We start from the raw sequence: 57,671 nt of genomic DNA, 5'->3' as shown, positions 1-57,671 counted from the left end.
CCGAATTAAAACTTTGATATGCCGTCATCATGACGACAGCAACAACAACCCAAAGAATTAAATTTTTTACCATATCGTTCAAGGCATTACCCCATATTTATAAAGTTAATAAAATGTCGCAAGGTTACTATATTTGTTTCGAAAGTGAAAGTTATCAAATTGATTGTCTTTCTTTGTGACTTCACCATTAAAACTTATAGCCGCTTGCAACGATATAAACTTCCCGAGAACGATCTCGAGAGGCCTCAGGTTTCCGAACTTTTACCACACTAAAGAGAGAACGAATCTCTTTTAAGTATTCATCAAAACCTTCACCCTGAAAAACTTTTACAACAAAACTACCTTTGTTTGCCAACACCTGTTTGCACATATCCAATGCCAGCTCAACTAAATACATTGCGCGTGGAATATCTACTGACGGCATTCCACTGAAATTCGGTGCCATATCCGACATCACCACATCGACTTTTTCTTCACCGACGCGCTCTAGCAAAGTATTCAACACATTTTCATCACGAAAATCCCCTTGCAGAAAATCTACGCCGACAATGGGATCCATTTCCAAAATATCGCACGCGATAACCCGCCCATTCCGACCGATTTGACTCACGACATACTGCGACCAACCGCCCGGTGCGGCACCAAGATCGACTACTGTCATACCCGGTTTAAACAAACGGTCCGTTTGTTGGATTTCATCAAGTTTAAAATATGCACGGGAACGCAATTTTTGTTTATGCGCTTTTTGTACAAAAGGATCTTTAAAATGTTCATTTAACCAGCGAGTAGAACTCGCCGAGCGTTTTTTCTTGCCCATAACCTGTCTTATGTTTTTTTAATGTTCTTGTATATAAAGGCTTAAGATTGACTTTTCAAGCCTCAAATCATGATTAATAAAAAAATCCACCTTTCCTCGATTTTTGACAGAAAGGTGGCGTAAATCAGAAAGGTACTTATTGTAACAATTAAAGTGCGGTCTATAAAATGATCGTTTTATTCTTATAGACGAAAATGCGATCGTGCAATGCCAAATCTAAGGCTCGGCTCAATACTGTTTTTTCTACATCGCGTCCAGCCTTCATCATGGCTTCCGCACTATAAGTATGGTCAATATTGATCACATTTTGCATAATAATCGGGCCTTGATCCAATTCATTATTAATAAAATGTGCTGTTGCACCAATAATTTTTACACCGCGCTCATAAGCTTGTTGATACGGTCTCGCACCAATAAATGCCGGTAAGAATGAGTGGTGAATATTGATAACGCGATTAGGATAACGTGCCACAAATTTAGGGTTTAGTACGCGCATATACTTCGCCAGCACAATGTAATCCGGAGCAAATTCGTCAATTTTTTCGGCGAGCAATGCATCGTGTTCTTCACGAGTCAAATTCTGATGACTAATACAAAAATAGGGCACATCAAAACGTTTTGCCAACGTACGCAATGCCTCATGATTTCCAATGACGGCAGCAATCTCCACATCAAGACCGCCATAGTAATTTTTCATCAAAATATCGCCTAAACAATGCGCTTCTTTCGTGACTAAAATCACAATTCGTTTACGTTTTGTACTGATGAGACGACAATTGGTCCCTTCAGGTAAACTCAGCGCTAAATCGGCCAACAAGGTTTCTTCATTAAAAATCCCTTGTAGTTCCGTGCGCATAAAAAAATGTTTGGTTTCAAAATCAACAAATTCATTATTATGCACAATATTTAATTGGTGCTTATAACAAATATTGGTAATTTTGGAGATTAACCCAATCGCATCCGAACAGTCGGTTAATAGTATTTTATTCTCAATCATGAGTTCTGTGTCATCTTGATAAAAAAAGAAACCCATAAAAATGGGTTTCTTTTAGTCATTGTTATCAATTAAATTTCAAAAGAAGACAAAGGCTTTCCTTGATCTAATTGCGCCTGAATGGCCTTCGGTGTTCTGCCTTGACCGGTCCACGTTTTTGTTACGCCATTTTCATCAACATATTGATATTTTGCGGGTCTTGATGAACGTTTTTTAGAAACACCGCTGACTTTTTCAGACACATCCAAGCCTAAAATTTCAGCTAATTCTTGTCTAGAAATTCCTTCTTTTTCAAGTAATTCTTTATATTTTACGATCCGTTCTTGGCGTGCATTTTCTTCTTCTTGAGCTTTCGCTAACTCTACTTTTTTCTCAGAAACAAGCGTCTCAATCTTTTCAAGAAGATTTTCTAATTGCTCTACAGAAAAATCACGCGTAGCAAGACGCAAGCTACGGATATTAGACAATACTTTCAATACTTCACTCATTAATTTTCTCCTCTGGTATTAATATAAGTAAACTGGAACCCGAATTATGATAAACAAATTATATACCAAGGTAAATATCTATTTCTTAAATTATTTTATATCAATGACATCTCTTTTATATTGGCATTTCTCTGTTTTTATTGTAGTCTTATAGCGTCCTATACATACGTAGAGGTGCAAACGTTATAAGTATATTTTCAGAGTGGATAACGATGAAGAAAATGGAAAGGAACGTTTGCCGAAATCAGTTAAGAGTCGTTTTAGCTGGTTGGTGGCGTCTTCGAAAGAACCGTCACTGTCATAGTCAATCAAACTATGGAGCGCTACTGGTTAGGTTAGGTCTTTATTTGCCTGCCTTTTTAAATTATTTCTAGTTATTCTAAGTATTTAAAGTCAGTGGTTCTCCCTTAATTTTAGGTAGAACACCATATGGAACTCATCGATTACTCATCGTCAATTTGGTCAATTATTCCCCCATTGCTTGCATTAGCATTAGCGATTATTACGCGTAAAGTGCTCCTTTCTTTGAGCGTGGGTATCTTAGTCGGCGCCGCCATGCTGGCAAATTTTGAACCGTTAAATACCTTGGTGTATTTAAAAAATAATATTGCTTCCCTCTTCATTAAAGAAGGTGGATTAAATAGCAACAACATTAACATTCTGCTTTTCTTATTATTGCTTGGCGTTTTGACCGCACTTTTAAGCATGTCTGGCAGTAACCGAGCCTTTGCTGAATGGGCGCAAAAGCACATCAAAGGTCGCCGAGGTGCTAAATTAGTGGCAGCCTCTTTAGTTTTTATCACCTTTATTGATGATTATTTCCACAGCTTAGCGGTGGGTGCGATTGCGCGTCCAATTACCGATAAATTCAAAGTTTCTCGCGCGAAGTTAGCTTATATTTTAGATTCGACTGCTGCGCCAATGTGCGTATTAATGCCGGTATCCAGCTGGGGCGCTTACATTATTACGCTTATTGCAGGTTTATTAGCCACCTACTCCATTACCGGCTACTCACCCATTGGAGCGTTTATGGCAATGAGCGCCATGAACTATTACGCGATTTTCTCAATTATCATGGTCTTTTTTGTTGCCTATTTTTCTTTTGATATCGGTGCGATGGCAAAACATGAAAAATTAGCTCTAAGTGCAGAAGAGATTACCGAAACGCAATCTTCTGAGGTAAAAGGCCATGTACGTAATCTTGTATTACCGATTTTAACCTTAATTATCGTGACCATTTCTGCCATGATGTATACCGGTAATGAAGCCTTAGCAGCTGACGGCAAGCCTTTCTCTATCTTAGGGGCATTTGAAAATACCACTGTTGGCGTGTCATTAGTTACCGGGGGTTTAAGTGCGGTTTTGGTTGCATCACTGTGTATTTTTGCCGATCGTTTGGTGAATGTTCCCGAATATGTTAAAGCTTGGGGCGTGGGAATTAAATCCATGTCCGGTGCAATTCTCATTCTATTCTTCGCATGGACAATTAATAATGTGGTAAGTGATGTGAAAACCGGTGCTTATTTAGCGTCTTTAGTTTCTGATACATTGCCACTTGCCTTATTGCCGGCATTGTTATTTATTTTAGCTTCTGTCATGGCGTTCTCTACCGGCACCAGCTGGGGAACATTCGGTATTATGTTGCCAATCGCTGCGGCTATTGCCTCTCACGCCATGCCGGGATCTGTAGAATTTATGCTGCCTTGCTTATCTGCCGTCATGGCAGGAGCCGTTTGCGGTGACCACTGCTCACCGGTATCCGATACCACCATTTTGTCTTCCACTGGGGCAAAATGCGACCACATGGATCACGTCACCTCCCAATTGCCTTATGCCCTTACCGTGGCAATAGCAACTATTGCAGGTTATGTTGTAGTGGGGTTCACCTACTCCGGCTTACTTGGTTTTATTACTACAGGTGCCGTGCTCACCTTACTCGTGTTTATCTTTAAAAAGCGATAAATTGTGATCTCGCGCACAAAAATCAAATTTAAAATTAAATTCTGTAATTTTTATAAAATGCGACATAAAGTCGCATTTTTTCTATATAAACTAAAAGTTAATTTATAAAATTTCAAAAATATAAATTTATACAGAATTTTATCTCGCAAAATAGGCTAAAAAACTAAATCCTCTCTTAACTTTTCAATAGACAAGCAAACCTCTTTTCGTTAAGAATAATCTCCATTGAACCGCAATGCGCCAAACTTATACTATCGGTATAAAAGTGCGGTCAAAAAAAGCGATACTTTTTTAAAGCAAATAGGAAGAGGTAAAAATGAAGAAATTATCGGGAGCAGAAATGGTCGTTCAATCCTTGCGTGATCAAGGTGTTGAATTTTTATTTGGTTATCCGGGTGGGGCGGTTTTAGATATTTACGATGCAATCCATACTTTAGGGGGCATCGAACACATTTTAGTACGCCACGAACAAGCGGCAGTACACATGGCTGACGGCTATGCACGAGCTACCGGCAAAGTGGGTTGTGTTTTAGTCACCTCCGGCCCGGGCGCCACCAATGCCATTACCGGTATTGCCACGGCGTATGCGGATTCCATTCCGTTAGTGGTACTTTCCGGACAAGTTCCATCAGGGTTAATTGGTAGCGATGCCTTCCAAGAATGCGACATGATAGGTATCTCCCGTCCGGTCGTGAAACACAGCTTTTTAGTTAAAAACTCGGAAGACATTCCGAGTATCATAAAAAAAGCTTTTTATATTGCCTCCACCGGCCGTCCCGGTCCTGTGGTCATTGATTTACCAAAAGATGTTGTTAATCCATTAAACAAATTTGCCTACACTTATCCGGAAGAAGTCACTTTGCGTTCTTACAGCCCAACGGTGCAAGGTCACAAAGGGCAAATCAAAAAAGCCTTAAAAGCCTTATTGGTGGCCAAAAAACCGGTGCTTTTTGTGGGCGGTGGTGTGATTTCGTCCAACTGCCACGATGCCTTAACACGCTTTGCTAAACAGTTAAATTTGCCAGTCACCTCTTCTCTTATGGGTCTAGGCGCGTTCCCGGGTACGGATAGACAATTCCTCGGGATGCTTGGTATGCACGGCACTTATGAAGCCAATACGGCAATGCATAACAGCGACTTGATTTTAGGTATCGGCGTTCGCTTTGACGATCGCACCACCAATAATCTCGCAAAATATTGCCCACATGCCAAAGTAATTCACGTGGATGTGGATCCCACCTCCATTTCCAAAACCGTACCGGTGGCGATTCCGATTGTCGGCAGCGCAGAAAGCGTATTAGATGAATTTTTATCATTATTAGAAGATGAAAACCTTGCGAAATCTCAATCGGATTTAACGGATTGGTGGAAACAAATCGAACAATGGAAAGCCGTGAAATGCTTAGATTTCGATCGTCACAGCCGCGTAATCAAACCTCAGCAAGTGATTGAAACCATCTATCGTTTAACTCAAGGTAATGCTTATATGGCATCGGATGTAGGACAACACCAAATGTTTGCTGCATTACACTACCCGTTCGACAAACCACGTCGTTGGATCAACTCTGGTGGTCTCGGCACCATGGGCTTCGGTTTGCCTGCAGCACTTGGTGTCAAACTGGCCGATCCAAAAGCAACGGTAGTTTGTATTACCGGTGATGGAAGTATTCAAATGAATATTCAAGAGCTTTCTACTGCGAAGCAATATGACATTCCTATCGTTATTATTTGTTTGAACAACCATTTCCTCGGCATGGTGAAACAATGGCAGGATTTGATTTATTCCGGTCGCCATTCGCAAACTTACATGAATTCGTTACCGGATTTCGTGAAATTAGCGGAAGCCTACGATCATGTGGGTATTCAAATCGCCAAACCGGAAGAATTGGAAGAAAAGCTTAAACAAGCGTTCAGCATTAAAAATAAACTGGTCTTTGTTGATATTAATGTTGATGCAAACGAACACGTTTACCCAATGCAAGTGCGTGGCGGCGCCATGAATGAAATGATTTTAACTAAACCGGAGAATGCATAATGCGTAGAATCTTATCCGTATTACTCGAAAATGAATCAGGCGCGTTATCCCGCGTCGTCGCCTTATTCTCACAACGCGCTTTCAACATCGAAAGCCTGACTGTGGCCCCCACAGATGATCCAACGTTATCCCGTATGACTATTGAAACCTACGGCGATGAACAAGTGTTGGAGCAAATTGAAAAGCAATTGCACAAATTGGTGGATGTGTTCAAAGTGATTAATTTAAGCGACAGTGAACACGTTGAGCGTGAAGTGATGTTAATTAAAGTTCGTGCGCAAGGCGTAGCGCGGGAAGAACTGAAACGTTTGACGGATATTTTCCGTGCACAAATTGTGGACGTTACCACGAAATCTTACATTATCCAACTCACCGGCACTAAAGATAAACTTGATGCCTTTGTAAACACGCTGAAAGAAGAAGCTGTTGTCATCGAGATCGTCCGCTCCGGTTTAGTGAGCTTACCACGAGGTGAAAAAGGCTATTTATAGCCGTCATATCCACCTTAAGTGCGGTTGAAATTCAAAATGTTTTTTGTCCCAAGCGTTGAATTTAACTTGAACAAAGAAGGCTAAACATCGCATAATACCTAAGCCCCAATCGTGGGGCTTAATCAATTCGTTCATTCCCTTTCTAAATACAGATAAAACTGACAAAATTTTAACAAATCTTTACACTACTCTCCGTAATAATCATTGAGTCAATAAGTCATTACGTATAAAATACGGAAAATTTTACATTTTATTTACTTATGTCTAAAAATTTTCTTAATTATCTACGTTCTCGCCTATTTTGGTTATGGCTATTTTGGTTTTCTTTTCTTACCCAAACTATTTCTCCTGAAGATAGCATTTTTTATGGATTATTTGTTATATACATCCTCTATTACTTAATTTTTTCATTTAATCGAAAAATATTTTGGTATTTTGTCACATTTATTACAATAACATTATCTCTTTATTATCCTGTCTATTTATCTTATGGCAAGCCAAATTCCGGTATTATTGCCGCGTTTTTTGAAACTAACCCGGCAGAATCTTTTGAATTTTTAGGGAAACTTAAATTATCTAATTTAGGATTACCCATATTATTTATATTCTCTTTTTATGTTTTATATAAACTAAAAAAATATGCGATTAACCAAGTAGAAATCTCAGCAAAAGAACAAAAACATAAAAAAATCTTAAACGGCTTTCTTGCTATTGTGACAATCTTCAGTGTGATCTGGGTGCCAACCCAGTTCTATATTCAAAATGTATCCAATGATAAAGTGGATGCACACTGGACATTGGCTAATAGCCCAGTTAATCTCATTTCATTTTATGCTAACATCATTGAAAGTATTGCTGATTATTATCATGATAAAAGCGATCTTGAAAATGTGCAAAATATTACTCCACCTTGGCATATTATTTCGGCGAAACCTCAATATAAGAATTATGTTTTAATTATTGGTGAAAGTGCGAGAAGAGACTATATGTCAACTTATGGCTTTAATTTACCCACCACGCCATTCTTAGATAAAACAAAGGGATATATTAATGCAGGTTATATTTCTAGTGCACCAGCTACTTATCATTCACTGTTAAATACATTACATTTCAATCCCAAAGATAAGGGCAAAAAAGATTACTCTTATAATATTATTACATTAGCTAAAATGGCCGGTATAAAGACGTTTTGGTTATCCAATCAAGGCAGTATTGGCAAATATGATACGCTCGCCAGCCGATTAGGTGTGGCTGCCGATTTTCATTACTTCACCAAAAAAGGCGGTTTTACGACAAATAATGCCGATGATATGGCATTATTAGATGAACTAAAAACCAGATTCAAGGAAAAAACTTACTCAAATAATGTGAGACTTTTTGTGATTCACTTAATGGGTTCACATCGTAATTTTTGTCAACGACTTAAAGAAGAAGAGAAAAAGCTGGAATTTATTAATGAGAGTCTCTCTTGTTATGTAAACACAATTTTAAAAACAGATAAATTGATTGAGGAAGTAGTGGCTTTATTAAAAGAACAAAATGAGCCTTATTCGTTAATTTATTTTTCAGATCATGGTTTATCTCATACCCATAAAGAAGATAAAAAAGAGGTTGATTTAGATTTTGGTGATAAATACAAACAAAACTTTGACGTTCCTTTTGTTAAAATATCTAGTGATGATAAGGTTCGGGAGGTAGTTAATCTTAAACGAAGTGCATTTAACTTTATTTATGGTTTCTCTCAATGGATAGGCGTAGAAACAAAAGAGTTAAATCCCCATTATAATTTCTTTTCAAATAAAGATGATAAGGATATTAAAGTTTTTAACTTTGAAGAAAATATTCCTTATGACACATTAAAGGATGATAACATTCCAACATTTTAATCTATTACTTATATTAGGATTAGGGTAACACGATGAATCAATATAGTGCTAAAACAGTAAAAGCCGTCTTTTTTATGTCAGGCTTTGCCGCATTAATCTATCAAATCGCTTGGCAGAGAATGTTATTTACCGCCTTTGGTGTGGATCTAGAATCTATTACTATTATTATCGCCGTTTTTATGGCAGGTCTTGGTATCGGCGCTTACTTTGGTGGGCGTATAGCGGATAAATTTTCTAAACATATCATTCTTTATTTTGCCCTGACCGAGATTGGTATTGGTATCTTTGGTTTCGCAAGCCCGACCTTAATTGAGTTCGTCAAAGCGTTATTCTTGCACTCAAGTGTGACAACTGTTGCTTTGTCTAACTTTATATTGCTGCTTTTCCCAACATTTCTCATGGGAAGCACATTGCCACTATTAACACAATATTTGAACCAGCATTTTGATAATATTGGCAATAATATTGGCTGGTTATATTTTACCAACACATTAGGTGCAGCATTTGCTTGTATAAGTGTTGGTTTTTTCCTATTTAATCACTTAACCATTACTCAAGTAATTTATTTAGCAGCAATCGTTAACTGTCTTGTTGCAACAATTATTTTTATTAAATACGGAAGAAAGGGGTAAATCATGACAATCACGAAAAAAGCAATCATCCTGTCCTTCTTAAGTGGTTTTCTCAGCTTAGGGCTTGAGGTGATTTGGATTAGATTATTTAGTTTCTATGGCGTCTCTCTTCCGCAAATTTTTTCATTAACACTTGCGCTATTTTTATTAGGTATTGCCTGCGGTTCTCTGATTGGTAAAAATCTATGTCAATCCGGTAAAGGAAATATCAACTATATTGGTTATTCCTTTATTTTTCAGCACTACTTGATTGTTTGGCAATTGCGCTATTAATTTATTTCCCAATTCAAGGTATATTCGGTATTTTTATTATTTCCATTTTCTTTTGTGCATTAGCACGGGGAATTGTTTTCCCAATCGTGCATCACCTTGGTGCAGAACAAAAGAAAACCGGCGCGGCAATTTCTAATGTTTATTTTGCCAATGTTATCGGCTGTACCATCTCACCAATACTGATTGGTTTTTACCTTTTAGATATTTTTACCACACAGCAGACCTATTTTCTCGTTATATTCATCACGTTGTTGACTGCCATGCTTTGTGTAAAAGAAAAATGGTTAAAAATAGCGACTGCCATTGCAAGTATCATGGTGATTACAACAACCCTAACTTTACCTGAAGAAATCATTCATTCACTGGCAAAAAGGATGGATGATGATGGAAAACCATTAAAATTAGAGAAATTAATTGAAAATAAACATGGCTTTATTCAAGTTTATTTAAACGATAAAAACGATGAACTGGTTTTTGGTGGTAATGTTTATGATGGCATGTTAAATACCAGCTTGACAAATAACCATAATGGTATCGAACGTGCCTACTTATTACCGGTTATTGCGCCTCATGCCAAAAATATTTTAGTGATTGGCTTAAGTACAGCATCATGGACAAGGGTACTTACCTCCATGCCGGAATTAGAATCCATGACGGTTATTGAACTTAACCCTGCCTATCCGCAACTTGCCGGTATGTATCCTGAAATGCAAAAATTCCTACAAGATAAACGCGTTAATCTGATTACGGATGATGGCCGTCGTTGGTTAAATAAAAATCCGGAGAAAAAATTTGATTTTATTCTGATGAATACAACATTCCACTGGCGAAATTATTCAAGCAATTTGCTAAGTCAAGAATTTTTAACGCTAGCAAAAGCGCATTTAAATCCGAATGGCTTTATTTATTTTAATACGACCAGTTCCCTTGACGCTCACTATACCTCAAAAGCGGTTTTCCCATACAGCTATAGCTATATGAATATGTCATTAGCTTCATTGAATCCAATTCCTGAACTCACTAAAGAGCAAGTGGAATACAATCTATCCCAATTAAAATGGGAAAATGTGCAACCGGTATTCAGTTCTCAAGCAGAGCTAGAAAATGCGGCATCTCAAATTTATGGCAAACCATTAATCCCATACGAAAAGATCGATTTTTCCTCGTTAAATCGCAAACCGGAAGTGATCACCGATACCAATATGATTACAGAATATAAATATGGTGCCTTTAATCAATAGTGTGAATACTAAGGAGGCCAAGGCCTCCTTGATTCATTTTGTTGCCATGATTCTTTCCGGTATCGCCACTCAAAAATAGCAGAAAAAATCACCGCACTTCTCGTGATTCTTTTTTAGATCGAGCCTCTTTTTCAAATCTTTACAGAAAACCCTATATTTTTTTGTACTAGTGTAGTAGTATGTTGTTCATTGTAAAAAGTGCGGTCATTTTTTAAATCAATGTTGCCGCACACCAATTCCACAATTAAGGAGAAATCAACATGACAAAAATTGCATTAGTCACAGGCGCTACTGCCGGTTTTGGGAACGCCATTTGTCGCACATTATTGAAAGCCGGTTATTTAGTCATCGGTACAGGAAGAAGACAAGAACGTTTAGCGCAATTAGAACAAGAATACGGCAAACAATTCTTTCCTCTCGCCTTTGATATTTCGGATCGTCACGCAGCTGAAAAGGCATTAAAAACACTGCCGGCAGAATTACAAGCCATTGATTTATTGGTGAATAACGCAGGCCTTGCTCTTGGCTTAGAAACAGCGGACAAGTCCGATTTAGATGACTGGGAAAAAATGATCGATACCAACGTGAAAGGTTTGGTCACCGTAACCCGTTTGGTTTTACCGCAAATGGTTGCGCGTAATCAAGGGCATATCATTAATTTAGGCTCGATTGCCGGCAATTACGCCTATCCGGGCGGTAACGTTTACGGCGGCACAAAAGCCTTCGTGAAACAATTCAGTTTAAACCTCCGTGCTGATTTAGCCGGCACCAACGTGCGTGTTTCCAATGTAGAACCCGGTTTATGTGGCGGCACAGAATTTTCCAACGTGCGCTTTAAAGGCGATGATGCCCGTGCAGCACAAGTGTATGAAAACGTACAATATGTCACGCCGCAAGATATTGCCAATATCGTGTTATGGCTTAACCAACAACCGGAGCATGTAAACATTAACCGAATTGAAGTTATGCCGACAGCACAAACCTTTAACCCGTTAAAAGTAAGCAAAAATGACTAAACAACCTGGAAAACTTTCCCGTTTTTTAACTGAAATTACTGAGCCTTATTTGGCCTTTTTACGTGGGCTAACGCCTGCCTTGCTGTTTTTTGTGCTGTATATGGTGATGACGGAATACATTAAAGATCCGGAGTTTAGAAAAGGATTATTTTTCTACATTAATGAGCCTGATTTAATCGACATCGTCTATTATGTCATCCGTTGCTTTGTCGCCATTCCATTGTTAATTATGCTCTCTGCTTACTTACTCAGTTTACGGAGTTTTTACTTAAAGCAACAAAATATCCTTGCCGAGATTGGTTTTAGCCCGATGGCAACCTTTTTACTTTGGGCAATTTTTTGGTTAATTCAACTGATTTCAAGTGTATTTGTTGTTTTATTCGCTGTCATAAATTTCTACAAAATCTACGATAGCCTGTTTTTAATGTCATAAGGAAAGCCTATGTCAGACACGATTTTAAACCCTTATTTCGGTGAGTTCGGCGGTATGTACGTGCCGGAGATTCTCATACCGGTGCTACAACAATTAGAAAAAGCGTTTGTTGAAGCCAAAGACGATCCCGAATTTCAACGTGAATTTCAGGATCTACTGAAAAATTATGCCGGCAGACCGACCGCACTTACCCTTTGCCGTAACTTAACCAAAGGCACGAAAGCCAAAATTTATTTAAAACGGGAAGATTTGCTCCACGGCGGTGCCCACAAAACCAACCAAGTTTTAGGGCAAATTTTACTGGCAAAACGCATGGGCAAAACTCGCATTATCGCAGAAACCGGCGCCGGGCAACATGGCGTTGCAACGGCCCTTGCTTGTGCCATGTTGGATATGCCTTGCCGTATTTACATGGGCGCCAAAGACGTGGAACGTCAATCACCCAACGTATTCCGTATGCGTTTAATGGGCGCTGAAGTGGTACCTGTACAAAAAGGTTCCTGTTCCTTAAAAGATGCGTGTTGTGAAGCCATGCGTGATTGGTCGGCAAATTATGAAACCACCCATTATTTATTGGGTACGGCGGCAGGCCCTCACCCCTTCCCAACCATTGTACGCGAATTCCAAAAAATGATTGGCGAAGAAACCAAACGTCAAATCTTAGAAAAAGAAGGTCGTTTACCGGATGCCGTGATTGCGGCGGTAGGCGGCGGCTCAAACGCTATCGGTATGTTTACGGATTTCATTGATGAACCGAATGTGCGTCTAATTGGCGTAGAACCTGCCGGTCACGGCATTGAAAGCGGTGAACACGGCGCGCCGTTAGGCCATGCGAAAGTGGGTGTTTATTTCGGGATGAAATCGCCGTTAATGCAAACAGAAGACGGACAAGTGAAAGAATCCTACTCGATTTCTGCGGGGCTAGACTTCCCTTCTGTCGGCCCGCAACACGCCTATTTGCAAAGTATTGGTCGCGCAGAATACCCAAGCATTACCGATGACGAAGCCTTAAATGCGTTCCAAGCACTTGCAAAACATGAAGGCATTATTCCAGCATTGGAAAGCTCTCACGCGTTGGCGCAGGCGTTAAAAATGATTCATCAGGAGCCGAATAAAGAACAAATTGTGGTGGTGAATTTATCCGGTCGTGGCGATAAAGACATTTTCACCGTAGATAAAATTTTAAACGAAAAAGGAATGCAATCATGAGCCGTTTTGAAACGACCTTTGCCCAGTTAAGCGCAAAAAAGGAAGGTGCATTTGTTCCTTTCGTTACCTTATGCGATCCAACCTTTGATCGTTCTTTTGAGATTATTTGTACCCTCGTGGATAACGGCGCAGATGCCCTAGAGTTGGGCTTTCCCTTTTCTGACCCTTTATTGGATGGTCCGGTAATTCAAGCCGCCAATAATCGTGCGCTTAACGCCGGGCATAGCACGGAAGACAGTTTTAAATTGCTTGCCAAAGTGCGGTCAAAATATCCGGAGATTCCCATTAGCCTGTTGCTTTGCGCGAATTTAATTTTTGCCAAAGGCTTGGATAATTTTTATCAACGTTGTGCGGAAGTCGGTGTGGATGCCGTTTTAGTGGCAGACATTCCATTATTGGCAAAAGAAGACTATGTCCAAGCAGCCAAAAAATACAGTGTTCAGCCCGTCTTTATTTGTCCGCCGAATGCGGATGCCAAAACGGTGCAAGGTGTGGCTGAAAATAGCGAGGGCTATACTTATTTGGTTTCTCGTGCCGGCGTGACCAGCGCAGAAAACCAAGCGCATGCGGCTAACTTAGATACCCTTGTTGAACAACTCAAGGCTCACCATGCCCCACCGATTCTGCAAGGTTTCGGCATTGCTCAACCATCGCAAGTAAAAGAGGCATTACAACTTGGTGCAGCCGGTGCGATTTCCGGTTCAGCAACCGTAAAAATCATTGAGCGAAATTTAGAAAATCATGCCCAATGTTTAACGGAGCTCGCTGAGTTTGTTCGCAGCATGAAAGCCGCCACGAAATAACAGAAAATAATTCCATTAAATATGGCACCTTAACGAATTAACCTTTGCTAAGGTGCTTTTTCATCACCTTTTACTTTTTCCGTAACGAGACTTCACCCGCATTAAAATATTGCACACCCTTTTCTGTCATGAGACATAAATGACCTTGTGCATTAATCCCCTGTTCAATACCTGAAATGGTGCTTTTTTCGCTTATCACATTCACTTCAGTACCTAGATAGGCATCATATTCCAGCCATTGTTGTTGCATTTCCGCATCAATGCCGTGCTGTTCAAAACGCGCTAAATAACGATAAATGGTATTGACCATTTGTATGATCAATTTCTCACGATCAATATGTGGGAAAAATTCCGTCAACTCTGCCCAAGGTTGATCGATTTGTTTTTCTTGCCCAAGAGAAACATTCATGCCAATGCCAACGACCAAATTGAGTTTACCATTCGGTCGGTTTACAATTTCTACCAAAATGCCGGCAAGTTTTCGCTCATTGACCAAAATATCATTCGGCCATTTGACTTGAAATCCGTACATGTCCAATTCAACCAACGCCTGCACAATCGCCAAGCCAATCACGGTACTTAATCCATCTAAAGGTTTACGAGGATCCAATTGCCAGTAAAAACTCATGATAATTTGCCCGGCAAAAGGCGAAATCCATTGTCGCCCACGACGACCACGCCCGGCGGTTTGATATTCAGCCAAGCAAAGATCCCCTTTTTGAAGGTGAGCAACATTCTCTAATAAATATTGATTGGTTGAAGAAATGACCGGTTTAACCACCACATGATAAGGCTTTAACGCCTCCGCTAGACGTTTTTCATTTAATAAAGGTAATTCGGGGATCACATAAAGATGCTCGTTTTCTAGTGTAAAATGCAGTCCTTGTTGCTCCATCTGGCGCACTTCTGCGAATAATTCCTCTTTGCTGCAAGCTAAAAGTGCGGTCAAATTTTCCAATGAATTTTCCACCTCGCTTGTCAGTAATTCTAATAATTTCGCCATAAATTCTTCCTGTTTTTCAGCGTTTGAATAGCCGTTATCATACGCTAAAAAAGCAAATTTTTTATCATTTTTTCTTTTCAAATACAGGATGGATCTGTATAATCCGCCCGCAATATTTTTTCATCATTTTAACTTAAAGAGAGATATTGCAATGGCATTACGCATTTTAAAAGAAGCACTCACATTTGACGACGTTCTTCTTGTTCCAGCTCACTCCACTGTGTTACCGAACACTGCTAACCTTTCTACTCAATTAACCTCAACAATTCGTTTGAACATTCCTATGTTGTCAGCGGCAATGGATACGGTAACCGAAACGAAATTAGCTATTTCCCTTGCACAAGAAGGCGGTATTGGCTTTATTCATAAAAATATGTCCATTGAACGCCAAGTGGATCGTGTGCGTAAAGTGAAAAAATTTGAAAGTGGTGTGGTTTCCGATCCCATTACGGTAACACCCACATTAACCATCAGTGAATTAAAAGCCATTGCACAGAAAAATGGCTTTGCCGGCTATCCGGTTGTCGATGCTGAAGGTAATTTGGTCGGTATTATCACCGGTCGTGATACCCGCTTTGTTTCAGATCTAAACAAAACCGTTGCCGATTTCATGACACCGAAGTCTCGCCTTGTCACCGCCAAAGAAGGGGCAAAACGTGAAGAAATTTTCCAATTAATGCACGAACATCGCGTAGAGAAAGTGTTAATTGTTGATAATAACTTCAAATTAAAAGGCATGATTACCTTAAAGGACTATCAAAAAGCAGAACAAAAACCGAATGCCTGTAAAGACGAATTCGGCCGTTTACGCGTAGGCGCAGCGGTTGGCGCAGGCCCAGGCAACGAAGAACGCATTGATGCCTTAGTCAAAGCAGGCGTCGATGTCTTATTAATCGACTCTTCTCACGGACATTCCGAAGGCGTATTACAACGTGTACGTGAAACACGCGCAAAATACCCGAATCTACCGATTGTTGCCGGTAACGTCGCCACTGCAGAAGGCGCGCTCGCCTTGGCTGACGCCGGTGCTAGTGCAGTCAAAGTGGGGATTGGCCCTGGCTCTATTTGTACCACCCGTATTGTCACCGGCGTGGGCGTGCCACAAATTACCGCCATTTCTGATGCGGCTGAAGCCTTAAAAGATCGCGGTATTCCGGTCATTGCCGACGGCGGTATCCGTTACTCCGGCGACATTGCGAAAGCACTTGCGGCAGGCGCCAGTTGCGTCATGGTCGGTTCTATGTTTGCCGGTACAGAAGAAGCACCGGGCGAAATTGAATTGTATCAAGGTCGTGCGTTCAAATCTTATCGTGGCATGGGCTCTCTTGGCGCCATGGCGAAAGGCTCAAGCGACCGTTATTTCCAATCCGATAACGCTGCCGACAAATTAGTGCCGGAAGGCATTGAAGGCCGTATTCCTTATAAAGGCTTGCTCAAAGAAATCATTCACCAACAAATGGGCGGATTGCGTTCTTGCATGGGCTTAACCGGCTGTGCCACCATTGATGACTTACGCACAAAAGCCCAGTTTGTGCGTATTAGTGGTGCAGGCATTAAAGAAAGCCACGTGCATGATGTTACCATCACCAAAGAAGCCCCGAACTATCGCATGAGCTAATTGAACTTTCGAGTAACAAACAAAAAAGTGCGGTGGATTTTTAAAATAGTTTTAAATCCACCGCACTTTTTCTTTTCGGTATTTTTTAATATCTCACTACTCGACTTTCACAATCCAGCCTTCCGGCGCTTCGACATCGCCAAATTGAATACCAGTGAGTTCATCGTAAAGACGTTTAGTAATTGGGCCGACTTCGGTTTCTGAATAGAACACATGGAAGTCATCGCCATATTGAATGCCGCCGATAGGTGAAATAACCGCGGCGGTTCCGCAAGCGCCTGCTTCGGCGAATTTATCGAGTTCATTGATATAGACATCACCTTCAATGGTTTCCATACCTAAACGTTCTTTGGCTAAGTGAAGCAAAGAATATTTGGTAATACTTGGCAAAATGGAGTCTGAACGTGGTGTGATAAATTTATTATCGCGCGTAATGCCGAAGAAGTTTGCCGCGCCCACCTCTTCAATTTTGGTATGGGTTTTCGGATCAAGATAAATGGCATCGGCAAATTGGCGTTTTGCGGCAAGTTCATGTGGTAATAGGCTTGCAGCGTAGTTTCCGCCGACTTTGACGCCACCGGTGCCATGCGGTGCTGCTCGGTCATAATCAGTTACCAAGAAATTAGACGGTTTCATGCCACCTTTGAAATAAGCACCAACCGGACAACAGAACACACAGAAAAGGTATTCTGGTGCAGGGCGTACGCCGATATTTTCGCCAACGCCAATAACAAATGGACGCAAATAAAGTGTGGCACCGGTGCCATAAGGAGCTACCCATTTTTCGTTAGCTTTCACCACTTCTTTACAGGCGCGAATAAATAATTCTGTTGGCACTTGTGGCATTAACAGGCGATCACAGGTGTTTTGCATACGTTTCGCATTTTGATCCGGACGGAAAAGGTTGATGGAGCCGTCTTTGCAACGGTACGCTTTTAAGCCTTCAAAACATTGTTGTCCGTAATGCAGTGCTGTAGAACCTTCGTGAATATGTAATGTGCTATCTGTCGTTAATTCACCGTTGTCCCATTTGCCGTCTTTCCAACAGGCGATAAAACGATAATCTGTTTTGATATAACTGAATCCGAGATTTTTCCAATCAAGTAAGTCTGACATGCTATTTCCTTAATATATTTCGATTAAATCGTTTTTAATCTACACCATTCCATTTGGATTGAAAATATTTTCATCATAAAAATCACTGAATTTTTGAAATAATAACGGCATTGTTTTTGGCGTTTTGTGAACTGGCGCAAGAAATAAACGGCTAACTATGGTAGAATTTTGCATAAAAAACACCGCTCTTTTGCGGAGCGGTGTCTGGCGAAAATGGCCGAATATACAGGAAATGAAAAGAAAGTGTAACTTTCGTTACTCACGTTTGGAAAAACCAAACAATATGCAAACACAACATCATACTTAATTGAAAATCTTAACAAAGAAGAAATCACGATTTAAGTATGGTTTCATTCTAAGTAGAATGCGCATAATGGGCAAAAGAGATTTTTTTATCAAACTGATTAAAAAAAATAATCTGATTGTTTTCTAAAAAATGAATCACTGAGAAATACTATGTATAAACGTTTGCCACCTTTAAATTCGCTCAAAGCATTTGAATCTGCCGCCCGATTTTTAAGTTTCACAAAAGCGGCAGATGAATTGTTTGTGACGCAAGCGGCAATTAGCCATCAAATCAAACTACTAGAAGATTTCTTAGGCGTTGCATTATTTAAACGCAAAAATCGTGCGCTGGAATTAACGGATTTTGGCAAAGCCTATTATGCCGACATCACGAAAATCCTACACCGATTGGTTGAGGCAACGGATAAATTGCTGGCCTTAAAAAATGATAAACATTTAACCATCAGCGTGCCGCAAACCTTCGGTATTCAGTGGTTAGTGCCACGTTTGAGCGAATTTAATAAATTGTATCCCGACATTGAAGTGCGCTTAAAAGGGGTCGATCAAGATGAAGGTCTGCTCAGCCAAGATATTGATATAGCGATTTATTACGGCAAAGGCAACTGGGATAACTTACAAGTGGATCCCTTGGTGGAAGAAGATTTGCTCATTCTCGCCTCACCGAAGTTATTGGCACAAAAGCCGATTCATCAGCCGCAGGATTTAAAACAGCATACCTTGTTGCACATTCATACCCGCGATAATTGGCAACATATGGCAAATTATTTGGCATTGGAAGAATTGAATATTCAGCAAGGCCCAATCTTTAGCCATACGTTCATGGCATTGCAAGCGGCAGTTCATGAACAAGGCATCGTGCTTGCCAATCGACTTTTAGCGCAACAAGAGTTGGACAACGGCAATTTACAACCGGTATTTGATACCCATTTGCGGGATCCGAAATCCTTTTATGTGGTCAATCATTTAGATAACAGTAATGATGAGCGCATTGTGGCGTTTCGTTCCTGGATCATTCAAACCATTAATCAAGAAGAAAATAAACAAGAAAATGAATAAGTTGGCATTATATTGTCGGATGGGATTTGAGCGCGAGTTGGCGGCAGAAATCACCGATAAAGCAGCAGAAAAAGGCGTCTTTGGCTTTGCCCGTGTTACCGAAAACAGCGGCTATGTGATTTTTGAATGTTATCAGCCCGGTGAGGCGGATTTATTAGCGCGAGAATTGCCCTTTCAACAGCTGATTTTTGCGCGTCAAATGATCGTGGTTTCCGATTTGCTGACGGATTTACCGCAACAGGATCGCATTACCCCGATTCTTCAACAATATCAACAGATTGCAGAGACCATTCCATTAAAAAACAGCAATGAATTATGGGTAGAAACCGCCGATACGAACGAAGCGAAAGAATTACTGGGATTTTGCCGTAAATTCACTGTGCCACTGCGCCAAGCATTGAAAAAGCAAGGCTGGCTGAGTGCCAAAAATCACCTAAAGTGCGGTCTGACATTGCATGTTTTTTTCTTACAAAATAATGCGTGTTATGTGGGCTACTCTTACAATCACAATCATGCTGCACACTTAATGGGCATTCAACGTTTAAAATTCCCTGCCGATGCGCCAAGCCGTTCGACATTAAAATTGGAAGAAGCCATTTTGAATTTTATTCCGCGCCAAAAAGAAGCGGAATTGCTTAACGAAACCATGTATGCCGTTGATCTCGGTGCTTGTCCGGGCGGTTGGACATATCAGTTAGTGAAACGTGGTTTATTTGTATATGCTGTCGATCACGGCAAAATGGCAGCCAGTCTGCATGATACGGGGCGCATTGAGCATTGCGCGGAAGACGGTTTTAAGTTTCAGCCGCCGAAACGACGTAAAATTGATTGGCTGGTGTGTGACATGGTAGAGCAGCCAAGCCGAATTGCCGAGTTAATGGTGAAATGGCTGTTGAACGGTTGGTGTCACAGCATGATCTTTAATTTGAAGCTACCGATGAAAAAACGCTATACGGAAGTACAACAATGTCTGCAATTTATTGCGGATAAATTGTCCCAACAAGGGTTAAAATTCCAGTTACAGGCAAAACACCTGTATCACGATCGGGAAGAAATCACGGTTTACTTGCGTTTGCTATAAACGATTGTCTTGAAGTAAGACTTATAATTTTTGGTTTTTTATACCGCACTTTGTGCAAATAATTTGTAAAATAACTGCGCTATTTACGCCAAAGTGCGGTTGTTTTTTTCGCTATTTATGATGGGAGACAAGTATGCGTTGTCCTTTTTGTTCGACAGAAGAAACCAAGGTAATCGACAGTCGTTTGGTTTCTGACGGTTTTCAGGTGCGTCGCCGCAGAGAGTGCGGTCAGTGTCACGAACGTTTTACGACCTTTGAAACGGCAGAATTGATTGTGCCGAAAGTGATTAAAAATAACGGCAATCGTGAGCCATTTAATGAAGATAAATTACGTCGTGGTATTCAGCATGCCTTGGAAAAACGCCCTGTGAGTGCGGACGATGTGGAAAAAGCCATTAGCCGTATTATTCATAAATTGCGTGCGACCGGTGAGCGCGAAGTGCCGAGTAAATTGGTGGGCACGTTAGTGATGGAAGAATTAAAGAATTTAGATAAAGTGGCGTATATCCGTTTTGCCTCTGTCTATTTGAGTTTTGATAATATCAACGAATTTAGCCAAGAAATCGAAAACTTAAAGGATCATTGATGAACGAACCATTTAGCCCGCAAGATGTTGCTTTTATGCAACTGGCGCTTGATTTAGCCAAACAGGGCGAGTTCACCACAACGCCAAATCCTTCCGTGGGTTGTGTTTTGGTGAAAGATGGCAAGGTGGTCGGCAAAGGGTTTCATGCGAAAGCCGGTGAGCCGCATGCGGAAGTGATGGCATTACGTGAAGCTGGGGAAAAGGCACGTGGCGCAACCGCCTATGTCACCTTAGAGCCTTGTTCTCATTTTGGCCGTACGCCGCCTTGTGCGAAAGGCTTGGTTGAAGCCGGCGTGAGTAAAGTGATTGCGGCGATGTGCGATCCGAACCCACAAGTTGCCGGTAAAGGGCTACAGATTTTAAGCGATGCAGGCATTCAAAGTGCGGTGGGATTATTAGAAGAAAATGCCGAACAGCTAAACAAAGGTTTTTTGAAACGCATGCGTACCGGCAAGCCTTTCGTGCAGTTAAAACTGGCCATGAGTATTGACGGCAAAACCGCCATGGCAAGTGGCGAAAGTAAATGGATTACCAGCGCGCAGGCCAGGGCGGATGTGCAGCAATATCGCGCCAAGGCTTCCGCAATCTTATCGACTTCACAAACAGTACTGGCGGATGATCCCAGCTTAAATGTGCGTTGGGAAGAATTACCGTCTGACGTAAAAGCCGGTTATGCCCAAGAAAAATTACGCCAACCGGTGCGTGTGATTTTGGATTCCTCTCACAAAGTGCGGTCGGATTTTAAGGTGTTTTCAACGGAATCACCGGTTTGGTTGGTGGGCGAAGATAATTATCCGCTTACTGGCTTTCCGGTCTTTACCGAGTACTTACAATTAGACCGAAATCAAGGCGAAACGCGCTTGCAGGCATTGATGGCAGAGTTAGGCAAACGCCAAATTAACACCCTTTGGGTGGAAGCGGGCGCGACGTTGGCAGGTGCATTAATTGCTGAAAATCTGGTGGATGAACTGATTATTTACATGGCGCCAAAATTACTAGGCGATCAAGCTAGAGATTTATGCCATTTACCTAATTTAACGCAACTTGCCGATGCGCCTTTATGGCAACTACAATCTTGCGAGCCTGTCGGCGACGATCTCAAATTAATTTATATAAAAAAATGAGGAACTGATGCTAAAGAAACTTTTTCATTCGGCGATTATCGGCTTGGCTTCCGCTGCCGTGATTTTGTATGTCATGCCTAAAATCACCGAATCTCAACATGATGTTGCTTCTTATCGGGATGCTGTGCGTATTGCCTCGCCTGCCGTGGTGAATGTTTATAATCAAGCCTTTACTTCCTCTTCCTCTCAGTTCCAAGTGAATAACTTGGGGTCCGGCGTGATCATGTCGAAAGACGGCTACATTCTGACTAATAAGCACGTGATTCAAAATGCCGATCAAATTGTGGTGGCATTGCAAAACGGTAACATTTTTGATGCGGCACTCATTGGTTCGGATGCATTAACGGATTTAGCCGTGTTAAAAATCAAAGCGGACAATTTATCTACGATTCCACAAAACCCAAACCGCCCTGTGCATGTGGGGGATGTGGCGCTGGCCATTGGTAATCCATACAATTTGGGGCAAAGTGTGTCGCAAGGGATTGTTAGTGCGGTAGGGCGTAGTGCGGTCGGTGAAGCGCTGGGGCGCCAAAACTTTATCCAAACTGACGCCTCCATTAACCGAGGTAACTCCGGTGGTGCGCTAATTAATTCTGCCGGTGAGCTATTGGGTATCAGCACCTTAAGTATTGGTAAAACCGCCAATGAAATTGCAGAAGGGCTAAATTTTGCCATTCCCATTGATTTGGCAAACGACGTTATGAAAAAAATTATTCGTGATGGACGTGTTATTCGGGGGTATTTCGGTGTACAAACGGATATTTTATTTAGCAACGGGCAAGGCGCATCTTCGCAAGGTGTGCTGATCACCAGCATTATTCCGAATAGCCCGGCAGCAAAAGCCGGGTTACAGGCAGGCGATATTATTCTGAAAATCAATGAGGTCGAGGCACGTTCACCGGCAGAAATGATGAAACTTATCGCGGATGTGCGTCCGAATACACGGGTTCAGGTTGAGATTTCCCGCTTGGGCCAAGTGTATAACATTCCGGTGGTTATCGAAGAATATACCCTTAATTAATAGGTGGTGGCATGGAACAAGTTAAAACCAGTCATTTTTTTGCCTGTTTGGATCGTCTCAGATTGATTCAGCGCTGGTCGCTCATGCGCAATATTGAACGAGAAAATTTGGCGGAACACAGCTTGCAGGTGGCTTTTGTTGCCCATGCATTAGCACTCATTAAAAACCGTTTTTACGGTGCCCAACTCAACGCGGATCGAATTGCTGTCATGGCGATGTATCACGACACCTCAGAAATTTTCACCGGCGATTTGCCTACACCAATCAAATATTTCAATGAAGAGATCACGCACGCCTATAAACAAATTGAAACAGCGGCTGAATTGCATTTAATGAGTTTACTGCCGGAAGCATTACAAGCCGATTTTTTACCTTATTTGGATAATCAATGTTTTGCAGAGGAAGAAAAGCACATTGTGAAACAGGCGGATTTAATTTGCGCTTATATAAAGGTGAAATTTGAGCTGGAAAACGGCAACCAGGAATTTAAATCGGCAAAAGTGCGGTTAGAAAAATTGATGGATCAATGGCAAAGCCCCGAAATGGATTATTTTTTGCAGGTGTTTGTACCGAGTTTCGGTAAATCCATTGATGAAATTACGTTGTAAATTTTGTTCCCTCAAAAATTAAATATTCTTAATAAATTCATTGAGCAATTGTTTATTTGAATGTGACTTTTTCTTAGAAAAATAGGGCTGTATCATAAAAGATAGCCATAATAATTAGGGATTTCCCTTAAAGAAACCCACTAGTTTCTTAATCGCATTGCCCACAATAAACTACCCGTACAAACACCAAGTGCACCAATGCGATTATTATCCTCTTAAGGTTAGTTATTGAAATAATCAATTATGTAGCTAATGTCTGCCACACGGGCCGATGGGCTTTCCAAAAAACACGGTTCGCCACAGCTTTCTCCTTGCTCGCTAGCATCATAAGTCACTGAAAAAACTTGCTTCGGCAAGTTTACCCACATAAAGTCTGGCGGTTTATTCTTTCACTCCGCCGCCCAGATGAACAACTACACTGGTGTGGATATTGTTGGGTTTCCTCAACGTTTTCAGGAGGAAAAGCATGGCCACCAATTTAATGCCGTTTCGTGGGATTTAGATACGTTGTTGTATATAAATCTCCTGTGTGTTATCTGGTCGACTAATTAAAGTGCGGTTATTTTATGGGAAACTTATAGAAATGTAATATTTCTAAAGATGGACTTTATTGTTCAGAATTTGTGAATAATAGAGCGCTGTCTGAACACTATTTTAAGATTTCGATAGGAATTTTATATTGATGCTGTAAAATATTTTACTAAAATCATTAAACCTAGTAATTGAAGATTGTTTTTGATTTAACTCACCATCTAGGAAATATCTATGGACAAACAGGTAACCTACAATCAACACCCCGAACAACAAGCCCGCGACATCATCGATCAAAAACTGGAGCAGTCGGGTTGGGCGGTACAGTCGGTGAAGAACTTTAATCGCAACAGCAGTTTGGGCGTGGCGGTGCGTGAATATCTAACCGACAGCGGTCCGGTAGATTATCTGTTATTTGTTGATGGAGAGCCAGTTGCCATTATTGAAGCCAAAGAAGAAAACTTTGGCCATAAGCTCAATATGGTTGAGGAGCAAAGTGCTCGTTATGCCGACAGCAAACTCAAGCATATTCCGCAAGCAGAGATTGCCTTTTTATATGAAAGCACGGGTGTAGTAACACGCTTTACCAACCGTAACGATCCAGCCCCGCGTGCCCGTGAAGTATTTCATTTTCATCGTCCTGAAACATTGCAAAAATGGGCAAACGAAGGCAAAAACACTCTGCGTGCCAAACTCAAGGCGATACCGCCACTCAATCCCAATCATCTGTCTGCGGCTGAACTTGGTTTGCGCGATTGCCAATTAACCGCCATAGAAAATATGCAAGATTCTTTGGCAAAAGATTTGCCGCGCGCCTTGATTCAGATGGCCACAGGCGCAGGCAAAACCTATACCGCCATCAGCATTATGTATCGCTTGCTCAAATACACAGGCAAACGCCGCATTTTGTTTTTAGTCGACACCGTCAACTTGGGCGAACAGGCCGAGCAGGAAATGTTGGTTTTTACCCCGTCTGACGACAACCGCAAATTTACCGAACTCTACAACGCTCAAGTCATTAAATCGCCGCACATTCCCAACGGCGTAGAAGTCTGCATTTGTACCATTCAGCGCATGTATTCCCTATTAAAAGGGGAAGATCTGGCGATACCGGATGACAGCATGGAATTAGAAGAATGGGAAAACCGCTTAAAAGAACCATTGCCCGTTGCCTATCAACCGGATCTGCCACCCGAATTTTTCGATTTTATCTTTATCGACGAATGCCATCGCTCCATTTACAACCTTTGGCGGCAAGTGTTGGATTATTTTGATGCCTATCTGATTGGCTTAACTGCCACACCGGATAACCGCACTTTTGGCTTTTTCAATCAAAATGTCGTCAGCGAATACAGCCACGAACAAGCCGTAGCCGATGGCGTAAACGTAGGCAATGAGGTCTATCTGATCAATACCAAAATCAGCCTTGAAGGCGGAAAATTCAAAGCCGAAGAGCTGGTCGAACACCGCGAGCGCACCACACGCCGTAAACGCTGGCAGCAGCAAGATAGCGATGAAGACTATACCGCCAAGCAACTCGACAGGGATGTTGTCAATCCAAGCCAAATCCGCACCATTATCCGTACTTTCCGCGACCATTTGCCCGTAATGTTCCCAAATCGTCAAGAAGTACCCAAAACCTTGATTTTTGCTAAAAACGACAGCCACGCCGACGACATCATCAAAATGGTGCGGGAAGAGTTCGGGCAAGGCAACGAATTTTGCAAAAAAATCACTTACAAAGCCAAAGACGATATTGTGGGAGAGAACGGCGAAATCATCGAACAAGGCGAAGAACCCAAAACCGTCTTAGCGAATTTCCGCAACAGCTACAACCCACGCATTGCCGTTACCGTCGATATGATTGCCACGGGAACGGATGTCCGCCCGCTCGAATGCCTGCTGTTTATGCGCGATGTTAAAAGCCGCAATTATTTCGAGCAAATGAAAGGGCGCGGCACACGCACGCTTGATAAAGAAGGCTTACAAAAAGTCAGCCCATCCGCATCATCAGCCAAAACCCATTATGTGATTGTCGATGCGATTGGCGTTACAAAATCGCTCAAAACGGCAAGCCAACAATTAGACACCAAACGTTCGGTCAGCTTTTCCGATTTAGGAAAAGCCGTCGTCTTCGGCGGCGCATATGATAGCGACAGCATCAGCTCACTGGCGGCGCGCCTTGCCCGTTTAAACAAACAGCTGGATAACGAACAACAGCAGCAGATTACCGTCATCACAGGCGGCGTCCCATTACCGCAATTGGTCAAAGACCTGTTTCATGCCATCAATGCCGACGAAATTCATCAGGCAGCCTGCGAACAAGAAGGTATTTCCATTGATGAGATGCCGTCTGAAAAAACCGTTTTACAGATACAAAAACAACGCGTCAAAGCCGCCGCACGTCCGCTTTCCATGGAACTCATCACCACATTGGACGACATCCGCAAACAAAACGAGCAGAAAATTGACGCCGAGATTGATGAAGTCATCCACGCAGGCTGGGCGGAAAATGATGAAACCCTGACCCAAGATTTTGCCGAATGGATACGCAGTAACAAAGACGAAATCACCGCCTTGCAGATTTTCTATAATCAGCCTTATCAACGCCAAGCCTTGAGCCTTGCGATGATTAAAGAGCTGGCAGCCGCCATCAAAAAAGCCAAACCGAAATTGGCATTTACTCATATTTGGCAGGCGTACGCGCGTTTGGATAACGTCAGCGAACAGGCAGAAAGCGAACTCACCGCCTTAGTCAGCCTTGTTCGCCGAGTGATTGGCATTGATGGCAAAATCACCCCGTTTAGCAAAACCGTGCGTAAAAACTTCCAAACATGGACGTTTGAACACAACGCCCGCGCTGACAAACCGCTGACTGAAGAACAAATGCAATGGCTGACCATGATTCGTGACCACATCATCACTTCCTTTGCCATCGACAGGAACGACTTTGAACTTACCCCGTTCAACCAACACGGTGGATTGGGGCAAGCCTATGATGTATTGAGTGAAATTGCCGCCAACGACCAAGACTTTAACACCCTATTAAACGAGATTAACCGACAATGGACAGCATAACAATGACCGCAGAACAGCAATTGCCTGAAGGGTGGGAAAAAACGACTTTGGGGGAGATTTCTATTGTAAAAATGGGGCAATCTCCAAACGGAAAATCTTACAACAAAGAAAAAGAAGGTTATCTGCTAATTGGCGGTGCAAGTGATTTGGGCAATATATATCCATCTCCTAAACAATATACCAACGAAGCTACTAAATTAAGCAAGACCAATGACATTATTATCTGCATTCGAGCAACAATTGGACGCTTGAATTTAAGCGATAAGGTTTATTGTTTGGGACGCGGTGTTGCAGGAATTGAAGTTAATGCAAACGTTGAAGCTAAATTTATTTGGTATTCTTTAATGAATAGTGAGGCATATCTTTTAAAAAATAGCACTGGTACAACGTTTCAACAAGTTTCTAGCCCTACATTAAAAAAATTACCGATTGTTTACCCAACCAGCAAAGAAACCCAACAAGCCATCGTCAATAAAATCGAAAGCCTGTTTGGCGAAATCGACGAAGGCATAGGTCGTCTGAAAACCGCAGCGCAGCAAATCCAACAATACCGCCAATCCCTGCTCAAAAACGCCTTTAACGGCGAACTCACCAAAGAATGGCGTAGCAAGCACGCAGACACCTTGCCGTCTGAAAACGAACTGCTCACCCAAATTCAGACGATCCGCGAACAACACCACGCCCAACAGCTTGCTGACTGGCAAACAGCCGTCAGCCAATGGGAACAGAATGGAAAAGAAGGGAAAAAACCGAGTAAACCTAGCTCATTATCGAGAGTAAATATACTCTCTAAAGATAGTGAATTGCCTGAAAATTGGCTATTAACAGAAGCAGAATCTATTTGTGATTTTATTACCAAAGGTACAACTCCTCCTAAGAATGAACTATTTATGAAAAGTGGCGAGGTTCCTTTTTTAAAAGTTTATAATTTAACTAAAAATGGGAAGCTGGATTTCACAATAGAACCTACTTTTGTTTCAAAAGAAACACATAATAATTTCCTAAATCGTTCAAAAGTCTATCCAAATGATATCTTAATGAACATTGTTGGTCCTCCGCTAGGTAAGGTTTCTTTAGTTCCAGATGATTATCCTGAATGGAATATAAACCAAGCAATAGTTATTTATCGTTCAATATTTGTTCATTCTAAATTTTTGGCAAATTATTTATTAGCAGAAAAGACTATAAAACTCATGTCATCTCAAGCTAAAACAACTGCTGGACAACATAATTTAACTTTGGAAATTTGCAGAAATTTGCCGATTCCAGTTTGCTCTCTAGCCGAACAAACCCAAATCGTTGCCATTTTAGAAAGCAAACTCACTGCCTGCGACCAACTCGCCGCCGAACTTGCCAAACAACTCAAACAAGCCGAGCTGCTCAAACAGGCGGTACTGAAAGCTGCGTTTTCGGGGGAATTGAGGGAATAACAATTTGTTTAACCGTTGCTTAACTACGGGCTTATTTTTGGCTGTGTATTAAATAAATTATTTATATAATTCAATGTGTTAAATATTTTCATTTGTTTAACCATTGCTTAACCGACAGGTAGCCTACCACATTAAAGAGAACGTAAATGAACCATAAAGAGATACACCAATTACAGTATTTAGCTGATGAACTGATTAAGTTACCCAAAGAAAATGAATGGGTTGAGTTTAAAACCAATAATAAAGACCCGAAGATGATTGGGGAGGATATTTCCGCACTTTCCAATAGTGCCGCGTTACTGGGTAAAGTGTCTGCTTATATGGTTTGGGGTGTGGAAGATGTCAATCATGAAATCGTAGGGACAGATTTCAAACCTTCTGCAACGAAACATAAACAGCAAGAGCTGGAAAGTTGGTTGCTGCAAAAACTTGAGCCGAAAATTGATTTCCATTTTTGGGAATTTGAATATCAAGATTTTGAAATGGTGATTTTGGAAATTCAAGCCGCCATGCATAAACCGGTAAGGTTTGACGGAACGGAATATATCCGTATCGGTTCTTATACCAAAAAACTACGCGATTTTTCAGAAAAAGAGCGGGAATTGTGGCGGGTTTTAGACCGAGTTCCCTTTGAAAAGCAGATTGCACTCAAATCCGTTAGTGGAGAAAAAGTTCTTCAATTGCTCGATTTTGTAAAATATTTTGATATGACCAAACAGCCCTTATCCGATACGCAACAGGGAATTTTGGCGAAATTGCAAGATGATAAATTGATTGTCGAGAATGCCGGTGTTTGGGATATTACCAATCTGGGGGCGATTTTATTTGCTAAACGCCTTTCTGATTTTGACCATTTGGCGAAAAAAGCGATGAGGATTATTCGTTACCAAGGTAATAATAAATTTACTACCGAAAAAGAAATTAATAGTTTGGCAGGATATGCAGTTGATTTTGAACAGATTATGCAAAGTGTTAAAGCATTACTGCCTTCTTACGAAGAAATCGGTTTGACCTTTCGCAAAGAGATGAATGCTTATCCTGAAATCGCATTACGTGAATTGGTAGCTAATGCTCTGATTCATCAGGATTTCAATATCTCCGGCACTTCACCTATGATCGAAATTTTTTCTCATCGGTTGGAAATCACCAATACAGGTTCACCCTTAATCGAAGTCGAACGCTTTATGGATAAGCCGCCATGTAGTCGCAATGAGCATTTGGCAGCACTGATGCGTAGACTCGATATTTGTGAAGAGCGTGGCACAGGTATTGATAAAGTCATTTTGCAAATCGAACTCAATCAGATGCCTGCACCGCTTTTTGAAGATTTGGGAAATTATACAAAAGCGACATTATTCACCTATCGCCCTTTCTCGGATATTACAAAGGAAGAACGCCTGCGTGCTTGTTACTGGCACTGTGTATTTAAATATGCCAATCGTGAACAAATGAGTAATGCCAGTTTGAGGGAACGCTTTGGTAATGCCGTAAGTAGTGCGATGATTAGCAAAATTATCAAAGAAGCACAAGAAAAGGGGTTTATCAAGATTTTTGATGAAGAAGCCGGTTCTAAAGCGAAAAAATATATTCCTGTGTGGAGCTAATTTGTTTAACCGTTTCTTTATCTGGAGTTTTTTTTTTGACTAAAATAGATTTATATTCAATATAATCAATAGGTTAAAAAATGAAATTTGTTTAACCGTTGCTTAACCGCAGAGTTTTAAAATTTAAGAGTAACTCATGACCACAACGCAAAACCACACTTCAAATGCCATCGTCCAAAAGGTTTGGAGTTTCTGCCATATGCTGCGCGATGACGGCGTAAGCTACGGCGACTATTTGGAGCAGATTACCTATCTGATTTTCTTGAAGATGGCGTTTGAATACAGCCAGCCGCCCTACAATCGTGATGTCGGCATTCCGGAAGAATACAACTGGAAAAGTCTGACCGACCGCACAGGCGCGGAATTGGAAAGTTATTATCTCGCTTTGTTGCGCGATTTAAGTATGCGTAAAGGCTTGCTTGGGCAAATCTTTGCCAAGGCGCAAAATAAAATCCAAGACCCTGCCAAATTATCCCGTTTGGTGGCGATGATTGATGAAACCAAATGGACGCGCTTGGGCGTGGATGTAAAAGGCGATATTTACGAAGGCATTTTGGAAAAAAATGCCGAAGATACCAAATCAGGCGCGGGGCAATACTTTACGCCGCGCGCTTTGATTCAAGCAATTGTCGAATGTGTCCGCCCGCAGCCGGATACCCTGATTGCCGACCCGGCAGCAGGCACCGGCGGCTTTTTATTGGCGGCATACAGTTATTTGGAAAAACACGCCAATCTAAACACCGACCAAAAAGAGCGGTTAAAAAAAGGGACGTTTTTCGGCAATGAAATCGTCGCCAATACCCGCCGTTTGTGTTTGATGAACCTGTTTTTACACGGCATTGGCGAAATGGACGGCGAAAGCCCGATTAGTTCCGATGACTCCTTGGTTGCACCAAGCGCACGCAAAGTGGACTTGGTTTTAGCCAATCCGCCGTTCGGCAAAAAAAGCAGCATGACCATTACCAATGCCGAGGGCGAAGCCGAAACCGAAGATTTTGTCTATAACCGCCAAGACTTTTGGGCAACCACTTCCAACAAACAAGTCAACTTCTTGCAGCATATTTACACGATGCTCAAAAACAACGGACGGGCGGCCGTGGTTGTGCCTGATAATGTGCTGTTTGAAGGCGGCGCTGGCGAAACCGTGCGTAAGAAACTATTGCAGATGACCGATTTGCACACAATTTTGCGTCTGCCAACGGGGATTTTCTACGCCCAAGGCGTGAAAGCAAATGTGTTGTTCTTTGATAACCGTCCTGCGCAGGAAAAAGCCGTTACCCAAGAAGTTTGGGTGTATGACTATCGCACCAATGTACACCACACGCTGAAGAAAAAACCGATGCAGTTGGCGGATTTGCAGGATTTCATTACCTGCTATTGCCCCGAAGACCGTTCAAAACGCGCAGAAACCTATCATGCCGAAAACAATCCCAACGGACGCTGGCGTAAATTTAGTATCGATGAAATCAATCAGCGCGAAAAAACCAGCTTGGATATTTTCTGGCTGAAAGACCATTCTTTAACCGACTTGGACAATCTGCCCGCCCCTGATATTCTAGCCGATGAAATCATTGAAAATATCGAAGCGGCTTTGATGAGTTTTCGAAACGTTGCTGAGCAGTTGGGAGGATAATTGATGTTGGTCACATCGTGATGCTTTGTTTCTTAGGCTTTGAAAAAACAACTGCATTTTATATAGAAAACTTTAGATTTTGCCAAAGTCTAAAATCAGCACATAACGAAGCAAGCTATTTTCTCGAGTAACTTGAGTAAATCGGAACTAATAGTAGTCAATTTGTCATTACTAGAACGATCAAAATCACTGGCTAATTCTTGTAATTTCAAGTGTGAAAGTGCTGTCAGTTTTCAAAATGTTTTTTAATCTAACCGCACTTTGAACTGTATCTGAATAACCGGGCAAGTGAAATGGAATAGGACAACTATTTTAGATTGAACTTAAGGTTTATCCTGTTTAATTTTTGAATAGTAGATGACTTGCTACATCTCAGCCTTAATAAAGCGTCGCAATAATCACCTGTTCCGGATCAACAGAAGCCCAAACGGACTGATTGATTTCCACATGTTGATCTTTTGTGAGCGTTGCACAGAACTCGATGTTCGAGCTTTCTAACACTAAAATCGCTTCACCGGCTTCACCTTTGTCAATAATGGAGGTGACCTTGGCTTTAAATTGATTTGGCAAATTCTCTTGCGGATTGGCGGTAATTTTGACCCATGGTGCTTTAAACATCACCATGACTTCTTTGTCAGATTCAAGTTTTAAACGCACCGCACTTTTTTCAGTGATAGAGACAGTCAGCGGTTTGTCAAAATCTTCTAAAAGAATGTCAACAAAACAGTGAATATCTTCAAATCTTAATGCTTGTACTTTGCCGAAAAATTGGTTTCTGGCACTGGTTTGTAAGGAAAAACGTGCCATGGCAGAGAGCAAACTGTTTAGCGGCACTTTTTCATCATGCAAAATATCAAAGGCTTTTTCTTGGGTTTGTTCTAGCAAATCATAGAGTTTCAATAAACGTTGTGCATAAACGGTTAATGCTGTTCCGCCACCATTTCGCCCACCAATATTGCGTTCTAACAACGGTTTTGGGCTAATTTGGTTCATGGCTTCAAGGTGATCCCAAGCACTTTTATAACTGACATTGGCATTTTTAGCCGCTTGATTGATAGAACCGCATTTTTCAATTTCTTGTAATAAACGGATGCGTTTAGGATCGGCGAAAAGGGTCTCTTTCAGTTTGATAGTGAGTAAAATTTCTGTTCCGTTCATCGTGTTCCTCAAAATTGCGCTGACGATTGTATGCGGCACATCATACTATATTTCTAAAAGAATAAGAATGTTTAACCCTACCTCCGAAAGGTTAGGATGTATTTTGTTTTTTAAATAATGGGTTATACGCCTTTTATTTCTCTATTTTCGTTGTATAATTTGCGCTATATATAACTTATTAACTAACCAAAACGGAGTTTTTACTATGTTTAAATATTCAAAAATCGCTGCCGGTTTAGCGGCAGCTTGTTTGGCATTCTCTCTTTCTGCACAGGCGAAAGTGACTGTGTTTGCTGCTGCTTCAATGACCGATTCATTAAAACAAGTGGCAGAAGATTACAAAAAAGTGAATCCGAAAGAAGAAGTGGTATTTTCTTTTGCGTCTTCTTCAACTTTAGCAAAACAAATTGAAGAAGGTGCGCCTGCCGATTTATTTATTTCAGCCAGCACAAAATGGATGAAATACCTTTCAGAAAAAGGGTTAACCGTTAAAGAAACCGAAAAATTATTAGTGGGTAATGAACTGGTTTTAATCTCACAAAAAGACAGCAAATTACAAAACGTTGATATCGCAAAAGGCGAATGGATCAACCAATTAAAAGATGCTTATTTGTCTGTAGGTGACCCGGCACACGTGCCTGCAGGTCAATATGCAGAAGAAGCGTTAACCAAACTAAACTTATGGGATCAAGTCAAAGACAAATTAGCTCGTGCCAAAGACGTGCGTGCGGCATTAGCCTTAGTTGAACGTGGTGAATCTCCTTTAGGTATCGTGTATGCGACCGATGCGAAAGTGAGCAAAGAAGTGAAAGCGATTGGCGTGTTCCCACAAGATTCTTACAAACCGGCAGATTATCCGGTTGCGATTTTAAAAGATCACAACAATGCGGAAACGCAAGCATTCTTGAAATACTTAGAATCGCCTGAAGCGAAAAAAGTATTTGCTGATTATGGTTTCTCTGTAAAATAAGCAAACCGACTTTGACTCATTAAGCGTAGCCATGATGCTACGCTTTGTTTATATAGGGAATTGAATTTTGTTTACAGAGTTTCTAGTGTTATTAGGCTTGAGTCCATTAGAAATCGATGCCATTCGTTTGAGTTTAGAGGTTTCGGTCAGTGCTATGGTATGGAGTTTGCCTGTTGCCGTTTGGGTGGCATGGCTTTTGGCACGAAAAGATTTTTATGGCAAATCCATTGTGGGTGGGATTATTCACTTGCCTTTGGTGTTGCCGCCGGTTGTCATTGGTTATCTTTTATTGGTTGCCATGGGACGCAATGGTTTTATCGGCAAGTATTTATATCAATGGTTTGGATTGACCTTTGGATTTAGTTGGAAAGGGGCTGTATTAGCTTCTGCGGTGGTGGCATTCCCTTTGGTCGTGCGTGCCATTCGCCTTTCCCTTGAAAGTATTGATTTAAAATTGGAACAGGCCGCCAGAACACTGGGGGCTTCTGCATGGCGGGTATTTTTAACGATTACCTTACCGTTATCTTTACCGGGTATTCTCGCGGGAATTGTACTCGGTTTTGCCCGCTCTTTAGGGGAATTCGGCGCCACCATCACCTTTGTGTCCAATATTGCCGGCGAAACCCAAACCATTCCCTTGGCCATGTATTCCTTTATTCAAACACCGGGGGCAGAAGAACAAGCGGCCAGATTATGTGTCTTTGCTGTGATTTTATCGCTGATTTCTTTATTGTTATCGGAATGGTTGGCAAAACGTATGCAAAAAAGATTAGGACAAAGCGATGCTGCACATTGATGTAAAAAAACAGTTAGGTACTTTACCCCTAGAAGCGCATTTAGATATTCCATCGCAAGGCGTCACCGCACTTTTTGGTTTGTCCGGCTCGGGGAAGTCTTCCCTTATTAATCTTGTCAGCGGGTTGATTAATCCGGATGAAGGCGTGATTTCGTTAAATGATCGTGAATTGTTCAATTCGGTAGAAAATGTTTGTGTGCCGATCAATCAGCGCAATATTGGCTATGTTTTTCAGGATGCCCGTTTATTTCCTCATTATACGGTGAATGGCAATTTGCGTTATGGCATGAAAAATACCAGTAAAGATGAATTTAACTATATTGTTGAGTTGCTCGGTATTGGGCATTTGTTAAAACGCTATCCGATAACCTTATCCGGTGGTGAAAAACAACGGGTTGCCATCGGTCGGGCGTTATTGACGGATCCGGAAATTTTATTAATGGATGAACCCCTTTCTGCCTTGGACTTACCACGCAAACGTGAGCTGATGAATTATCTGGAACGGCTATCGAAAGAAATTAACATTCCGATTTTATATGTCACTCACAGTCTTGATGAATTACTGCGTTTAGCTGAGCGGGTAGTGTTGCTCACTAACGGTAAAGTGGAAGCTTATGATGTGTTAGAAAATATTTGGGAAAGTCCGCTGTTTCTTCCTTGGAAGCAAGAAAACGAACAAAGTGCGGTGCTTTCTTTGCCTGTTTTTATGCATAATCCATCTTATAAAATGACCGCACTTTCGATTGGCGATCAGAATATTTGGATTAATCAAGTTGAGGCGCAGATCAATGACAATGTGCGAATTTGCATTCATAGTTCCGATGTGTCGATTAGTTTGAATAAAGTAGAACAATCGAGTATTCGTAACACATTGTATGGACGGATTGTTAAGATTTTAGAGCTGGAAAATCGAGTGGATTTAAAACTAGATATTGGCGGAAAACATCTTTGGGCAAGTATCAGTAAATGGTCGTTCCATGATTTAGCGTTACAACTGGGACAACTGGTTTATGCGCAAATTAAAGCGATTTCCGTGATGTCGGCCTAAATCCATAAATAAAAAAGACCGCAAATCGTAGCGTGCAACAAGTTGCACGCTACGTACGAAATCGTGAATGCACGAAAAGGGTAAATAACGTTCCGTGCGTGGTTTGGTCGTGCATCAAGATGCACGCTACATGAATTGGGCATCGAGATTAATCATTCGTGCATCAAGATGCACGCTACGTACGAAATCGTGAATTACGCATCGGGGTTAATCATTCGTGCAACAAGTTGCACGCTACGTACTAAATCCATAAATAAAAAAAGACCGCACTTTAGCATTTACGCATAAAGTGCGGTCTTTTTATGAGGTATTTTTATTATGCCTTTTCATACAAATGCGTAATTAACTTACCGTTTAGATACTCACCGATATAGACTTTATTCAGTTCCAGTTTCTGTTCTTCCAGCTGCGCTTTCACCCACTCTTCATCTTTGTTGATGATGTCTAAAACATCGGAGTCTAATTGCCCATCCACAATAAGCGGATAACGCAAACTTTCATCGCCATATTGAATAATGGAAAGCTGACCATTTTGCTCCAATACAGCACGTTTTACCGAGGCAATTTCGTACACACCGGCCGCTCTTAACTTAAACATTAGATCATGGGCGGAAATGCCATTACGCATACATTCTGCGGTTTGCACTTTGCCGTTTAAAATCACCCAAACCGGTTTACCGTCGATGATCGACTTCACAAATTGGTTATGATTCTTAATAAACCGCAAGGTGAAAATAAGCAACGTCCAAAGTACCAAGACTAACGAAAATTGCAATACGCCGATGCTATCACTATAAATCACACCACCGATAATACCGCCTAACACATAATTTTGCACTTGATCCATTGCGGACGTCGGCGCCAAATTGCCTTTTCCCATCAAGTTGATTTGCAGCACTAAACCAATAATGCCCATGACTAACTTAATGCCTAACAAGGTATAACCTTCCATTAATTCTCCTCCTTGTCGATAACGTTAATATTTGGGTTCACCAAATGGATCGGTAATAAATTGTAGGCGGTAAAATCATTATTGAAATGCACCTCATAATATTTATCTCGAATATTCAAAATCATCCCATTACTTAAGCTCCGGCTATTGACCCGAATCTCTTCTGCCGCCACCTGTTGTGATTCTTTCACGGAAGTTAAAAATGTTACCATGCGTGACGTATCGTTCGCATATACTTGATTTTGCTCGTATTGACTATATTGCACGCCAAACAAGAAAATGATCAAAAGTAAAAAAATGATGCTTAAATCGCGGTATTTTGTTTCTAACTGATGACGTAAATATAAGACGGTGACAAATAATAATGCGCAAAGCGCAATGAAGATGACAACATATTTCAGGTATCCCTGAAAATGCATCTGGCTTTCGAGATAAAAATAAGAAAAAAAAGACATACATGATCCCAATAAAAAAATAAATGGTGAACTAAGTCACCATTTTCTTGAACTTCTTGAACTAAGTCTTAACGGCTATGCTTTTTTAGCCGATTCACACGCAGATTTGGCTTGCATTTTCATTTTACTGCTAATTTCACGACGTTGTTTAGACAATTCTGCATTACGGATAACATAGTCATCCACCCGGTTTTCGTAGTCGTCACGCATATTTTCGATAATGGCGCGAACATCTTCAATTCGCATATCATCACGGATATATTGATTTAAATTATCTAATAGCAATACACGTTTTTGGTTATCGCGAATTTTACGATTGTTATCGTCCATATCGCGCAATAGTTTATTTTTTAAGCGATACATACGCACATACTCCAAAACATCTTGAAAAGACTTGTTGACGTTTTCCATTGATTTGCTCCCTTTATAGTAAAAATGAATTGGCGATAATGTAGCCTTTTTTGTAAATTTCGTCAAAAAATTCCCTGTTTTAAAAGGGGATTATTTTCCCTTTCGATAAATTCAAAAAATTTCCGTAAAAATCATTGATTAGAAAACGGTGAGGTGATAAAACTGAAACCAATTTTTCACTAAATCAGAGGAAATCCCATGGCAAACGTATTTAATTTCAGTGCCGGTCCGGCAATGATGCCCAAAGCAGTTTTAGAACAAGCACAACAAGAATTATTAAATTGGCAGGGGCAAGGCACCTCCGTCATGGAAGTGAGCCACCGCGGCAAATTGTTCATGGAATTAATCACCCAATCCCAAGCGGATTTTCGCAAACTCTATAACATTCCTGATAACTACCAAGTTCTTTTTCTGCAAGGTGGCGCGCGCGGGCAATTTGCGGCGATTCCGATGAACTTATTGCGTGAAAACGGCAAAGCGTTGTATTTAAACAGCGGTCACTGGTCTGCTACCGCAGCCAAAGAAGCCCGTTCTTTCTGTGAAATTGATGAAATCAACATTTTAGAACCGGGCGATGAACTCAAAGTCAAATCACTTGATTTTAGCGACATCGCCGAACAATACGATTACGTTCACTACTGTCCGAACGAAACCATTAGTGGCGTGGAAATTTTTGATGTGCCGAACGTCGGCAACGCCGTATTAGTGGGCGACTTCTCCTCTACCATTCTTTCCCGCAAAATAGACATCAGCAAATTTGGCTTAATTTACGCCGGCGCGCAAAAAAACCTTGGCCCGGCAGGGATTACCATTGTTATCGTGCGCGATGATTTAATTGGCAAAGCACGCAAAGCCACACCGTCCATTTGGAATTATGAAACCCAGAAAAACAGCGATTCCATGATCAATACGCCACCAACGTTCGCGTGGTATTTATGTGCTTTAGTGTTCAAACATTTATTGTCTATCGGTGGTTTGCCGGAAATCGAACAACGTAATCAGGCAAAAGCCAAATTGTTGTACGATTATTTAGACAGTAGCGATTTCTACCAAAATAACGTGGCAAAAGCCAACCGCTCTTTAATGAATATCACCTTCACCACGGGCAATGATGAACTGAATGCAAAATTCGTCACCGAAGCCACCGCAGCGGGGTTACAAGCATTAAAAGGACACAAAGTGTTAGGCGGTATGCGCGCGTCTATTTATAACGCCATGCCGATTGAAGGCGTACAAGCATTGATTCAATTCATGCAAAAATTTGCCAAAGAAAACGCATAGCCCTCTTAAAAGTGCGGTCGGCATTCATTATAAAAATCCACCGCACTTTTCTTTCCTTTCATTCTTACTCGGAGCATCTTATGCAATATCTTGATCGTGCCAATGCAGGCGTAAAAGCGCTTTCACCTTACCAAGCCGGCAAGCCCATTGAAGAATTAGAACGCGAATTAGGCATTAAAAACATCATCAAACTCGCTTCCAACGAAAATCCGTTCGGTTTACCGCCCAGCGCCAAAAAAGCGATTCAGGCACAATTAGACAATCTTCATCTTTACCCTGATTCCAACGGATTTTATTTCAAACAAGCAGTAGCCCAAAAATTCGGCTTAAAGCCTGAACAAATCACCCTTGGCAATGGTTCTAACGATTTAATCGAACTCATTGCACACACTTTTGCCTCCGAGCAGGACGAAGTGATTTATTCCCAATACGGCTTCATTGTTTACCCATTAATTAGTCAAGCCTTGAATGCCAAACGGGTAGAAATTCCAGCAAAAAATTACGGTAACGATCTGGCGGCTTTTCTAAACGCGATCACGCCAAAAACAAAATTAATTTACCTCGCTAACCCGAATAACCCGACGGGCAGTTTCTCAAGTGCGGTGGAAATTGCCGACTTTTTAGCCCAAGTGCCACCGCAAGTGATCGTGGCGCTGGACGAAGCCTATGTGGAATTTACCGAGCCGAGCGAACGCGTGGATTCTTTCGGCTTGTTGGCAAAATATCCGAACCTGATCGTGTGCCGCACCCTTTCCAAAGCCTATGGATTAGCCGGTTTACGCATCGGTTATGCCGTTTCCTCGACAGAAATTGCGGGCTTGTTAAATCGCGTACGTCAGCCGTTTAACTGCAACAGCCTTGCCCTTGTCGCAGCCACCGCCGCCATTCAAGACGATGAATTTGTCGCCAAAGTGGCGGAAAATAATCGAATCGGCTTGCAATTATTGCAAAACTTCTTTGATGAAAAAGGCTTGCGTTATGTGCCGTCCAAAGGCAATTTCGTGATGTTGGATTTACAGCAACCTGCTGCACCGATTTATCAAGCGCTGTTACGCAAAGGCGTCATTGTGCGTCCACTTGCCGGTTACGGATTGCCGAACCATTTGCGTATCAGCATCGGCTTGCCGGAAGAAAATCAGCGTTTTTTAACCGCACTTAGCGACATTTTAGGCTTATAACGGACAACTTATGCAACACGCTACTTCCATTACCCTTAACCCGATCCATCATGTGGAAGGCACGATCAACCTACCCGGCTCGAAAAGCCTGTCCAACCGCACCTTATTATTGGCTGCGTTGGCACATGGGACGACCAACGTCACTAATTTGCTGGACAGCGACGACATCCGCCACATGCTCAACGCCTTAAAACACCTTGGCGTGCAATATTCGTTGTCTGACGATAAATCCGTCTGCGAAGTGCAAGGCTTAGGCGGAGCTTTTCAATGGCGTGACGGTTTGGCATTATTTTTAGGCAATGCCGGCACCGCCATGCGCCCGTTGGCAGCGGCACTTTGTTTGGCGCGTGAAGGGGCTTCTACGCAAAATGAAGTGATTTTAACCGGCGAACCGCGCATGAAAGAGCGCCCGATTCAGCACTTAGTAGATGCATTGTTGCAGGCAGGCGCAGACATTCGTTATTTAGAAAACGAAGGCTATCCGCCGATTGCCATTCGTAACACCGGTTTGCGTGGTGGCACGATTAAAATCGACGGTTCCATTTCATCGCAATTTTTGACCGCACTTTTAATGGCAGCTCCCCTTGCAGAAGGCGACAGTGAAATTGAAATTATTGGTGAATTAGTTTCCAAACCCTATATCGACATCACCCTTAATATGATGAAAATCTTCGGTGTGGAAGTTGAAAATCAAAACTATCAACGCTTTCTCGTGAAAGGCAAACAATCTTATCTATCGCCAGGCACTTTCTTGGTAGAAGGCGATGCCTCCTCGGCGTCCTATTTCTTGGCAGCTGGCGCCATTAAAGGCAAAGTGAAAGTCACAGGCATCGGCAAAAACAGTATTCAAGGCGACCGTTTATTTGCCGACGTATTAGAAAAAATGGGGGCAAAAATCACCTGGGGCGAGGATTTCATTGAAGCGGAACAAGCTCCGTTACACGGTGTAGATATGGACATGAACCATATTCCCGACGCGGCCATGACCATTGCCACAACTGCGTTATTTGCCGAAGGGGAAACCGTGATTCGTAACATTTACAACTGGCGGGTGAAAGAAACGGATCGCTTAACCGCCATGGCAACCGAACTACGCAAAGTAGGCGCTGACGTGGAGGAAAGCGAGGATTTTATTCGTATTCAACCGTTAAAATTAACGGATTTTAAGGCAGCAGAAATCGAAACCTATAACGATCACCGCATGGCGATGTGTTTCGCCTTAGTGGCGTTATCCGACACGCCGATCACCATATTGGATCCAGACTGTACGGCAAAAACGTTCCCAACGTTTTTTGAGGAATTTTTAGCCATCGCACAACACATCCCTCAATAGTGTTATGCCAAGCGCCACTCAAATACACTGAGGGGCGCTTTTCTGTCTTCATTACAAGATTTAATTTAGAAGAAAGCCCTTTCCGTGCTATAATCACGCCAATTTTTTCACATTAAATTTAATGATTAGGAAGTTCTAAATGTCTGATTTCGTCCAAGATATTACGCCGGTCAGTATTGAAGAAGAGCTGAAATCTTCATACCTCGATTACGCCATGTCCGTTATTGTAGGACGTGCCTTGCCTGATGTGCGTGACGGCTTAAAACCGGTACACCGCCGCGTGTTATTTGCTATGCACGAAGGGGGCAATGCCTACAATAAACCTTACCGTAAATCTGCCCGTATTGTGGGTGATGTTATCGGTAAATACCACCCACACGGTGATAGCGCGGTATATGATACCTTGGTGCGTATGGCGCAACCTTTCTCCTTGCGTTATATGTTAGTGGACGGTCAAGGTAACTTCGGATCTGTAGATGGCGATGCGCCGGCGGCGATGCGTTATACGGAAGCCCGTATGACCAAAATCGCCCACGAATTATTGGCAGATCTCGATAAAGAAACCGTCAATTTTGTGCCAAACTATGATGGTTCGGAACAAATTCCTGAAGTGTTACCGACTAAAGTTCCTGCCTTATTGGTCAACGGCTCCTCCGGGATTGCTGTCGGGATGGCGACCAATATTCCACCACACAACCTAGGCGAAGTATTAGACGGTTGCTTGGCTTATATCGAAAATAACGACATCACCATTGATGAATTGATGAGTCATATTCCCGGCCCGGATTTCCCAACAGCCGCATTGATTAATGGTCGTAAAGGTATTGAAGAAGCCTATAAGACCGGTCGTGGTAAAATTTATGTACGCGCCCGTGCGGAAATTGAAACTGATGAAAAAGGCCGTGAAAGCATCATCGTTAACGAAATTCCGTATCAAGTTAACAAAGCCAAATTAATCGAAAAAATTGCGGAATTCGTCAAAGAGAAAAAAATTGAAGGCATTAGCGGTTTACGTGATGAATCAGATAAAGACGGTATGCGTATCGTCATTGAAATCAAGCGCGATGCCGTCGGTGAAGTGGTATTAAACAACTTGTATGCCCTCACGCAAATGCAGGTGACTTTCGGGATTAATATCGTGGCATTAGACCACGGTCAGCCGAAACTCTTGAATTTAAAACAACTCATTGAAGCATTCGTGTTACATCGCCGTGAAGTGGTGACCCGCCGTACCATCTTTGAATTACGCAAAGCACGTGAACGCAGCCATATTTTGGAAGGTCTTGCCATTGCGTTGGCAAACGTAGATCCTATTATCGAATTGATTCGTCAAGCGCCAAATCCGGAAAGCGCCAAACGTGAATTGCTTGCCCGTCCATGGCAACTTGGTCATGTGGCAGAAATGTTGGCAGCAACCGGTGTCGATACTGCTCGCCCGGAAGATTTAGACGAACAATATGGTATCCGTGACGGTTTATATTATTTGACCGAAGTCCAAGCCCAAGCCATTTTAGATTTACGTTTACAAAAATTGACCAACTTAGGCCATGACGAAATTCTAGACGAATACAAAAAATTATTGGAAGCCATCGGCGAATTGCTCTATATCCTACGCAGTCCTGAACGCTTAATGGAAGTGATTCGTGAAGAGCTAGAACAAATCCGCGAACAATTTAACGATCCGCGCAGAACAGAAATTACCGCCGCTTCCGGTGACATTAATTTAGAAGATTTAATCGCCCAAGAAGATGTGGTGGTGACGCTTTCTCACGAAGGCTATGTGAAATATCAACCCATTAGCGATTACGAAGCACAACGCCGCGGTGGCAAAGGTAAATCGGCAACGAAAATGAAAGAAGAAGATTTCATTGAGAAACTCTTGGTGGCCAATACCCATGACACCATTCTCTGTTTCTCCAGCCGTGGACGCTTATATTGGTTAAAAGTATACCAACTTCCACAAGCCAGCCGAGGATCACGCGGACGACCAATCGTCAATATTTTACCGCTCAATGAAAATGAACGTATTACCGCCATTTTACCGGTGACCGCTTACGAGGAAGATAAATTCGTCGTCATGGCAACCGCCGGCGGTATTGTGAAGAAAATCGCGTTAACCGAATTCAGCCGTCCACGTTCTAGCGGTATCATTGCGCTGAACTTACGCGATGAAGATGAATTGATTGGCGTAGATATTACCGACGGCAACAATGAAATCATGTTGTTTTCTTCCCAAGGTCGCGTGGTACGTTTCAGCGAATCCGCTGTGCGTGCCATGGGGCGTTTGGCGACAGGGGTACGTGGTATCAAACTCGCCTTAACCAATGATCTGAATGACGATGAAAGTGCGGTTGAAATTGAAGATGTTTCTGATGACAACACAGAAGAAACCTTAGATCTCAACATCGATAAAGTCGTTTCTTTAGTCATTCCGAAAAATGATGGCGAAATTCTCACCGCAACACAGAACGGCTACGGCAAACGGACGAAGTTAGAAGAATATCCGACCAAATCCCGTAATACCAAAGGGGTGATTTCCATTAAGGTCAGTGAACGTAATGGCAAAGTCGTTGCGGCAACCCAAGTGGTTGATACGGACCAAATTATGTTAATCACCGATGCCGGTACCTTGGTTCGTACCCGAGTCAGTGAGGTCAGCATCGTCGGACGTAACACGCAAGGTGTTCGCTTAATCCGCACAAGCGAAAATGAGCATGTTGTGAGCTTGGAGCGTGTCTGCGATGTCGATGACGAAGAAGGCGAACAAGAAAGCGCGGTAGAAAATACCGAAGAATAACAACATAAGAGCATTTTAAGGCAGCAGTATTTTATTGCCGCCTTAAATATTGGGGGATAAATGGATATTTACTTAGTTTATTTGCACATTATTTGTGCTTTTTTAAGCTTGGGATTATTGATTGTGCGAGGCGGAATGCAACTCACGCAGCGAAATTGGCGTGCCGTTAAACTCTTGAGAATTCTACCGCACTTAACAGATACGCTCTTAATTCTCAGCGGTATTATCATGTTATTTCAATTCAACTTCGGCTTAGAAAGCTGGATTATGGCTAAAGTTGTATTGCTTTGCGGCTACATTATTTTTTCAGCAAAATTCTTCAGCAAAAAACAATCTCAAAACCGACCGCACTTTTTCTTCTTAGCCCTTGCCGCATTGGTAGCCACCATTTTAATTGGTTATTTTCATTAAAAACAACAAAGTGCGGTGAAATATCACCGCCTTCTTGTCATTCCATATCTAGCATCGTAGCGTGCAACTTGTTGCACGACCAAACCACGCATGGAACGTTATTTACCCCTTTCGGGTATTCACGATTTCGTGCAACAAGTTGCACGCTACGCATGAAATCATGAATTACACGTTGAGGTTAATCATTCGTGCAACAAGTTGCACGCTACGCATGAAATCATGAATTACACGTTGAGGTTAATCATTCGTGCAACAAGTTGCACGCTACGCACAAAATCGTGAATGACGCATTGAGGTTAATCATTCGTGCTTTGGCTGGCTATAATAGCAAAGTGCGGTGAAATTTCACCGCACTTTTTTTGTTATTCCACACCTAGTATCTCCCATTATTCTCAATGGCAGGCACTCAATGGAGAGCTTAACGCCAAGCTTTGAATTGGTTAATCAAGCCGTTGGTTGAACTGTCGTGGCTTTCCACTTTCTCGTTATTTACCAATTCCGGCAAAATTCGGTTAGCAAGTTGTTTTCCCAATTCCACGCCCCATTGGTCGAAGCTGTAAATGTTGAACAACACGCCTTGTACGAAAATTTTGTGTTCATACATGGCAATCAACGCCCCTAAACTAAACGGCGTGATTTTTTGTAACAAAATGGAGTTGGTCGGTTTGTTACCGGTAAACACTTTAAACGGCACGATGTCTTTCACTTCTGCCAACGTTTTGCCTGCGTTCAAGAATTCGGCTTCCACTTGTTCTTTGGTTTTACCAAATGCCAATGCTTCGGTTTGCGCAAAGAAATTGGAAAGTAATTTGTTGTGATGATCAGACAACGGATTATGGCTTTGTGCCGGTGCAATGAAATCACAAGGAATTAATATCGTGCCTTGGTGAATCAATTGATAGAACGCGTGCTGACCGTTCGTGCCCGGTTCACCCCAAATAATTGGGCCGGTTTGATAGCCGTCGATCACTTTGCCATCACGGCCGACATATTTACCGTTGGATTCCATGTTGCCTTGTTGGAAATAGGCGGCAAAGCGGTGTAAATATTGGTCATACGGTAAAATCGCTTCCGTTTGTGCGCCGAGGAAGTTGGTGTTCCACAAACCTACTAAAGCCAATGTGGTTGGAATATTTTGTGCTAACGGCGCAGTGCGGAAATGTTTATCCATTTCATGGGCACCGCTTAATAAGGCTTCAAAGTTTTCAAAGCCGATAGAAAGCGCAATAGACAAACCAATAGCAGACCATAAAGAATAACGACCGCCAACCCAATCCCAGAATTCAAACATATTGTTAGTATCAATACCGAATTCTGCGACCGCTTTTGCATTGGTTGAAAGGGCGGCAAAGTGTTTTGCCACATGGGCAGGATCTTTTGCTGCAGCAAGGAACCAATCACGGGCAGACAAGGCATTTGTCATGGTTTCTTGGGTGGTGAACGTTTTAGACGCCACTAAAATTAAAGTGGTTTCCGGATTCACTTTTTTCAGCGTTTCAGCAATGTGTGTCCCGTCCACGTTAGAAACAAAATGCATGGTTAAATGATTTTTATACGGGCGCAAGGCTTCGGTCACCATGTAAGGGCCAAGATCGGAACCGCCGATACCGATATTGATCACATCGGTAATAGCTTTACCGGTATAACCTTTCCATTCACCAGAAATCACACGTTCACAGAACGATTTCATTTTGGCGAGCACGGCATTCACTTCCGGCATCACATCTTTGCCATCCACGAAAATCGGCGTATTGGAACGGTTACGAAGTGCGGTATGTAATACGGCACGATTTTCCGTACGGTTGATCTTTTCGCCGTTGAACATGGCTTCTTTGGCTTGCGTTAAACCACACTCTTCAGTGAGTTGACGCAATAAACCAAGGGTTTCTTGAGTCAGGTTATTTTTGGAAAAATCCACCAAAATCTCGTTGTTAAAGGTTAACGAATAGTTGGCGAAACGATCTTTTTCTTGCGCAAATAAATCTTGAATCGTTGTATTCTTACGTTGCGCATGATGTTGGGTTAACGCTTTCCATGCGTTCGTTTGGGTTGGATTGATATTTTGCATAAGCACTCCTTTAAATTTAATCAATGTATTCGGTTAATACACGCGGGGTTAATTTGGTGATTAATTCATAACTGATAACGCCCGTAATTTCTGCGATTTCTTCAATCGGTAATTCTTTACCCCACAAGATCACTTCATCGCCGACCTTGTCTTGACTGTCTGCGCCCAGATCCACGGTTAACATATCCATGGATACCTTGCCCACAATCGGCACACGGCGACCATTCAGATAAACCGGGGTACCTTGCGGCACATCGCGCGGATAACCATCACCATAGCCGATAGCTACCACGCCAATTTTAGTGTCTTTTTCACTTGTCCAAACACCGCCGTATCCCACCGGCTCGCCCTTTTTATGTTCGCGCACGGCGATTAAAGAAGAGGTTAAATTCATCACCGGCGTTAAACCGTATTCTTTTCCTGCAGTATTATTCGGTGAAATACCGTACATAATAATACCCGGACGAATCCAATCTAAATGCGCATCCTGCCAGAACAAAATACCACCGGATGCAGAAATACTCCGTTCACCGGATTTACCTTCCGTTGCCTGTAAAAAGCGGGTTAATTGTTTTTCTGTATAACCGCACTCTAGCTCATCAGCACGGCTAAAATGACTCACAAAGCCAATGTTTGGATCAACGCAGGGGAGAGATTTGAGTTTTTGATAGAAGCTATCCACTTCATCCAAATGCACGCCTAAACGATGCATTCCCGTATCAATTTTCAACCACACTTTCACCGGATTTGGCGTTTTTGCTTGCTCAAGAGCATCTAACTGTTCTTGGCTATGCACGACGGTTTGAATGTTATTGACAGCCAAAATCGGTAAGTCTTTGGAAGAGAAAAAGCCTTCTAACAGCAAAATCGGTTTGGTAATGCCGTTAGAGCGTAATTTTAGTGCTTCTTCTAAACGTGCTACACCAAAGCAATCCACCAGACTTTCGACGGCAGAAGACACAAACACGACACCGTGTCCGTAAGCATTGGCTTTGACTACTGCAATAATTTTACTGTTTGGGGCTTTTTGTTTAATGGTTTGAATATTGTGTTTTAACGCAACAGAACTGATTTTGGCTGTTGCAGGTTTCATGTGCATTTTTTATCTCTTTTACGCTGTTATCTAATATTCGTCATCGTAATGATGATGTTCTGCTAAGTTATCAAAACGGGAAAAATGACCTTGGAATGCCAACTTCACACGTCCAATCGGACCGTTACGCTGTTTACCGATAATAATTTCGGCAATGCCTTTTTCTTCTGATTCACGGTTATACACTTCGTCACGATAAATAAACATAATCAAGTCCGCATCTTGCTCAATAGAGCCTGATTCCCTCAGGTCTGAGTTAACCGGGCGTTTATCCTGACGGTTTTCCAAGGTACGGTTTAATTGTGACAGGGCGATCACCGGCACTTCTAATTCTTTTGCTAATGCTTTTAAAGAACGAGAAATTTCTGCAATTTCCAACGTACGATTTTCAGAAAAAGCCGGCGCACGCATTAATTGAAGGTAGTCCACCATGATTAAACTTAAGCCGTTATTTTCACGATAAACCCGTCTGGCACGGGAACGTAGCTCCGTCGGCGTTAAACCGGAAGAATCGTCAATAAATAAATTTGGTTTTTTCGCAAGCATCCCCATGGTGCTGGAAATTTTTGCCCAATCGTTATCATCCAAGCCCTGACCGGTACGGATTTTCGTTTGATCCACGCGTGAAAGTGACGCCAAGCTACGCATCATAATTTGCTCCGCCGGCATCTCTAAACTGAACACCAATACCGGTTTATCACTTCCTAACGCCGCATTTTCACATAGGTTCATGGCAAAGGTGGTTTTCCCCATGGAAGGACGCGCCGCCACAATAATCAAGTCGGATTTTTGCAAACCTGCCGTTTTCTTATCTAAATCTTTGAAACCGGTGGAAACGCCGGTAACACCGGAATGATCTTTAATTTGGCTGAGTTGTTCGATTTTATTGATGGTGTTTTCCAGAATGGAAATGATATTTTGTGGGCCTTCAGTACCGGATGCGCGCTTCTCAGCAATGGCAAAAACTTCTCGCTCCGCCTCATCCAGCAAATGTTTCACATCCTGCCCTTTCGGAGAATAGCTGTTTTGCGCAATTTTGTTCCCCACGGAAATTAACTCGCGCATGATCGCCTTTTCTCGTACCACATTGGCATAAGCCACCACGTTGGCAGCACTTGGCGTGTTATTAGAAAGCTCTGCCAAATAAGCAAAGCCACCCACCTGTTCGATGACTTCTCGACTTTTTAGTGCCTGTTCTAAGGTAATTAAATCCACCGGCGATTGCTGGGCAATCAGCTTTTCCATTTCCTCGAAAATCAGACGATGTTCAAAGCGATAAAAATCCTCTTTCACCACATTTTCTGCCACATCATCCCAATACATGTTGTTCAGCAAAATACTGCCCAACACGGCTTGTTCTGCTTCAATGGAATGAGGAGGAATGTTCAAATTGGTGGTGTTTTGATCTTTCGCAGGAGGAGAATTTTTAGACGCCATTATTGCCTCAGTGGATAAAATAAGTCCCTATATGATATACCAAATCCGGAGGCGGTTTAACTTAAAAGTCAAAAAAAGTGCGGTGGAAATTCGCTATGAAAATCCACCGCACTTTTGTTTGAAATAAACAGATGAAAAAGAGATCAGCCGTTTAATTTGCGTCTTGCCGCCACTGCATCAGATAATTCTTGTAAGACGTTTTCACTGTCTTCCCAGCCGATGCAACTGTCGGTAATGCTTTGTCCGTAAGTCAATGGTTTGCCTTCCACCAAATCTTGACGGCCTTCTACCAAATGGCTTTCAATCATCACCCCCAAAATTTTATTGGAACCTGCGGCAATTTGACGAGCAACCTCACGGCTCACATCCAATTGTTTTTTGAATTGCTTGCAGCTATTGGCATGGCTGAAATCCACCATGACATGGGCTCTGTAGCCCGCTTTGGCAAGTTCATCGCACACCTCGGCAACATCTTGTTCGCTGTAATTTGGGCCATTGTCGCCACCGCGTAAAATAATGTGGCAGTCTTCGTTACCTTTCGTGGAAACGATAGCAGAATGACCGAACTTCGTGACGGATAAGAAATGGTGTGGCGCTTCTGCTGCCCCAATCGCATCTAACGCAATTTTTACGCCACCGTTGGTCGCATTTTTAAAGCCAACCGCACAAGATAAACCGGAAGCCAGTTCACGGTGTACTTGGGATTCGGTAGTTCTCGCCCCAATCGCGCCCCAGCTCATGAAATCCGCTAAATATTGCGGCGTGATCATGTCCAAAAATTCCCCTGCCGTCGGCACGGTTAAATCGTTAATGTCAGACAATAATTTACGCGCCATACGCAAACCATCGTTCAACGCATAGGTATTATTTAAGTATGGGTCATTAATGAGACCTTTCCAGCCCACCGTAGTACGCGGTTTTTCAAAGTACACGCGCATAATAATTTGTAAGGTATCTTGGTATTTTTCGCGCATTAATTTAATGCGTTTCGCATATTCTAATGCGGCTTTGGGATCGTGAATGGAACAAGGCCCGATCACCACAAGTAAACGATCATCTTCACCATGAATAATTTTATGCGCTTCGTGACGGGCATTTTCCACGGTTTTCACCGCAACGCTGCTTGCCGGATATTTTTCTAGCAAGGCAATCGGAGGTAATACCTGTTCAATTTTGCCAATTCGCGTATCGTCATTTTCAATGGAAATATCGTTTTTTGTATTCATTGTTCACTCACTTATCTTCATAAAAATCAAAAATATCCGAAAAAGTGGTATTACTCTACCACTGCAACTTGTACTAGTAAACTAGTTTATTTAATTTTCTTTATTAATGGCTGCTTAATACCTGTGCTGGTTGCAATTTCGCTGCACGATTTGCTGGATAAAGGCTGGCAAATAAACTGAGAATTAACGCAGAAAGCAACACCAGCAATACATCTTGCCAATGTAGCTCGGTTGGCAGGAAGTCCACGAAATAAATGCCGTCGGACAATAATTTTCTGCCGATGACACTTTCCAAGCCTTGAATAAGTGCGGTCAAATTTAAGGCCAAAATCACGCCCAACACAATCCCAATCAGACAGCCTTTCATGCCCGCCTGCAAGCCGTACCAAATAAAAATACGCTTAATAAACCCATTATTCGCCCCAAGAGTACGCATGATGGCAATGTCACCGGCTTTATCTTTCACCGCCATGATGAGCGTGGACACAATGTTAAAACACGCCACCCCAATCACCAACACCATGGCAATATACATCACCGTGCGAATCAGCTGAATATCGCGATACATATAGCCGAATTTACTGATCCAGTTTTGCAGGTAGAGCATCTGCGGATAATCTTGCAACATGGAATAATCAAGGGTTTGAATGTTAAACGGATCGGTGGTTTTCAATTCTACTCCGCTCACTTGTTCCGCTTGATAATTCATCAACTGCTGCGCCTGTGCCAATGGCATGAGGGCATAACTGTGATCCAACTGGCCATCCAAACGCAAAATCCCTGTGACCTGGATACGTTCCCGCAAGGGCTGCGTCAAATTTTCCGAGCCTGTTTGTTGTGAAATTAACAGAGAAACCCAATCTCCTTCTTGCACATCCAAATCCCGAGCAATCCCCGACCCCAGCACCAACCCGCCATGTTGCGCAAAATTTTGCCATCCTTGATTTAACACAAAACGCCCAAGGGAACTCACTTGATCCTGCAATGCCGTTTCCACACCTTTGATTTGCACTACTTTTAATTTCGCACCATTTTCCACTAAGGCGGTAAAACTGACAAAAGGCGAAACGCCAATGATTTGCGGATTTTGTTTCAACTTAGCGGCAAGATGTTGCCAATGATCAATCGGTGCATTGCTTTGCCCGTTTGCAGAAGAAATTTCCGCATGCGGCACGACAGCCAAAATACGTTGATTGAGCTCACGTTCAAAGCCATTCATAGCGCTTAAACCGATAATTAACACCGCCACGCCCAAGGCAATGCCCATGCTGGAAAAAAATGAAATCAGCGACACCAAACGGTTTTTATGCTTACTGCGTTGATAGCGCCAACTAATAAAAAATGGCGTATTCATCAGGCAGTTTCCTCGCGTAACACGCCGTCTTGCATAATTAAACGGCGATTCAATTTTTCCGCCAAATTCAAGTCATGGGTCACCAATAAGAACGCAATCTGTTTTTCTTGGTTAAGCTGTTGAATCAACTCAAAAATGCTTTCCGTGGTTTTGTGATCCAAATTCCCCGTAGGTTCGTCTGCTAACACCAATGCCGGGTTATTCACCAACGCACGGGCAATTGCCACACGTTGGCGTTCCCCGCCGGATAACGCAGAGGGACGATGTGAAATTCTGTGCTGTAAACCGACCGCACTTAAGATCTGTTCGGCGTGATCTTGTGCTTCCGTTTTATTTTGTTGTCCGATAAGCATCGGCATCATGACATTCTCAAGTGCGGTGAAATCTGCCATTAAATGATGAAACTGATACACAAACCCTAAATATTGATTGCGCAACTTTGCCAACGCATTCGGCGTCATTTGTTGCAACGATTGCCCTTTGATAAACACTTCACCGTTGCTCGGTTGATCCAAGCCGCCCAAGGTGTGCAACAAGGTACTTTTGCCCGAACCTGAACTGCCCACAATCGCCACCAATTCGCTCGGCTGCATAGAAAAAGACACCTGTTTTAGCACTTCCGTTTGTTGTGTGCCTTCTTGATAAAATTTCGTGATATTTTGGCAAGATAATAATGCTGTATTCATTTTTTCATCTCTTTTTTATTCGTAGCGCAAGGCTTCTGCCGGTTCCACTTTCGCGGCACGATAGGCCGGATAAATGGTGGATAACAATGACAATAATAAGGAAAACGCGACAATCGTCAGAATTTGCCAAGGCTCAAGTGCGGTCGGTAAATACATCGTTTTTGCGCCTAAGATATTCACAATGGCATCCAAATTTAACGTCACTAACACGCCCAATATAGCGCCCGCCAAAGTGCCCATCAAACCGACTAATAAACCTTGATAAATAAAGATGGAACGCACCTGTCCTTTTGTTAAGCCGAGGGTTTGCAAAATGGCGATTTCGCCCTGTTTGTCCACCACCATCAGGCTTAAAGACGTAATAATATTGGATACCGCCACCACAATAATTAAGCTCACCAACAAGCCCATCATATTTTTTTCCATACGCACCGCTTGGAAAAACTCGCCTTTTTGCGTGCGCCAATCGGTGATTTGCACGGCTGAGGGAAATGCTGCCGGCAGCTCGGTAATTTGGAACGGATCCGTTAAAAATAAGCGGAAACCTTGCGCTTCACCCGGCTGAATGCGCATTAAACGCCCAATGTCCGTTAAATTGGCGAAGGCTTCATACCCTGACGCATGCCCTGCATCAAAATAGATTTCGCTGACGGTAAATAAACGCTGCAACGGCACGCGCCCGAAAGGCGTGTATTGGCTGTTTTCGGTAATCATCAAACGCACTTTGTCGCCGACATGCAGGTTTAATTTTTGCGCCAGTTGATCGCCAATAATGATTTTAAACTCACCTGTCGGAAGCAAATCCTTAAAATGCGGTTCGGATAAAGCAGACAAAATCGGGTCATCTGAAAATTGTCGAATTCCAATCACTTGTCCTGCGCTAACACCACTTGCGGTTTGAAAAATCACATTGGTCATGTTTATCGGCACGGCTTTTTGCACGAAATTTGGCATCGGCGGTTCGGCATCGTCGATCTTCACCTTGCCGTTTGGGCTAACAATGGCGTGTGGAATGGAAGAAAGCACCTGTTGTTTTTGATAGCCTTCCAAACCATTCATCACAGACAGCACAATAATCAATGCCATCACGCCAAGCACAATGCCGAAACTGGCTAAATTTGTTACCAACCGTCCAAAACGATCAGCACTTTTTGCCCGCCAATAGCGCAATGCAATAAAAAGAGGGGTAGATAAACTCATAACGAATAAGAAATCATTCAAAAATACGGAAAAAATTGCGCGCTAGTTTAGCATAGACCAAGATAAAAAGCAGAAAATCAGCAAAGAATTCGCTTAAGCCTGTAGTAAAAACACGCTAAAAAATCACCGCACTTTTAGAGAGATAACATTTGACAGCGTAAGCACATCTTCCTACTATTTCACTCATTTATTTGAATACTAACAAACGGAAAGCTTATTTTGAAAAACACCACTGAAATACTAAAACATGCCCTTGCCCAACGTATCTTAATTTTAGACGGCGCCATGGGCACGATGATCCAAAAATATAAACTCACCGAAGCGGATTTCCGTGGTGAACGCTTTAAAGAAAGTGCGGTGGATTTACGTGGTAATAATGATTTGCTGACCCTCACCCAACCGTTACTCATTTCCGCCATTCACGAAAAATATTTAGAAGCAGGCGCGGACATTATCGAAACCAATACGTTCAGCTCCACGACCATTGCGCAAGCGGATTACGACTTGCAATCCATTGCTTACGAACTCAACTTTGCCGGCGCGAAACTAGCACGTTTGGCGGCGGATAAATACAGCACGCCGGAAAAACCAAGATTCGTCGCGGGGATTCTCGGCCCGACTAACCGCACTGCGTCTATTTCCCCGAACGTAAACGATCCGGGTTTCCGTAACGTCACCTTTATGGAATTGGTGGACGCCTATTCAGAAGCCACGCGTGGTTTAATTGAAGGTGGTGCCGACTTAATTATGATCGAAACCATTTTCGACACGCTAAATGCTAAAGCGGCTATTTTCGCCATTGAAACCGTGTTTGAAGAATTAGGTGTGGAATTGCCGATTATGATTTCCGGCACCATTACCGATGCTTCCGGCCGTACGCTTTCCGGTCAAACCACCGAAGCGTTCTACAACTCGCTTCGTCACGCTAAACCACTGACTTTTGGTTTGAACTGTGCGTTAGGCCCGAAAGAATTGCGTCAGTATGTCGAACAACTTTCCAAAATCAGCGAAACCTACGTTTCCGTTCACCCGAACGCAGGCTTGCCGAATGCCTTTGGTGGCTACGATCTCGGTGCGGAAGAGATGGCTGCACACCTAAAAGAATGGGCGGAAAGCGGTTTTGTGAACATTATCGGCGGCTGTTGCGGTACCACGCCGGAACACATTAAAGCCTTTGCCGATGCAGTAGAAAACATCCCACCACGCAAATTGCCACAAATTAAAACTGCCATGCGTTTATCGGGTTTAGAACCGCTCAATATTGATGATGAAAGCCTGTTCGTGAATGTGGGCGAACGCAATAACGTAACGGGTTCGGCAAAATTCAAACGCTTAATTAAAGAAGACAAATTTGCCGAAGCCATTGAAATTGCCATCGACCAAGTAGAAAACGGCGCGCAAGTCATTGACGTGAACATGGACGAGGCCTTGCTCGACGGCAAAAAATGCATGACCCGTTTCCTCAATATTATGGCAACCGAACCCGATGCAGCCAAAGTGCCGGTGATGATCGACTCCTCCAAATGGGAAGTGATTGAAGCAGGCTTGCAATCGGTGCAAGGTAAGCCGATTGTAAACTCCATCTCCCTAAAAGAAGGCGAAGAAATTTTTATCGAACACGCCAAACTGGTGCGCAAATACGGTGCTGCTGTGGTGGTGATGGCATTTGACGAAGTTGGGCAAGCGGACACCGAAGATCGCAAAGTGGAAATCTGTACCCGTGCCTATAACATCTTAGTCAACCAACTTGGCTTCCCGCCGGAAGACATCATTTTCGACCCGAATATTTTTGCCATCGGCACCGGGATTGAAGAACACAACAACTACGGCGTGGATTTCATTAACGCCACAGGCCGTATTAAACGCAGCTTGCCACACGCCAAGATCTCAGGCGGTGTGTCAAATGTGTCCTTCTCTTTCCGCGGCAACAACGTGATGCGTGAAGCCATTCACGCGGTCTTCCTCTATCACGCCATCAAACAAGGCATGGACATGGGGATCGTGAACGCAGGCCAGCTTGCGATTTATGACAATCTCGATCCTGAATTGCGTGAAATCGTAGAAGATGCCGTCTTAAACCGCAGCCCGGATGCCACCGAAAAATTGCTCGATATTGCAGAAAAATATCGTAATCAAGGCAACGATGAAAGTGCGGTCAATTCTGTCGCCGAATGGCGTACATGGTCGGTGGAAGAACGTTTGAAACATGCCCTCGTGAAAGGGATTACCACGCACATCATCGAAGATACCGAAGAAGCCCGCCAAAAATTGCCAACGCCGTTAGAGGTCATCGAAGGTCCGCTTATGGCGGGCATGGACGTGGTGGGCGATTTGTTCGGCGACGGTAAAATGTTCCTGCCGCAAGTGGTGAAATCCGCGCGCGTGATGAAACAATCCGTGGCGTATTTAGAGCCGTTTATCAACGCCACTAAACAAAAAGGCTCCAGCAACGGTAAAGTGGTGATCGCCACCGTGAAAGGCGACGTGCATGATATCGGCAAAAACATCGTAAGCGTCGTGTTGCAATGTAATAACTTTGAAGTGATTGACTTGGGCGTCATGGTGCCGGCGGATAAAATCATCCAAACCGCTATTGAGGAAAAAGCGGATCTTATCGGCTTGAGCGGTTTGATTACGCCATCTTTAGACGAAATGGAATACTTCCTCGGCGAAATGACGCGCTTAGGTTTGAACTTGCCGGTATTGATCGGCGGCGCAACCACGTCCAAAGAACATACCGCAATTAAACTGTATCCAAAATACAAACAACACGGCGTGTTCTATACCTCGAACGCCTCCCGTGCAGTAACGGTGTGTGCCACATTGATGAACCCAGAAGGCCGTGCGGCATTGTGGGAACAATTCAAGAAGGATTACGAAAAAATCCAACAATCTTTTGCTAACCGCAAACCACTGCGTAAACAGCTCAGCATTGAAGAAGCGCGCGCCAACCGTTTCGACGGCTTTAGAGGCGAATGGGCGGATTATGTGCCACCAACGCCAAAACAAACGGGCATTGTGGAATTTAAAAACGTGCCGATTGCCGAACTACGCAAATTTATCGACTGGTCGCCGTTCTTCCGCGTGTGGGGCTTAATGGGTGGCTATCCAGATGCCTTTGATCATCCGGAAAGTGGCGAAGAAGCCCGCCGCGTGTGGAATGATGCGCAAGCGATGTTAGATGCTTTCGAACAAAACCACAAACTTAACCCAAGCGGCGTGTTGGGTATTTTCCCTGCGGAACGTGTGGGCGATGATGTGGTGTTATTCTCCGATGAAGACCGCACTCAACCTATCGGCACGGCTTACGGCTTACGCCAACAAACGGAACGTGGCAAAAACAGCAAAAGCCAATTTAACTTTGCCTTAAGCGACTTTATCGCCGATCGCGAAAGTGGCAAAAAAGACTGGATGGGGATGTTCGCTGTCTGTGCCGGCGTTGAAGAAATGGATTTAGTGGAAGGCTACAAAGCGGCAGGCGACGACTACAACGCCATCTTGCTACAAGCTGTAGGCGACCGTCTCGCTGAAGCCATGGCGGAATACCTGCACTTCGAACTCCGTACCCGCATTTGGGGCTACACCCAAGAGGAATTCGACAACCAAGGCTTAATCAACGAAAACTATGTGGGCATCCGCCCTGCACCGGGTTACCCAAGCTGCCCGGAACACACGGAAAAAGCCTTGATTTGGGATTTATTAGAAGTGGAACAACGCATCGGCATGAAACTCACCGAAAGCT

Annotated in this window: 47 protein-coding genes, 2 pseudogenes and 1 riboswitch (1 of these 50 cut by a window edge); of the genes and pseudogenes, 31 read left to right on the top strand and 18 right to left on the bottom strand. The window is 42.6% G+C overall.

Annotation, left to right across the window (positions count from 1 at the left end; translation table 11 throughout):
• The 4 genes from ftsH to HMPREF9065_RS00975 all read right to left on the bottom strand — a co-directional run.
• Positions 1 to 73, bottom strand: the start of a protein-coding gene (gene ftsH / locus HMPREF9065_RS00960) for an ATP-dependent zinc metalloprotease FtsH (protein ID WP_021616955.1). 1,748 nt of this gene lie to the left of the window's left edge; 73 of the gene's 1,821 nt are visible here — the first part of the coding sequence; the start codon lies at positions 71 to 73; its stop codon lies off the left edge, out of view.
• Between the two features lie 114 nt (positions 74 to 187).
• Positions 188 to 817, bottom strand: coding sequence for a 23S rRNA (uridine(2552)-2'-O)-methyltransferase RlmE (gene rlmE / locus HMPREF9065_RS00965; RefSeq protein ID WP_021616954.1), 630 nt, complete (start codon positions 815 to 817; stop codon positions 188 to 190).
• 160 nt (positions 818 to 977) lie between these two features.
• Positions 978 to 1,814 carry a formyltetrahydrofolate deformylase gene (gene purU / locus HMPREF9065_RS00970; RefSeq protein WP_033002767.1) on the bottom strand — a complete coding sequence of 279 codons (837 nt, stop codon included), beginning with the start codon at positions 1,812 to 1,814 and terminating at the stop codon, positions 978 to 980.
• Between the two features lie 68 nt (positions 1,815 to 1,882).
• Positions 1,883 to 2,299, bottom strand: a complete 417-nt coding sequence (locus tag HMPREF9065_RS00975) for an H-NS family histone-like protein (RefSeq protein WP_021616952.1) — start codon at positions 2,297 to 2,299, stop codon at positions 1,883 to 1,885.
• 161 nt (positions 2,300 to 2,460) lie between these two features.
• A riboswitch (Lysine riboswitch) is annotated at positions 2,461 to 2,633 on the top strand.
• A 95-nt stretch (positions 2,634 to 2,728) separates the two neighbouring features.
• On the opposite strand from HMPREF9065_RS00975, the gene HMPREF9065_RS00980 reads away from it, so the two are divergent.
• From HMPREF9065_RS00980 to trpA, 11 genes and pseudogenes are all read left to right on the top strand, one after another.
• Entirely contained in the window at positions 2,729 to 4,261 is a 1,533-nt protein-coding gene (locus HMPREF9065_RS00980; protein ID WP_033002760.1) for a Na+/H+ antiporter NhaC family protein, read from the top strand.
• A 316-nt stretch (positions 4,262 to 4,577) separates the two neighbouring features.
• The gene (locus tag HMPREF9065_RS00985; protein ID WP_021616949.1) at positions 4,578 to 6,296 is read left to right on the top strand and encodes an acetolactate synthase 3 large subunit; all 1,719 of its coding nucleotides are present in this window, start codon (positions 4,578 to 4,580) and stop codon (positions 6,294 to 6,296) included.
• Positions 6,296 to 6,787 (top strand): acetolactate synthase small subunit, encoded by a 492-nt coding sequence (gene ilvN, locus HMPREF9065_RS00990; RefSeq protein ID WP_021616948.1) that lies wholly within the window; start codon positions 6,296 to 6,298, stop codon positions 6,785 to 6,787. Before HMPREF9065_RS00985 ends, ilvN begins: the two co-directional genes overlap by 1 nt.
• A 260-nt stretch (positions 6,788 to 7,047) precedes the next feature.
• Positions 7,048 to 8,673, top strand: a complete 1,626-nt coding sequence (locus HMPREF9065_RS00995) for a phosphoethanolamine transferase (protein ID WP_021616946.1) — start codon at positions 7,048 to 7,050, stop codon at positions 8,671 to 8,673.
• Positions 8,674 to 8,705: 32 nt separating this feature from the next.
• Positions 8,706 to 9,373: pseudogene (locus HMPREF9065_RS01000) on the top strand (fused MFS/spermidine synthase).
• Positions 9,309 to 9,578 carry a hypothetical protein gene (locus HMPREF9065_RS10400; protein ID WP_021616944.1) on the top strand — a complete coding sequence of 90 codons (270 nt, stop codon included), beginning with the start codon at positions 9,309 to 9,311 and terminating at the stop codon, positions 9,576 to 9,578. Before HMPREF9065_RS01000 ends, HMPREF9065_RS10400 begins: the two are co-directional and overlap by 65 nt.
• Positions 9,560 to 10,819 carry a fused MFS/spermidine synthase gene (locus tag HMPREF9065_RS09745; RefSeq protein WP_021616943.1) on the top strand — a complete coding sequence of 420 codons (1,260 nt, stop codon included), beginning with the start codon at positions 9,560 to 9,562 and terminating at the stop codon, positions 10,817 to 10,819. Before HMPREF9065_RS10400 ends, HMPREF9065_RS09745 begins: the two co-directional genes overlap by 19 nt.
• A 260-nt stretch (positions 10,820 to 11,079) precedes the next feature.
• Positions 11,080 to 11,835, top strand: a complete 756-nt coding sequence (locus tag HMPREF9065_RS01010) for an SDR family oxidoreductase (RefSeq protein ID WP_021616942.1) — start codon at positions 11,080 to 11,082, stop codon at positions 11,833 to 11,835.
• On the top strand, positions 11,828 to 12,268 hold the full coding sequence (locus HMPREF9065_RS01015; protein ID WP_021616941.1) for a hypothetical protein: 441 nt from the start codon (positions 11,828 to 11,830) through the stop codon (positions 12,266 to 12,268). Before HMPREF9065_RS01010 ends, HMPREF9065_RS01015 begins: the two co-directional genes overlap by 8 nt.
• 9 nt (positions 12,269 to 12,277) lie before the next feature.
• Positions 12,278 to 13,477 carry a tryptophan synthase subunit beta gene (gene trpB, locus HMPREF9065_RS01020; protein WP_021616940.1) on the top strand — a complete coding sequence of 400 codons (1,200 nt, stop codon included), beginning with the start codon at positions 12,278 to 12,280 and terminating at the stop codon, positions 13,475 to 13,477.
• A complete protein-coding gene (gene trpA, locus HMPREF9065_RS01025) occupies positions 13,474 to 14,280 on the top strand; it encodes a tryptophan synthase subunit alpha (protein WP_021616939.1) in 807 nt (268 codons plus the stop codon). The genes trpB and trpA overlap by 4 nt, the downstream gene beginning before the upstream one ends.
• Positions 14,281 to 14,350: 70 nt before the next feature.
• On the opposite strand, the pseudogene birA reads toward trpA, so the two are convergent.
• Positions 14,351 to 15,298, bottom strand: a pseudogene (gene birA / locus HMPREF9065_RS01030) (bifunctional biotin--[acetyl-CoA-carboxylase] ligase/biotin operon repressor BirA); the annotation flags it as partial.
• A gap of 136 nt (positions 15,299 to 15,434) precedes the next feature.
• On the opposite strand from birA, the gene guaB reads away from it, so the two are divergent.
• Positions 15,435 to 16,901 (top strand): IMP dehydrogenase, encoded by a 1,467-nt coding sequence (guaB, locus tag HMPREF9065_RS01035; protein WP_033002759.1) that lies wholly within the window; start codon positions 15,435 to 15,437, stop codon positions 16,899 to 16,901.
• A gap of 96 nt (positions 16,902 to 16,997) precedes the next feature.
• On the opposite strand, the gene HMPREF9065_RS01040 is transcribed toward guaB, so the two are convergent.
• Together HMPREF9065_RS01040 and HMPREF9065_RS10425 are read right to left on the bottom strand one after the other, a co-directional pair.
• Positions 16,998 to 18,017, bottom strand: coding sequence for a branched-chain amino acid aminotransferase (locus HMPREF9065_RS01040; protein ID WP_021616936.1), 1,020 nt, complete (start codon positions 18,015 to 18,017; stop codon positions 16,998 to 17,000).
• Between the two features lie 39 nt (positions 18,018 to 18,056).
• On the bottom strand, positions 18,057 to 18,191 hold the full coding sequence (locus tag HMPREF9065_RS10425; RefSeq protein WP_021616935.1) for a hypothetical protein: 135 nt from the start codon (positions 18,189 to 18,191) through the stop codon (positions 18,057 to 18,059).
• Positions 18,192 to 18,473: 282 nt separating this feature from the next.
• Between HMPREF9065_RS10425 and HMPREF9065_RS01045 the strand changes: the two genes are divergently transcribed.
• The 10 genes from HMPREF9065_RS01045 to HMPREF9065_RS01090 all read left to right on the top strand — a co-directional run bounded on the left by HMPREF9065_RS01045 (position 18,474) and on the right by HMPREF9065_RS01090 (position 32,075).
• Positions 18,474 to 19,379 carry a transcriptional regulator GcvA gene (locus HMPREF9065_RS01045; RefSeq protein WP_021616933.1) on the top strand — a complete coding sequence of 302 codons (906 nt, stop codon included), beginning with the start codon at positions 18,474 to 18,476 and terminating at the stop codon, positions 19,377 to 19,379.
• The gene (gene rlmM / locus HMPREF9065_RS01050) at positions 19,372 to 20,460 is read left to right on the top strand and encodes a 23S rRNA (cytidine(2498)-2'-O)-methyltransferase RlmM (RefSeq protein ID WP_021616932.1); all 1,089 of its coding nucleotides are present in this window, start codon (positions 19,372 to 19,374) and stop codon (positions 20,458 to 20,460) included. The genes HMPREF9065_RS01045 and rlmM overlap by 8 nt, the downstream gene beginning before the upstream one ends.
• A 133-nt stretch (positions 20,461 to 20,593) precedes the next feature.
• Entirely contained in the window at positions 20,594 to 21,046 is a 453-nt protein-coding gene (nrdR, locus tag HMPREF9065_RS01055; protein WP_006718479.1) for a transcriptional regulator NrdR, read from the top strand.
• Positions 21,046 to 22,170: a bifunctional diaminohydroxyphosphoribosylaminopyrimidine deaminase/5-amino-6-(5-phosphoribosylamino)uracil reductase RibD gene (gene ribD / locus HMPREF9065_RS01060; protein WP_021616931.1), complete on the top strand. Its 1,125-nt coding sequence runs from the start codon at positions 21,046 to 21,048 to the stop codon at positions 22,168 to 22,170. The genes nrdR and ribD overlap by 1 nt, the downstream gene beginning before the upstream one ends.
• A gap of 7 nt (positions 22,171 to 22,177) precedes the next feature.
• On the top strand, positions 22,178 to 23,191 hold the full coding sequence (degS, locus tag HMPREF9065_RS01065; RefSeq protein WP_021616930.1) for an outer membrane-stress sensor serine endopeptidase DegS: 1,014 nt from the start codon (positions 22,178 to 22,180) through the stop codon (positions 23,189 to 23,191).
• An 11-nt stretch (positions 23,192 to 23,202) separates the two neighbouring features.
• Positions 23,203 to 23,799, top strand: a complete 597-nt coding sequence (yfbR, locus tag HMPREF9065_RS01070) for a 5'-deoxynucleotidase (RefSeq protein ID WP_021616929.1) — start codon at positions 23,203 to 23,205, stop codon at positions 23,797 to 23,799.
• Between the two features lie 765 nt (positions 23,800 to 24,564).
• Entirely contained in the window at positions 24,565 to 27,408 is a 2,844-nt protein-coding gene (locus HMPREF9065_RS01075; RefSeq protein ID WP_021616928.1) for a type I restriction endonuclease subunit R, read from the top strand.
• Between the two features lie 2 nt (positions 27,409 to 27,410).
• The gene (locus HMPREF9065_RS01080; protein ID WP_033002758.1) at positions 27,411 to 28,838 is read left to right on the top strand and encodes a restriction endonuclease subunit S; all 1,428 of its coding nucleotides are present in this window, start codon (positions 27,411 to 27,413) and stop codon (positions 28,836 to 28,838) included.
• A gap of 146 nt (positions 28,839 to 28,984) precedes the next feature.
• Positions 28,985 to 30,442, top strand: a complete 1,458-nt coding sequence (locus HMPREF9065_RS01085; RefSeq protein ID WP_021616926.1) for an ATP-binding protein — start codon at positions 28,985 to 28,987, stop codon at positions 30,440 to 30,442.
• Positions 30,443 to 30,578: 136 nt separating this feature from the next.
• Complete coding sequence (locus HMPREF9065_RS01090) at positions 30,579 to 32,075, top strand: class I SAM-dependent DNA methyltransferase (RefSeq protein WP_021616925.1); 1,497 nt, start codon at positions 30,579 to 30,581, stop codon at positions 32,073 to 32,075.
• Positions 32,076 to 32,453: 378 nt separating this feature from the next.
• Here HMPREF9065_RS01090 and HMPREF9065_RS01095 read toward each other — a convergent pair whose 3' ends face one another.
• On the bottom strand, positions 32,454 to 33,233 hold the full coding sequence (locus HMPREF9065_RS01095; protein ID WP_021616924.1) for a TOBE domain-containing protein: 780 nt from the start codon (positions 33,231 to 33,233) through the stop codon (positions 32,454 to 32,456).
• A 205-nt stretch (positions 33,234 to 33,438) separates the two neighbouring features.
• On the opposite strand from HMPREF9065_RS01095, the gene modA reads away from it, so the two are divergent.
• From modA to modC, 3 genes are all read left to right on the top strand, one after another.
• Positions 33,439 to 34,203 carry a molybdate ABC transporter substrate-binding protein gene (gene modA / locus HMPREF9065_RS01100; protein WP_021616923.1) on the top strand — a complete coding sequence of 255 codons (765 nt, stop codon included), beginning with the start codon at positions 33,439 to 33,441 and terminating at the stop codon, positions 34,201 to 34,203.
• A 67-nt stretch (positions 34,204 to 34,270) separates the two neighbouring features.
• Entirely contained in the window at positions 34,271 to 34,999 is a 729-nt protein-coding gene (modB, locus tag HMPREF9065_RS01105; protein WP_033002757.1) for a molybdate ABC transporter permease subunit, read from the top strand.
• Positions 34,986 to 36,047 (top strand): molybdenum ABC transporter ATP-binding protein ModC, encoded by a 1,062-nt coding sequence (gene modC, locus HMPREF9065_RS01110; protein ID WP_021616921.1) that lies wholly within the window; start codon positions 34,986 to 34,988, stop codon positions 36,045 to 36,047. The genes modB and modC overlap by 14 nt, the downstream gene beginning before the upstream one ends.
• Before the next feature lie 316 nt (positions 36,048 to 36,363).
• Here the strand turns inward: modC and HMPREF9065_RS01115 are convergent, their stop codons facing one another.
• From HMPREF9065_RS01115 to HMPREF9065_RS01125, 3 genes are all read right to left on the bottom strand, one after another.
• Complete coding sequence (locus HMPREF9065_RS01115) at positions 36,364 to 36,999, bottom strand: DUF421 domain-containing protein (protein WP_021616918.1); 636 nt, start codon at positions 36,997 to 36,999, stop codon at positions 36,364 to 36,366.
• Entirely contained in the window at positions 36,999 to 37,454 is a 456-nt protein-coding gene (locus tag HMPREF9065_RS01120; RefSeq protein WP_021616917.1) for a DUF3290 domain-containing protein, read from the bottom strand. The genes HMPREF9065_RS01115 and HMPREF9065_RS01120 overlap by 1 nt, the downstream gene beginning before the upstream one ends.
• Before the next feature lie 75 nt (positions 37,455 to 37,529).
• Positions 37,530 to 37,865, bottom strand: a complete 336-nt coding sequence (locus HMPREF9065_RS01125) for a DUF496 family protein (protein WP_021616916.1) — start codon at positions 37,863 to 37,865, stop codon at positions 37,530 to 37,532.
• A gap of 198 nt (positions 37,866 to 38,063) precedes the next feature.
• Between HMPREF9065_RS01125 and serC the strand changes: the two genes are divergently transcribed.
• From serC to HMPREF9065_RS01150, 5 genes are all read left to right on the top strand, one after another.
• On the top strand, positions 38,064 to 39,146 hold the full coding sequence (gene serC, locus HMPREF9065_RS01130) for a 3-phosphoserine/phosphohydroxythreonine transaminase (RefSeq protein WP_021616915.1): 1,083 nt from the start codon (positions 38,064 to 38,066) through the stop codon (positions 39,144 to 39,146).
• A gap of 80 nt (positions 39,147 to 39,226) precedes the next feature.
• The gene (hisC, locus tag HMPREF9065_RS01135) at positions 39,227 to 40,324 is read left to right on the top strand and encodes a histidinol-phosphate transaminase (RefSeq protein WP_021616914.1); all 1,098 of its coding nucleotides are present in this window, start codon (positions 39,227 to 39,229) and stop codon (positions 40,322 to 40,324) included.
• A gap of 10 nt (positions 40,325 to 40,334) precedes the next feature.
• Positions 40,335 to 41,657 (top strand): 3-phosphoshikimate 1-carboxyvinyltransferase, encoded by a 1,323-nt coding sequence (aroA, locus tag HMPREF9065_RS01140; protein WP_021616913.1) that lies wholly within the window; start codon positions 40,335 to 40,337, stop codon positions 41,655 to 41,657.
• A gap of 139 nt (positions 41,658 to 41,796) precedes the next feature.
• The gene (gyrA, locus tag HMPREF9065_RS01145) at positions 41,797 to 44,454 is read left to right on the top strand and encodes a DNA topoisomerase (ATP-hydrolyzing) subunit A (RefSeq protein WP_021616912.1); all 2,658 of its coding nucleotides are present in this window, start codon (positions 41,797 to 41,799) and stop codon (positions 44,452 to 44,454) included.
• A gap of 60 nt (positions 44,455 to 44,514) precedes the next feature.
• Positions 44,515 to 44,865: a SirB2 family protein gene (locus HMPREF9065_RS01150; protein WP_021616911.1), complete on the top strand. Its 351-nt coding sequence runs from the start codon at positions 44,515 to 44,517 to the stop codon at positions 44,863 to 44,865.
• A 418-nt stretch (positions 44,866 to 45,283) separates the two neighbouring features.
• On the opposite strand, the gene pgi is transcribed toward HMPREF9065_RS01150, so the two are convergent.
• The 7 genes from pgi to HMPREF9065_RS01185 form a co-directional block, all read right to left on the bottom strand.
• Positions 45,284 to 46,933, bottom strand: a complete 1,650-nt coding sequence (gene pgi / locus HMPREF9065_RS01155; RefSeq protein WP_033002755.1) for a glucose-6-phosphate isomerase — start codon at positions 46,931 to 46,933, stop codon at positions 45,284 to 45,286.
• A gap of 16 nt (positions 46,934 to 46,949) precedes the next feature.
• Positions 46,950 to 48,026: an alanine racemase gene (alr, locus tag HMPREF9065_RS01160; RefSeq protein WP_198009776.1), complete on the bottom strand. Its 1,077-nt coding sequence runs from the start codon at positions 48,024 to 48,026 to the stop codon at positions 46,950 to 46,952.
• A 30-nt stretch (positions 48,027 to 48,056) separates the two neighbouring features.
• Positions 48,057 to 49,463, bottom strand: coding sequence for a replicative DNA helicase (locus HMPREF9065_RS01165; protein ID WP_021616906.1), 1,407 nt, complete (start codon positions 49,461 to 49,463; stop codon positions 48,057 to 48,059).
• A gap of 143 nt (positions 49,464 to 49,606) precedes the next feature.
• On the bottom strand, positions 49,607 to 50,689 hold the full coding sequence (aroG, locus tag HMPREF9065_RS01170) for a 3-deoxy-7-phosphoheptulonate synthase AroG (RefSeq protein ID WP_021616905.1): 1,083 nt from the start codon (positions 50,687 to 50,689) through the stop codon (positions 49,607 to 49,609).
• A gap of 103 nt (positions 50,690 to 50,792) precedes the next feature.
• Positions 50,793 to 52,043, bottom strand: coding sequence for a lipoprotein-releasing ABC transporter permease subunit LolE (gene lolE, locus HMPREF9065_RS01175; RefSeq protein WP_033002753.1), 1,251 nt, complete (start codon positions 52,041 to 52,043; stop codon positions 50,793 to 50,795).
• A complete protein-coding gene (lolD, locus tag HMPREF9065_RS01180) occupies positions 52,043 to 52,729 on the bottom strand; it encodes a lipoprotein-releasing ABC transporter ATP-binding protein LolD (RefSeq protein ID WP_021616903.1) in 687 nt (228 codons plus the stop codon). The genes lolE and lolD overlap by 1 nt, the downstream gene beginning before the upstream one ends.
• Positions 52,730 to 52,744: 15 nt before the next feature.
• Positions 52,745 to 53,929 (bottom strand): lipoprotein-releasing ABC transporter permease subunit, encoded by a 1,185-nt coding sequence (locus tag HMPREF9065_RS01185; RefSeq protein WP_021616902.1) that lies wholly within the window; start codon positions 53,927 to 53,929, stop codon positions 52,745 to 52,747.
• Positions 53,930 to 54,148: 219 nt separating this feature from the next.
• Here HMPREF9065_RS01185 and metH point away from each other — a divergent pair.
• On the top strand, positions 54,149 to 57,671 hold a 3,523-nt coding region (gene metH / locus HMPREF9065_RS01190; RefSeq protein ID WP_021616901.1), incomplete at its 3' end, for a methionine synthase.

Source organism: Aggregatibacter sp. oral taxon 458 str. W10330, assembly GCF_000466335.1.
In the GTDB taxonomy this organism is placed as follows: Bacteria; Pseudomonadota; Gammaproteobacteria; order Enterobacterales; family Pasteurellaceae; genus Aggregatibacter.
This window is presented reverse-complemented; position numbering and strand designations above follow the sequence as displayed.

Bases quoted from the DNA above. Each gene is read 5' to 3' on its own strand.
- rlmE (WP_021616954.1), bottom strand. From the start codon at position 817: ATGGGCAAGAAAAAACGCTCGGCGAGTTCTACTCGCTGGTTAAATGAA.
- purU (WP_033002767.1), bottom strand. From the start codon at position 1,814: ATGATTGAGAATAAAATACTATTAACCGACTGTTCGGATGCGATTGGG.
- HMPREF9065_RS00975 (WP_021616952.1), bottom strand. From the start codon at position 2,299: ATGAGTGAAGTATTGAAAGTATTGTCTAATATCCGTAGCTTGCGTCTT.
- HMPREF9065_RS00980 (WP_033002760.1), top strand. From the start codon at position 2,729: ATGGAACTCATCGATTACTCATCGTCAATTTGGTCAATTATTCCCCCA.
- HMPREF9065_RS00985 (WP_021616949.1), top strand. From the start codon at position 4,578: ATGAAGAAATTATCGGGAGCAGAAATGGTCGTTCAATCCTTGCGTGAT.
- ilvN (WP_021616948.1), top strand. From the start codon at position 6,296: ATGCGTAGAATCTTATCCGTATTACTCGAAAATGAATCAGGCGCGTTA.
- HMPREF9065_RS00995 (WP_021616946.1), top strand. From the start codon at position 7,048: ATGTCTAAAAATTTTCTTAATTATCTACGTTCTCGCCTATTTTGGTTA.
- HMPREF9065_RS10400 (WP_021616944.1), top strand. From the start codon at position 9,309: ATGACAATCACGAAAAAAGCAATCATCCTGTCCTTCTTAAGTGGTTTT.
- HMPREF9065_RS01010 (WP_021616942.1), top strand. From the start codon at position 11,080: ATGACAAAAATTGCATTAGTCACAGGCGCTACTGCCGGTTTTGGGAAC.
- HMPREF9065_RS01015 (WP_021616941.1), top strand. From the start codon at position 11,828: ATGACTAAACAACCTGGAAAACTTTCCCGTTTTTTAACTGAAATTACT.
- trpB (WP_021616940.1), top strand. From the start codon at position 12,278: ATGTCAGACACGATTTTAAACCCTTATTTCGGTGAGTTCGGCGGTATG.
- trpA (WP_021616939.1), top strand. From the start codon at position 13,474: ATGAGCCGTTTTGAAACGACCTTTGCCCAGTTAAGCGCAAAAAAGGAA.
- guaB (WP_033002759.1), top strand. From the start codon at position 15,435: ATGGCATTACGCATTTTAAAAGAAGCACTCACATTTGACGACGTTCTT.
- HMPREF9065_RS01040 (WP_021616936.1), bottom strand. From the start codon at position 18,017: ATGTCAGACTTACTTGATTGGAAAAATCTCGGATTCAGTTATATCAAA.
- HMPREF9065_RS10425 (WP_021616935.1), bottom strand. From the start codon at position 18,191: ATGCAAAATTCTACCATAGTTAGCCGTTTATTTCTTGCGCCAGTTCAC.
- HMPREF9065_RS01045 (WP_021616933.1), top strand. From the start codon at position 18,474: ATGTATAAACGTTTGCCACCTTTAAATTCGCTCAAAGCATTTGAATCT.
- rlmM (WP_021616932.1), top strand. From the start codon at position 19,372: ATGAATAAGTTGGCATTATATTGTCGGATGGGATTTGAGCGCGAGTTG.
- nrdR (WP_006718479.1), top strand. From the start codon at position 20,594: ATGCGTTGTCCTTTTTGTTCGACAGAAGAAACCAAGGTAATCGACAGT.
- ribD (WP_021616931.1), top strand. From the start codon at position 21,046: ATGAACGAACCATTTAGCCCGCAAGATGTTGCTTTTATGCAACTGGCG.
- degS (WP_021616930.1), top strand. From the start codon at position 22,178: ATGCTAAAGAAACTTTTTCATTCGGCGATTATCGGCTTGGCTTCCGCT.
- yfbR (WP_021616929.1), top strand. From the start codon at position 23,203: ATGGAACAAGTTAAAACCAGTCATTTTTTTGCCTGTTTGGATCGTCTC.
- HMPREF9065_RS01075 (WP_021616928.1), top strand. From the start codon at position 24,565: ATGGACAAACAGGTAACCTACAATCAACACCCCGAACAACAAGCCCGC.
- HMPREF9065_RS01080 (WP_033002758.1), top strand. From the start codon at position 27,411: ATGACCGCAGAACAGCAATTGCCTGAAGGGTGGGAAAAAACGACTTTG.
- HMPREF9065_RS01085 (WP_021616926.1), top strand. From the start codon at position 28,985: ATGAACCATAAAGAGATACACCAATTACAGTATTTAGCTGATGAACTG.
- HMPREF9065_RS01090 (WP_021616925.1), top strand. From the start codon at position 30,579: ATGACCACAACGCAAAACCACACTTCAAATGCCATCGTCCAAAAGGTT.
- HMPREF9065_RS01095 (WP_021616924.1), bottom strand. From the start codon at position 33,233: ATGAACGGAACAGAAATTTTACTCACTATCAAACTGAAAGAGACCCTT.
- modA (WP_021616923.1), top strand. From the start codon at position 33,439: ATGTTTAAATATTCAAAAATCGCTGCCGGTTTAGCGGCAGCTTGTTTG.
- modC (WP_021616921.1), top strand. From the start codon at position 34,986: ATGCTGCACATTGATGTAAAAAAACAGTTAGGTACTTTACCCCTAGAA.
- HMPREF9065_RS01115 (WP_021616918.1), bottom strand. From the start codon at position 36,999: ATGGAAGGTTATACCTTGTTAGGCATTAAGTTAGTCATGGGCATTATT.
- HMPREF9065_RS01120 (WP_021616917.1), bottom strand. From the start codon at position 37,454: ATGTCTTTTTTTTCTTATTTTTATCTCGAAAGCCAGATGCATTTTCAG.
- HMPREF9065_RS01125 (WP_021616916.1), bottom strand. From the start codon at position 37,865: ATGGAAAACGTCAACAAGTCTTTTCAAGATGTTTTGGAGTATGTGCGT.
- serC (WP_021616915.1), top strand. From the start codon at position 38,064: ATGGCAAACGTATTTAATTTCAGTGCCGGTCCGGCAATGATGCCCAAA.
- hisC (WP_021616914.1), top strand. From the start codon at position 39,227: ATGCAATATCTTGATCGTGCCAATGCAGGCGTAAAAGCGCTTTCACCT.
- aroA (WP_021616913.1), top strand. From the start codon at position 40,335: ATGCAACACGCTACTTCCATTACCCTTAACCCGATCCATCATGTGGAA.
- gyrA (WP_021616912.1), top strand. From the start codon at position 41,797: ATGTCTGATTTCGTCCAAGATATTACGCCGGTCAGTATTGAAGAAGAG.
- HMPREF9065_RS01150 (WP_021616911.1), top strand. From the start codon at position 44,515: ATGGATATTTACTTAGTTTATTTGCACATTATTTGTGCTTTTTTAAGC.
- pgi (WP_033002755.1), bottom strand. From the start codon at position 46,933: ATGCAAAATATCAATCCAACCCAAACGAACGCATGGAAAGCGTTAACC.
- alr (WP_198009776.1), bottom strand. From the start codon at position 48,026: ATGAAACCTGCAACAGCCAAAATCAGTTCTGTTGCGTTAAAACACAAT.
- HMPREF9065_RS01165 (WP_021616906.1), bottom strand. From the start codon at position 49,463: ATGGCGTCTAAAAATTCTCCTCCTGCGAAAGATCAAAACACCACCAAT.
- aroG (WP_021616905.1), bottom strand. From the start codon at position 50,689: ATGAATACAAAAAACGATATTTCCATTGAAAATGACGATACGCGAATT.
- lolE (WP_033002753.1), bottom strand. From the start codon at position 52,043: ATGAATACGCCATTTTTTATTAGTTGGCGCTATCAACGCAGTAAGCAT.
- lolD (WP_021616903.1), bottom strand. From the start codon at position 52,729: ATGAATACAGCATTATTATCTTGCCAAAATATCACGAAATTTTATCAA.
- HMPREF9065_RS01185 (WP_021616902.1), bottom strand. From the start codon at position 53,929: ATGAGTTTATCTACCCCTCTTTTTATTGCATTGCGCTATTGGCGGGCA.